Origin of the sequence: Paenibacillus caseinilyticus (assembly GCF_027533645.1) — a bacterium.
GTDB classification, from domain to species: Bacteria; Bacillota; Bacilli; order Paenibacillales; family NBRC-103111; genus Paenibacillus_G; species Paenibacillus_G caseinilyticus.
This window is the reverse complement of record NZ_JAQAGY010000005.1, coordinates 112,790-170,460: the sequence shown is the minus strand read 5'-3', so window position 1 is coordinate 170,460 and position 57,671 is coordinate 112,790. Positions and strand designations below refer to the sequence as shown.

Here is a 57,671-nt window from a genome sequence, read left to right as displayed (position 1 = left end):
ATCCGTTACCCGCCCCTCTCTCTAAGCCGCTTCCATATGCCATCGCACTGCTCCCGCCGCTGCAGCCAAAAACCCCCTCTTTCCTTTAGAAAAGAGGGGGCTCCCTATGCTTTTTTATCCCTGCGTCGAACCGAGCAGCTCCGCAATCTTGCTCTCGATCGACTCCGGCGTATCGCTCGGGGCAAACCGCTTCAGCACGCGGCCGCTGCGGTCGACAAGGAACTTCGTGAAGTTCCACTTGATCGCCTTGGAGCCGAGCAGGCCGCGGGCTTCGGTGCTCAGGTATTGGAACAACGGATGAGCGTTGCTGCCGTTGACGTCAATCTTCGCGAACAGCGGGAAAGACACGCCGTGATTGAGCTCGCAGGCCTGCGCGATGCCTGCGTTGTCGTGAAGCTCCTGATCCATGAACTGGCTGCTCGGGAAGCCCAGTACGGCAAACCCCTGCTCCCTGTATGTATCATGGAGCTTCTGCAGGCCCTTGAACTGCGGGGCGAAGCCGCATTTCGTTGCCGTATTCACGATAAGCAGCACCTGATTGCGGTAGGCAGCCAAGGTTTGCTGCTCTCCGCGGATCGTGGTCACTTCGATATCATAGATGGACATGGGGTGAACCTCCTAAGGGATGATTGAACCGGATAACGGCCTATTCCGTCTAATTTCATAGTTTAATTGTACACAATTTAATTGAGTTGTCCAATACCAGGAACGCCGTATGGAAACAAAATAGACAGCGGAACGCCCGCATAAGCACGCGCCCACCGCACCGCTGCTTCTATTTAACCTTCCCATCCGTCCCATGCACGCTTCATCTTCATTATAATGAAGCAAAAAGGAAGCAACCAAAAAACAGGCTCCCGGGATGGATGGCCTCACCTCCATGTCCCGGAAACCTGCTGACGATTATAGTCCTTGCAGCCTGCCTATGTTCGGTTTAGTACACCGACTTCCACTCGCCGATATTCTTGGCATCGAACTTGAACGGATCGCCGAGCATGATCTGCGTTCCCTTGTCGTCCGCGATCACTTCCTTGTCGCCGAGACGGCCGGCCTTGAATTTGTCGCCCGTCTTGCCGGTGATGGTGCCCTGCACCAGCGCGTCCGCCGCGAAGCCGGCCAGATAGCCTACGTCGACCGGATTCCACAGATACATCCACTGCGACACGCCGGATTCGATGTACTGCGCCATCTCGCTCGGCAGGCCGAGGCCGGTGAGCTGCACTTTGCCCTTCTGGCCTTTGTCCGTGAGCACCTTGCCTGCCGCGGCAATCCCTACGGTCGTCGGGGAGATGATGCCCTTCAGGTTCGGGTACGACTTCAGCAGCGCTTCCGTCTCGGACACGCTCTTGTCGCGGAGGTCGTCGCCGTAAGCCACTTTGACCAGCTTCATCTCCTTATACTTCGGATCTTCGAGCTCCTTCTTCATCCAGTCGATCCACAGGTTCTGGTTCGTCGCCTGGGAGGTGGCGCTCAGCACCGCAATCTCGCCCTTACCGCCGATCATCTCGGAGATCGCCTGCACCTGCACTCGGCCGATCCGCTCCGGATCCGCCTGGTTGATGTGCACCATGCGGCTCTGCGCATTGACCGCCGAGTCGAGGGAGAGCACCTTGATGCCGGCATTCATCGCCTTCTTCAGGGCGGGCTGCAGCGCATCCGGATCGTTGGCGGCAATCGCGATCGCGCTCACCTTCTGCGAGATGAGCTCCTCGATCATCTTAATCTGCGCCTCGGCCGTCGGCTGGTCCGGCGCCTTCAGGATCGCCTCGCCGCCGAGCTCCGTCACCGCGTTCTTGAAGCCTTCCATCTGCTTCTCGCCGTACGGGTTGCCCGTGTTCTTGAAGATGATGGCGTACTTCTTCTTGCCTCCCGCCCCGCTGTCCGCCGGCTTCGCCCCTTCGCTCTTCGCAGGCTCAGCGCTGCCTCCCGTACCCGAGGTATTCCCTCCGCCGCAAGCCGCCAGCATCGACAAACTCAGAACCGCCGCCAAACAGGTCATCACCATTTTTTTCATCGGACCGATCTCCCCTATCTACATCATATGGTCTAAAAAGTGTATACAAACAGCTTCCTTACGGAGGAAGTCTGCCGTATTCGCCATGGGTAGTTCCTGTGTGCTGATAATCTTATCCTGCCGGCGCCCCGCTCCACACAGTGCCCGAGGCGAGGACTGTCTCCCCCTACGTCCTGCGCAGCTTGCCGAGCTTCAGCTTCGGCACCATCACCGCGAAGATCAGCAGCAGCCCGATGATGACGAGCAGCATCTGCGCCGGAACGTTCACGAGCCCGAGCCCATAGCTCAGCAGCCCAATGAGGAATACAGCCAGAATCGCGCCGAGCATCCGTCCTTTGCCGCCCGCGGTACTGATTCCGCCGAGCACGACCATCGCAATGACGTCGAGCTCATACCCCGTAGCGACATTCGGCCGCGTGCTGCCCATCCGGGACATGAGGAAGACCGCTGTAACCGCTGCCATGAGTCCCGTAAGCGTGAAGACGATGACCTTGATCTTATCGACCTGCACGCCCGAATACCGGCTAGCCGTGCTGTTGTTGCCGATGGCATACACCCTCCGTCCGAAGGTCGTCTTATGCAGCAGCAGGCTGTACGCCGCCGCGAAGACCGCGAACACGACAAGGATGAACGGGATTCCGCCGACATACTCCCAGCCGAAGAAGCTGAACCACTCGGGGAAGTTCCCTTTGGCCTGGTCCTCCAGGATGATATAGGCGATGCCCCGGTAGATAATCATAGTCGACAGCGTGACGATAACAGCGGATAATTCCTTGAACTTGACGATGAGCAGCCCGTTGACCAGCCCGCACAGCGCCCCGACGGCCAGACCGATCAGGATGGACAGCTCCATCGGAAGACCGAGATGATACAGGTCCGCCATGACCACCGAGGTCAAGGCCACAGTGGAGGCCACCGAGATATCGATATCGCCGAGAATCATGACGAGCACCATCGGCAGAACGATGAACGCTTTGTCCAGGAAACTCATCGTCGCATCCCGCAGGCTCTCGTAATTCAGGTAGTACGGTGACAAATTCGCATTGATGATATTCACGGCAATGAGAATCACGACGAGCAGCCACTCCCACTGCAGAAAGAAGCTCTTCAGGCTGAATTCCCGTCTTCCCTGCAAACCTCTCGCTTGCGCTTCCATCGTTAGATTCTCCTCCTCAGCAGGTGGTTGCGGTCTACGCCCCGCTTCACGAGCGCATTGATGATCACGGCCACCAGGATAATCGAGCCCTGAATCGCCATCTGCCAGAACGGCGATACGTCGATCAGCGGCAGCGCATTGTTCAGGATGCCGAGCAGGATCGAACCGAGGATAATCCCGGAGATTTTGCCGGAACCGCCGGCGATCGACACCCCGCCCAGCACGCAGGCTGCGATCACGTTCAGTTCGTACCCCATCGCCGTATCCCCTTGGGCCGAAGCGAACTTCGAGACCCACAGCACCCCGGCAAGACCGGAGAGCGCGCCCATGATCGTATACACCAGCCACAAGATACGGTCGCCCCGGATCCCGCTGATCTTCGCCGACTCGGGATTGCTGCCGACCGCATAGATCTGCCTGCCGGTTCTCGTGTGGTTGATGAAGTAGTAGAATACGACATAGATTAGGACAGCGATAAAAATCAACGTATTCAGCCCCATAACGGAACCGGTTGCAATCGATTTGAAGCCCTCCGGCATCTGATGGGCGCTGACCCACTTGCCCCCGCTGACCGTGAAGGTCAGGCCGCGGAACACGTTCATCAGCCCCAGCGTCGCGATGATCGGCAGCACCCCCATCTTGGCGATCAGGAAGCCGATGATGAGGCCGCAGACGACGCCGACCATCGTACCGAGGAGCAGCGTCAGTGCCGGATGCAGATCCGGCACGGCCTTGACGGCCAGGGCTGAGATCATGCCCGAGAGGGCCAAGGTCGCCCCGATCGACAAGTCGATCCCCCGTGTAACAATGACGAGCATCATGCCTACGGCAAGAATACTGAGGATGGCGGTGTTGGTGACCAGATCGTTAATGTTCTCGAACGTCAGGAAGCTCGGATTGCGGAGCTGAACGGCCGCCGACAGCAGCACGATGAACAGCAGAAGCCCGAGCTCCCTGAATTTGGCCAGCTTGGCGCCGAGCGACGGTGCGTCGCCCATGCGGGAAGTGCCGCTATTGCCGCTGCTCCCGATGGGCTTCCCCAAGGCTTTCTCAGCCATGGAACTTCCCCCTTTCTATCTATCCTGCGTGAATAGGATGCTTCGCTTCCCCTCCGCCGCTCATCGCGGCTTCGAGTATGGCCTCCTGCGTGACCTGTCCGCGCTGGAGCTCGGCTGTGATGCGGCCCTCCTTCATGACGATGACCCGGTCGCTCATCCCGATGACCTCGGGCATCTCCGAGGACACCAGCAGAATGCCGTAGCCCTGGGAGGCCAGCTCGCTGATAATCTCGTAGATCGAGGACTTCGCCCCGACATCGACCCCCTTCGTCGGCTCATCGAGGATGATGACATCGAGATCCGCCGTCAGAAGCTTAGCGAAGACCACCTTCTGCTGGTTGCCGCCCGACAGCGAGGAGACGAGATCGTGAATGCTTCTCGCTTTCACACTGACCTTCTCCGCCAGCGTCTGGGAGACGGCGTCTTCCCTGACCTCGTCGAGCCACCCCTTCCGGGAGAGTCCGCCGAGCGAAGGCAGCGTAATGTTCCTGCCGATCTCCCAGTCCAGCACCAGCCCCTGCTTCTGCCGGTCCTCCGGCAGGCAGCCGATGCCAAGCCGCATAGCCTGGAGGGGATTGGTGATCGTAACCGGACTTCCGAGCACATAGATCCGGCCCGAGTCGCAGGGCTCGATACCGAACAGCGCCTGGCATACTTCCGTCCGGCCCGCGCCTACGAGACCGGTGAGTCCGAGAATCTCGCCCCGGTGCAGCGAGAAGGAAATATCCGCATAATACCCGGTCCTCCCGATCCCCTCGGTCCGCAGCAGCTCCTCGCCCCGCTCCACCGCCTTCTTCGGAAAGAGCTGGGTCACTTCCCGTCCGACCATCGCGACGATCAAGGCATCGTTCGTAATCTCGTCTACGCCCCAGGAACCGATATACTTCGCATCCCGAAACACCGTCACCCGGCTGGCCAGCCGGTACATATCCTCGAACCGGTGCGAAATGAAGATAATCGCCACCCCGCTGTCCCGCAGGCCCTCGGCAATGCCGTACAGCTGCTCGCTCTCCCGCTGGGTCAGCGCCGCGGTCGGTTCGTCCATGATGATCACCTTGGCATCGGTTGACAGCGCTTTCGCAATTTCTACGATCTGCTGCTGCGCTACACTCAGCGACCCCATTAACACCTTCGCATCCACATCGGCGCCCAGCCGCTCGAGCAGGACCTGCGCTTCATGGTGCATCTGCCGCCAGTTGATTCTTCTTGTTCGTTTATGTACTTTCTCATGACCCATAAAAATATTCTCGGTGACACTGAGGTCAGGATAGCACGTGACATGCTGGTAGATCGCGGCAATCCCGAACTTCTTGGCATCGTTCGGGTTCTTGAATTCGACCTTCTCGCCGTTGCACCATATCTCGCCTTCATCCGGACGGTGCACACCGGTGATCACCTTGATAAAGGTCGACTTCCCCGCCCCGTTCTCCCCCATGAGCGCATGGATCTCACCGGGCTTCAGCTGAAAGTTCACCCGGTCCAGCGCTTTCACGCCGGGAAAGGTTTTTGTAATCGCTCTCAATTCCAGAATGAATTCAGACATCTTACAGGCTCCTATCCAGTTCTTAGAATTCCCCTCGGGACTGAGCCCAGTATAGCACACGAATAACCGAAAATAAACAACAAAATTAATTATTACTTTCGGTCGTGTTTATTTGTGATCAGGTGAAAGAACATTAACCCATTCGCTCAGCGTGCTGACTCCTGCTCTGGATGTGTAGGAGGGATGGGTATGGGGTTCCAGCCGCTGTTTATCACATGACTTTAAAGGAGGACGCTCCGCGCTTCCACCCCACACCCATTCCCTCTGACCCGCTTTGGGCACGCCTGAATGGATGGCGCTGAGCCCCAGCCGCTGTTAAAGGCATGTGGTCAGCCCTCACGGCGGCACATCAAAAGACATGCTCCGCCTATCCGTCCCGGAGCATGCCTTCCGCTTCCTGCTTTTCTCCTATCCCGCCCCGCCGCCGGAAGCATAGTACAGGATCTTCTCCTTCGTCGCTTCGGCTCTCGGCAGCGTCCGGCGGAGCTCTCCGCCGCACATGACCAGAATGCGGTCCGCCATCCCGAGAATTTCCGAGAGATCCGATGAGATCATGATGACCGAAGCGCCGGAGAGCACCATCTCGTTCATGATGTTGTAGATATCGGACTTCGAGCTGACATCGATCCCCGCGGTCGGCTCGTCGAAGATCAGCACCTGCGCGTTCGCGAACAGCCACTTGGCGAGTACGACCTTCTTCTGCTTGCCTCCGCTGAGACTGCCGGCCAGCTCCTTCTCGCTGCATGTGATCTCGAGCCGATCGATCAGATCCCTGGCATAGCCCGACTCCCACCCCGTGCGCAGCAGCCCGCCGCTGGAGACCCGCTCCAAGTTGGAGAGCGTGATGTTCTCGGAGATCGTCGAAGTGGCGATCAGCCCCTCGTCGGAATACAGTCCGCTGGCATAGCAGAGCCCGCCCTGCTTCGCCAGATGCGGGTTCATCCGGGCATAGGGCCGGCCGTTCAAGCGGATCGTCCCTTCGTAAGGCCCCTCGATGCCGCACAGCACCTTGGCGAGCAGCCGGCGCCCCGAGCCGCTGAGACCGGTCAGTGCGAGGATCTCTCCCCGGCGGACCTCGAAGCCGATGTTCCGCAGCAGTCCCTGGTAGCTGAGATTCTCCACGCGCAGCAGCTCCCTGCCGCTCTTCACCTTGAGCTTCGGATAACGGTCCGCGAGCGGCTTGCCGATCATGAACCGGACGATGTCCTCCAGCTCCACGTCCGCCGCGGAGCAGGTCAGCGCCGTCTCCCCGTCCCGGAGGACGGTCACCCGGTCGGCGATCCGCTTGATCTCTTCGAGCCGGTGCGAGATGTACAGGACGCAGACGCCGAGCTCCTTCAAGCGGCCGATGACTCCGAAGAGCACCTCGCGCTCCCCCTCGGTCAGCGAAGCGGTCGGCTCATCCATGATGAGGATCCGGGCATTCTGCGACAGCGCCTTGATGATCTCCACGAACTTCTGCTGGCCCGGGCCCAGTGACTTCAGTACGGTCCGGGCGTCGAGATCCAGTCCCAGGGCCCGCAGGTATCGGCCTGTCTCGCCGTAGACGGCGTCCCAGTCGATGAGCCGGTTCCACCGTTTGAGCGGTTCCCTGCCCATGTAAACGTTCTCAGCAATGCTCAAATCCTGGAACAGCTTCATCTCCTGATAGATCATGGCGATGCCGTGCTCCTGTGCTTGCCGGGGACTGCCGATGGCCACGGGCTCCCCGCCGATGCGGATGGTTCCTTCATCGGCACCGAACCAGCCCGCAAGAATTTTCATGAGGGTCGATTTGCCCGCGCCGTTCTCCCCGAGCAGGGCATGCACCTCCCCGCGGTCCGCGCTGAAGTCTACGGAGCTCAGCACGGCGTCCTCGCCGAATCTCTTGGTGATTCCCGTCATTTGAAGCAGATGCTCCACGCCCATGGCCTCTTTTCCTCGGGATTACACTTCCCGCCGAACCCTCAGCCGGATTACTCCAGCTCAAAGGTCGTGAACAGCTTGACGCCCTGCTCGAAGAAGTGCTTTTTGTATTCGGAGGGAATTTGCTTGTTCGTAATGAGCGTCTTGGCCAGGGAGAGATCCCCCAGCTTCGCAAAGCCCCTCTGGTCAAACTTGCTGTAATCGGCCGCGATGATGACTTCGCTTGCGATCCGGCGCACCGCCTGGATGATCATCGCCTCGTCATAGCTGCCCGTCGTATAGCCTGCTTCGAAGTGCACGCCCTTCACCCCGAGGAAAGCCTTATTGACATAAATGCCCTGCAAAAGCTGCAGCGCGGCTCCCCCGACGAGAGCGGAGCTCGAGTGCGCCAGGTCCCCGCCGGTCACGATCGTCTTCACACCCGTGAAGTCCCTCAGCGCGAGGCCGATCTGCAGGTCGTTGGTCACTACGGTGACCCGCTTCTCCCGCAGATTGCGCGCGATCTCGAGGCAGGTGGTGCCGGGGCTGAGATAGACCGCTTCCCCGTCTTCGATCAGCTGGGCGCCGATCCGGCCGATCATGCGCTTCTCCTCGATGAATTCGTCCTCCGCCTCCGCCGCCTGCGCAGCCGGGATCAGCTCCTCGTTCAGCACCGCACCGCCGTAGGTCTTGACGAGCACGCCCAGCTGCTCGAGCTTGTCGAGGTCCCGCCGGATCGTCACTTCCGTGACGGAGAACAGCTCGCTGAGCTCCATGACATCGACGCGCTTCTTCGAGAAGAGCAGCTCTTTAATTTTATTCAATCGCTCAATGGCAAACATAACAATGCTCCCGTAATCTTAGTCCGTATGTGCGTTGTTGTATGTACGTTGTTGTATGTTCATGCGCCCATTATATCACAGTCCCGTTCCATTGTGATCGGATGTATCACAAGACGGTACCGTTATCGGAACGTCATGATCTATCAAATTCAGCTGCCGGCACAGGGAGTAGAGAAAATGCATGCCCTTCAGCTGCAACCGGTGGGTCGCGTTCAAGTGCTGCCATACATCCAGTGCCAGCCGGCGGGCCTCTCCCGCATCGCTCGCATCGAGCTCCCGGACCGCCTGCCTCAGCCGGACCGTCTCCTCCGAATATCCTACGGTGCGCAGTGTACGCATCAGCAGCACTTTGCGCAGGTCTGTACGGCTGTACTGCCTGTAGCGGCTGCCTTCCTCCCTGGAAGGCGAGAGCAGCCCCTCCTTCTCCCAGTAGCGGAGTGCGGAACGCGGCACCCCGGCTTCCGCGGACAGCTCGCCTATGGTCACCGGCCCACTGCCGGAGGCGGCCTCCGGCGCTTCTTCGGCAGCCAGCTGCTCCGCTGTGAACGAGGCCAGCCTCTGCTCACTATGCAGGGCGGCCTGTGCTTCACCCACCGTCCACAGCGCCGTATCCAGATCCCCGGCTTGAAGGGCGCCCAGCACTTCCCTCGTTACGTCCATCCCGAAGCCGGGCGCCATGGCGCGCAGGCAGTGGACATAAGCCCGGTGCTCCTCCGTATACATCCGGTAGCCTTTGGGCGAACGCGCTGCGGGAGGCACAAGCCCGCGGGCCTCGTAGCTTCGCAGCGTATTGGTGCTCACCATGAATTCACGGGCGAGATCGACCGGTCGCATCTGCATCCTTCTCCTCTCAGGCAGCCTTGCTTGATGCCAGTTTAGAGCCCACTTCAAAGTTATGCTCCTTCTCATCCCATTATATCAGCCTTGGGCTGCCCAGAACCTTACAATTGGCTTCACTGTTGTAAGATGAAGTTGTAAGGTGATCCTTCGGGGATCAACGATACCCAAGCCAAGGCGGGCATGCGGGGGAGTTCCCTCGGCCCGGACCTTCAGAGGAGGAAGAATCGATGACGGCAGCCGAATTATTCACACCGGGGATGACAGCTCAGGACATAGCGGTAATCATACAGCAAGAGTTTACGGCCAAGTGGAAACAGGTGCTGGAGGAGCACCGCGAGGAGCTCGAGAGGGTCTTTCCGGAGCTGGAGGATTCGACTTACGGATTATACATGGATTACCTGCTCCCTCCGGTCTTCGGGGCACTGGAGCGGGCAGGCTACCAGGTGCTCGGAGAGGTCAAGGAGACGGACTTCATTATCGCAGGCTGCCTGAACTTCAGGTGTTCCCTCGAGCAGTGGGGTCCTGAGCATCACCGCTCCCGAGTGTTCTGGATAACCATCCGGGAAGAAGCGCAGCAGGAGCCCGCGGGGACCCTGCTGCTGGACTTCTACCATTCCCATGCCGGGTTCGACGTTCCGGCGGCACCAGAGATTACGGCCATCCCGGCAGTGGACAGACGGGAGATCATCGCTGCCGTGCGCCGGATGAAGGAAGCCGGATAGTCCCAGGAAGACAGTGCGTAGAGAGCGCTGCTGAATAGAAACAGGCCTCCGGCAGGTGCTGCCGGAAGCCTGTTTTTGCTGCGGTATACAGAGCTGGTGCTGTATTTCTCAAAGAAAGCATGCCGTTCTACCTGCTGTCGAAGGGCTACCCGCTGCCCCTCGGATAACGGTACGCTTCGCGGATGACCCGCACCTTCTCCCCGTTCTCCCACGGGAGCAGCAGGTCTGCCATATAAGCCTGCCATCTCGCATTGGCAGGATGATCGGCGAGCTGCCCCATCGCCGCGTCCCAATCCTCGGCCATCATATAGGCGAACAGCGTGCCCTCATCATAATAAATATGATACTCCCGGATGCCCGCCTGTCCGAAGGCTTCCTCCAGCTCCGGGTACACATGGAGATGGCGCTCGAAGTATTCCTTCTCGTCAGCCGGATCGATTCGCAGAAGAAATGCGGTGTGTTCCATTCTCTGGCCTCCCTTCCTGGATCCCAAGTACAATTATAAAGTCACATGCCTCACCTGCAGCAGCTCGCCCACCTTCCGGAACAGGGACGCGTTGTGGCCTGTCGACATCGCGCAGTGATGGGTCGGCGCCTCCGCAAACCACTGGTCCATATAGCTGTCCGGATCCTGACGGAACCGTACCGGCGTCTGCGTATTGCCGATGCGCATGATCGGGCCGTCGGTGGATTCGCCTTCGCTGATGATCAGCTTCAGCTTCCCGTCCCCGGTCTGGGTCACGTTCAGCGTGGTGACAGGGCCGGACTTCGCCTTGGCCTCCACAGAGATGCCCGTCCCCTGCTTGCCATGGTAGAGGCCCATGCCCCGGAGCAGCGGCTTGCCCTCCGAGATCGCGATGTGGAACGGACCGTCGTGGCCGAGCAGAATCGTTCCATCCTCATAGTCCGCCACCACAATCTCGGAGTAGCTGCCTCCCCGGCCGAGGATATCGCAGATTTTCATCGCGACCGCAGTCTTCAGATCTCCTTCCCCCGCGCACGGGATGCCCCTGGCGGTCAGCAGCGAGTGACCGAGAATGAAGCCTCCCTGCAGCTTCTCGTACTCCCCTCCCGGCGCCCCGTGGTAATAGTAGGTCAGGGCATCGAGATCGTATTCCCGCACCAGCTTCTCCTGGGCGGCCGCTACCTTGCAGGACCACCGCAGTTGCTCGTCGGTCGGCCTGCGGGCGATCGGATCTGAAGGGGAATCCCCGCTGATCTCGAACATGCGCCGCGTCTCCTCCAGCTTCGCCTGCACCTCAGCCTCCGTTACGCTGCGCAGCATCCGGTCCAGGTCGCACATCTCCAGCACTTCCACATGCAGTCCGGTCTGCGACTGGATCATCGTGAAGTCGCTGTACATATCGAGCATGCCGCTGTACGTGTTGCCGAGGAACCCGAACCGGGCGTGGCGGAGGGTGCGCGCAACCGTGGCGGCGCCGATCCACTCCCCGATCTCGCGCAGGGCGCGGACCGCTTCCGGACGCCCGGCTGTCCGTTCGTCGGCGAGCGAGATCTCCGGGGTCTCCTCCAGGCCCAGCAGGCCGTTAATGACGCGGAATGGAACGCCTGCCCGGTTGAAGGCATTGGAGATCTCCGGCACGGGGCAGGCCCCGCAGTGCGCGAGCCATTCCCCGGTGTTCGTGCGGTCGTAATCGATGCGTGCCGCCGGCTGCAGGTTCAGGATGACGACAGGCTTGGAGCATATCTGGTGCACCGGAAGTACGGCCGAGCTCGTGGAGTAGGTGGCCGAGTGGCAGAACACGAGATCCACATTGCGGCTGTTGAACCATTCCCCGGCTTCCCGGCCCCTCCCCTCGTTATCCACGAGCCCGAAGTTGAACACTTCCGCATGCGGGGACATCTGTTTTTCCAGAAAAGCCCCATATTCTATAAGTCTCTCCCGGAGGCCCGGGAACTGGGACCAGTACGCCTCCAGTCCGATCGAATACAAGCCGATGCGTGCGCGTTTGACAGGTTTGAGCGGCTGTAATGACATTCGGCAAACTCTCCTTTCGCCTTATCCGTTTCTCATCCAACTTCAGGTTCCCAGCTCGATTGTACGCGTTTACAGAATGGAACACATCGGATAATATTGATGGAAAATACCACTATCTTGCGGTCCCTAAGGAGAGGTGAGCATCTTGCGCAAGTATCCGCTTCAGGTGGAATGGGACCTCGACCCCCGGTCCGAGAATATCGAAGTCACGCCGAGCACGCTCGCCCAGTCCATGTTCTTCTATATCCAGGCTGCCGGCCATTTTTATGCCAAGAAGGAATACTACACCCGCCGGGCACTCTATCACTCCTTCCTGCTCCTCTATACCGCGGGCGGCCAAGGCCGTCTGCGCCTGCAGGGACGGACTTATAAGCTCACCCCCGGCACCCTATGCTTCATCGACTGCAAGGAGCCCCACTACTACGAAACAGACGGGGGGCCGGGGGACTTGTGGGAAATGTACTGGGTGCATTTTGACGGGGGCAGCTCCCAGAGCTACTATGAGCAGATCCGGCGCTACGCCGGTCCGGTTCTGGATTTGCCCGCGGCCTCGCCTGTCCCGGCGCTGCTCGAGCAGATCCTTCAGGCCCACCGCCAGCGGAGCATGCACACGGACATCCTCAGCTCCAAGTGGGTGGTCGACATCCTGACCGAGCTGCTCCTGCACAGCATCCGGCGGCACCCGGACGATGAGCCCGCGCATCTGCCCCCGCATATCCTCGCGATGATGAACGAGATGGAGCGCAGCCGCAGCGGCCGGATCACGCTGGATGACCTGGCGAAGCACCACAACTTCAGCAAGTACCACCTCGCCAGGGAGTTCAAACGCTATACCGGCTATTCGCCGAACGAGTATTTGACCCATCTGCGGCTGTCCCATGCAAAGGACATGCTGAAGCACTCGGCCTTGAGCATCGGGGAGATCGCAGAGCAGGCGGGGTATAACCAGACGAGCTTCTTCATTAAGCGCTTCAAGGAGCGCGAAGGCCTGACCCCGCTGGAATACCGCAGACGATGGCGTCTGCCGCCGGAGGAATAGCGGGGCAGTCATGCGCCACCGTCAACAAAGAGCAGCAGCCGGGAGTCCCCAGCCGGGGGCCGTCCCGCTGGATAGCAGCTTCGCTCGGGCCGGGTACCCCCCTGTGCTGCTCCAGCCCATATTGAAGCCTTCCCCCGTTGTCTGAACCGTCTTCTCCTTAAGAAGACCGATTGGAGCGTGAAGCCATGAGCAGACGCGGGGCCGCGTCCCCCTCCTGCTTTTTGTCCTGCGGACCGCGACGGCTATGAGCCCATACCCATCTTCCCACGGGAGTGCCGCAAGTAAAATAACTTATTTTACTTTATATGGAATTCCAGGCGTGTTACTATGGAACTACGCAAGAAGAGCCCGGGAGAGCTTCGGTTCCCTCAGTCCTCTCTCTCCCCCCTATCGGTACTTACGGACCAGGAGGCATCGCATGACGCTGAATTTCCCTTTGACTCTCTTACTCTGTGCGCTGGCACTCAAGCTGGAGGAATGGTTTTTCGGGCAGTGACTGCCCGGTTCCCACTATCACTGGCTGATTTTCGGCCTGCTGCTATTCACGCTGAGCTACGCGCTGGAGCTTACGGGACTCCCCAAGAAGAAGGTTCCCGTCTATCTCGGAATCTCCCTCAGCATCGGAACCGTCGCCTTCATTTCCCTGGTCTTATCGAAAGTGTAATCCGTGTCCTCTCCGCCGTTTCCCCGCCATAGCCGCTCTCCTTTCCCTATCGCTCCAACATGGCAAAAAAGCCTGCCCCAAGTTATGGAGCAAGCCCACGCTGTTACACCTTTTGCGTTCTTTGCCTTTTACGTTCTTTGCCTTTTACGCCCTAAGCATTCACGCTCTTCACGCTCTTCACGCTCTTACGCCCTACCCCTACCGTGGAGTTATATCCTTTTTGGAAGTGACCTTTGTGCGAAGCACAACGGAACGCAAAAAGGATATAACGAAACCTTAGATCAGATCCCGCAGCTCCGACCAGCAGGCGATTCTCGGGAAAGGAAAGTCCCGGTTGTACGGCTGGTCCTTGGCATACGCCTTCACGCCGGATTCCGCCAAGGTCTCCAGCACGGCCGGCTTGTCGTCAAAATAATAATCCAGCTTGAGATCCCGGATGATATGCACCTTCTCCGTGTCATCCATGCCGTAGTAGAAGCGGCCGGGCTGCACGGGGAACCCATTCTCGATCATCCACGCGAGCGTCCGCTCCCCGAATTCTCTCGCCCGGGCGGTAATATAATAAATCTCGTGCCCCTGCCGGTCGAGCTCCTGCAGCACTTCCACCGCATGGGGGAACGGAGGGCAGGCCGAGAAGTAGATCTCTTCCCGCAGCTCTCCCCATAAGGTCCGGCCTTCCTCCCGGGTGAGACCGAAGGCCTGGTGGATGCCCATCGACTGGATCGCCTGGAACACCTCCAGCGGCACCTCCTGCCCCAGATGCCCTTGGTAGAGGTTGAACGCATGCTCTCTGAGATTGATGAGCGTATCATCGATATCAAAACCGATTTTGGTCATAAGGCCGTATCCTCCTTGAATTCCTTCCATACCTTAGGATACCCCGGGATGTACGTTCTGTACAGCCGGGGTCTTGGAACCCTCCGCCAGTACGACAGTACGAAAAACCCCGGCCAGGGGCCGGGGCTAGCGTATCTGCATCATGACATTCATTCCAGGATCCGCCGCATTACAAGATTACAAGAAAGCAACCTTAACTCGGCTTAGCCGATGTGGAACTTCCGAATCTCCGCGTCGACGCTCACGCTGAGCTGCTTGAGCTCCTGGGCTGCCTTGTGAAGCATCGAGAAGGCGGTGAGCTGCTCAGCCGAGGACGCGCTGATCTGCTCGGTAGCGGCCGCGGCATCGCTCGCCACATGCGACATCCCCTGAATATCCTCTACGACCTGCTCCTTCAGTGCGTGCATTTGGTCCATATCGCGGTTCATCGCTTGGATGGAGGCCACAATGCTGCGGAACGTAGCCGCCATCGTATCGAACGCACCGCCGGTGTCCTTCACAATCCGGCCTTGATCGCCGACGATCCGGGCGGTGTTATCCATCGCCTTCAGCGCAGCGGAGAAGCCGGTCTCGAGGCTCACGACGGTCTCTTTGATCTCTTGGGTTGCTTCGAAGGAATGCATCGCGAGCTTGTGAATCTCCGAAGCCACCACGCCGAAGCCCCGTCCGGATTCGCCGGCACGCGCCGCTTCGATGCTCGCATTGAGGGCGAGGAGCTTAGTCTGTTCCGAGATGTTGTTGATCGTCTGCAGGATCGAGGAGATCTCGTTCATCTTGGAGGCGAGCTCATGAATTTTGCCGGATACCACAGCGTTGGAATCGCCGGATTCCCGCGTGTGCTCCTGAAGCTGCTTGACCCGCTCCATACCGCCGCTGATCACATGATCGGCTTCAACCGACAATTCGTTCATCTTGTGATTCCCCTCGGTGACCTGTTCAATAATACCCGAGAGCTGCAGGGTCCGCTGGTTCGTCGACTCCGCCAGAGAGGCTTGCCGCGATGCGCCTGCGGCAATCTCTTGTATAGCCCTTCCGATCTCCTCGCTGGTCGCTGTTGTCGCCTGCGAGATCGTCGTCAGCTCTTCCGAGGAACCGCTGACGTTCTGTACGGAGTGCTGGACCGTGCCGATCAGGCTCCGGACCCGGTCCGTCATCGTGTTGAAGTCCGACGACAAGCCGCCGAGCTCATCGGCCGCATACACCCGCGCCGTCACGGTCAGATCACCTTCCGCCATTCTTCGCACGTTCTCCCGCAGCATAAGAATCGGGCGGTTGACCGAACGGATAATGAGATAGCCGAGCAGGCTGGTGACCCCGATGCACAGCAGCATGAGGATGCCCGTACGCAGCAGAAGCCTCGAATATTCGGACTTTACATTCTCTAGCATCTTCTCATTGTCGTCAAAGTAATAATCGCCGATGTCATCGAGGGCGCCTTCCATTTCGTCGAACACCTCGAACCCCTCCCCATACAAGGCACGAATCGAAGCGAGCCGCACCTGCGCATCGGAAGATGACAAATCCTTAATGAACCCTTCGGTGGACTTCCGGTAAGCCGCCGCGGCCTGTTCGTATACCCCGATCAGCTTCTCCTCATCGGGAAGCCCCAGCTTATTGCCCAAATATTCTTTGAACCGCCTCTCCTCGGAGGCCTGCTGCTTCTTAAATTCTTCGAGCTGTGCAGCGAACTCCTTCGTGCCCGGCTCAAATACGAACAGCGCCCGCTCGGCCGCCAGCATCTGGTGCAGATCCACAGCGGCCGAACGGATCACTTCAATATTCTCGGCACGTATGCTGAGACTCTCCTCCAGGGAGCGCTGTACTTTCTGCAGCCCCGCTACACCGACGAAACCCGTGACGACATTGGCTATAACCGCGGCAGCCACGGTGAGCACGACTTTGCTTTTGATCGATAACGTGAATTTTTTATTTGTCATAAGAACCCCTTCTTCATATTCAAGTGGACATCCGCGTATCCTATCTTCTATATCGGCATCCCGGCAGAGTTGTATAAAGGAATTCATATCCCTTGCCGGGTCAGCCTTGGCCGCCGCTGTACACAGTGGTCCGGTTCCGCCCTTCCTTCTTCGAGCGGTAGAGCGCCTCGTCAGCCATCCACACCATCTCCTCGGGTACGGCCGATGCGCCGGAGACCGCGACCCCGAGGGATACCGTGATTCCTTCCCCGCTGGGCAGCGGAAGAACCGCCGCCGTCACCCGCAGGCGCTCCGCAAGCTCAGCCGCCTCCTTCGCCCCGCCGTGCCGGACGAGAACACCGAACTCCTCCCCGCCGTACCGGAAGCATAGATCCCCCGGCCGGGTGGAGGCATCCATATGCGCCGCCAGACTTTTCAACACTTTGTCGCCTACGGGATGCCCATAGGTATCGTTGATCCTTTTGAAGTGGTCAATGTCCAGAAGAATCAGCGAGAAGGGAAGCTTGTCCTCCGTCCAGCTCCGAAGGGTCCGGTCGAATGATCTCCGGTTGAGCAGACCGGTCAATGCATCGGTTTCTATCTCGGTACTAAGATGAAGGAGATGATTCTGAATGCTGTGGTGCAGCTGCTTCACTTCATAGATGAACCGGCCGGTCTTCGGCATCCGGAGCGCCACAGGCTCTTGGGAGAGCATGGCATCCTCAGAGAATTTGGCAAGCGCATAGAGCGGGGCCGAGATGGTATAGGCCACACGCCAAGCCGCAGCCAGGATGACCAAGAACAGCGGGAGGGCTTGGAGCAGCAGGTTCTTCATCAATCCCTCGCGCGGCGCTTCGAGCACCGATGTGGGGGTCTGCGAGATAATCGCCCATCCCGCGCTCGGTTCGTAGGCATACCCGGCCAGAAAGGAACGTCCCCGCGTATTGATGATCTGTTCGGAACCGCTCCCTCCCGCTGCGGCTTTGCGGACCATCTCATTGGCCGATACCTCCTCCCCCAGACGCTTGGCGTCCGGATGGAAGATGAGATGCCCATGGTTGTCCGTCACATAGACATACGATCCGTTGCCATAGAAATGCTCGCTTAGAGACCGGCTCAGCGCGTTGTCCTCTTCCAGGTAAATGGTACCTCCGACGTATCCCTTGTAGACCCCCGCCCTATCGAAAATAGGAGCCGATACCAATAAAATCAGCCGGCCTGTAGCTCCGATGTAAGGCTCAGATATCATGGGTTTCCTCTTCTCTACGGCCTCCCGCGAAGCTTCGGAGGTGAGCCGGGTGCCGGGACCGACCCCTGGCTGCCCCGGTGTGACTGCGATAATGCGCCGGTCGGGATCGACCAAGAGAATGGAATTGAAATACTGTCGGTTGGCCTTGTACCAAATATCCAGTTCGCGGGCAGACAAAGGCTGCTCGCCCGCCTGTTCGGCCATCGACTTCAAATTGCTCTGCATCACTCCAAGCAGATTCGTCGTATTGGAAGAGAGCTTCTTCGCATACTGGCTGTTGTTCTCGAGATAACTTGCCGTCAGCGACGCCATGTTGGCCTGCACGGCGGCATGGCCGCCCACAAGCGCCGTTAAGAGAACCGAACCGATCACAAGGATTCCAAGCATGTCCCTAAGCTTCAGTCCTCTAGGTTGCTTCATCGCTGTACGCTCCCTGCTTATGTCAATAAGATAAATTGATCTCCGTGTTGGATCGGGCCAGGCCCCTAGGACCTCCCCTCCTTCTATTATCGGCTGCGCGCCCGGCAAAATTGACTGCCGGCCCACCGTCCTTCCCTACCCGCGGCCTTCCTTCAGCCCCTCACGATAATAGAGCTCATAAGAAAAACGCCTATCGGCGTCCTGTAAGATCTCCGCGTGCCAGTCCATACGTTGGTGCACGGTGAGGGAATGGGTATGGGGTTAAGGACACGACTTCAAAGGCAGCCCGTAAACGTTCCACCCCCATACCCATTCCCTCTCTAATCCCCTCTCTGCTTGGCTCCTACCTAAAAAAGCTGCCCCTTCTCGTCGTCTTACGGACGATCGCCAGGGACAGCTCTTTTAATTTATACAGAATTTATTCGTTCATAGCGTGGGAGAACGGGCGCTCCGTCAGATGCAGCTCGATCCCCGACGGATCCTGCGTAATCCACTCCCCGCCTTCCTGACGGACCGGGACGCCGGCTGCCTCCAACCGGCGAACGGCTTCCTCCAGCCCCCGGGGGATTACCAAGGTATAGAAAGCCAGGCCGACCGCGTTCGGATGCGGGGCCGGAGCTCCCTGGCCTGCCCACGTATTGAGCCCGATGTGGTGATGGTAGCCTCCCGCGGAGACGAACAAGACGCTCTGCGAGTCGCCAGCCGTCTTGTCGAAGCCGAGCAGTTCTGTATAGAACTTCTCCGCCCTTCCCAGGTCGCTGACATGTAGATGGATATGGCCGGTGACCGTTCCCGCCGGAAGCCCAGACCATGAATGGCCTGCCGCTTCCCGCAGCAGCCCTTCGGCATCGACCGGATCCGTCGACATGATATAGTGTCCTAGCGCATCCCGGCGCCAGCCCTCCCGGGGGCGGTCCGCATAGATCTCGATGCCGTTTAGGTCCGGGTCCGTGACGTACAGTGCTTCACTGACGAGATGGTCGCCTTGGCCGACGTGCAGTCCATGGTCCAGCAGCTTCTGCAGCACTAGTCCCAGCGACCGCCGGTCCGGCACAAGAATCGCAAAGTGATACAGCCCCGCAGCCGATCTGCGCGGGACAGGCAGGGCATTCGGCAGCTCTTCCAGGATCAGCGCAGGATGCACGCCATCCACCGTGAGTTCTGCCTTACGCCCCTTCTGCCCGAGCAGCCTGTAACCGATCACTTCAGTATAGAACCGGAGCGAGCGCTGAAGCTCGCTGACCTTCAACTGGATGAGTCCGATCGAGGTATCTTGATCTAACAAGGTACGCATCATAATCCACCTCCATTTATCGCTGCGCCGCAGCCGATTCCGAACGGCTCCACAGGCGGTCTACCGCATACAGAGAGCTGCCGCTGAGACCGAGGTAAGCCGCCATGGCCAGCAGAGCCAGATCAAGCTCGTATCCGGCGCCTTGGCCGTCCCCCATGAATCCGCCGGCCAGCTTTACCTTGAGAATCGCGCCCAGCATGACCAGCCCGAGCAGAATGGACACGACCCGTGTGCCGATGCCGAGTATGAGCGCCGCGCCTCCAGCCAGTTCAATCACAGCCACAAGGTATGCCATGAACCCCGGCAGCCCCATGCTATCGAAGAACGCCGATACGTTGCCAAGCCCCATCTGGAATTTCGACACTCCGTGAATAAGGAAGGTCAGGCCAAGCACCACCCTCAAAATCAATGCACCCACTTCATACCGCTTCATTACAATCTACCTCGCTTTCCGTATGGAACGAATTTTAGTTAATAGTTACTTTAAGTACGCAACTTATCTTCTGGAATGATCATAGCTTAGAAACCATGTCCGCGTCAATCAAAATATTTGTTATAACTATATTATTTTATTTAAATAAATATATGTTCCCACAGAAAAGCACAAAAAAAGCAGCTCCTTGGAGGAACTGCGCTCAACGCCGCACTATACTTCTTTATGACTGATAATGAGAATGACGGCCGTGTCTTCACCGATATTGTGTACCGAATGGGGCACGCTGGAATGCCAGGAGAATGTATCCCCCTCCTCCAGTACGTACTCATCCTCGCCTTGACACGCCTTGACGGTGCCCTTCATGACGTAGTGGGCTTCGATGCCTTCATGCTCGTTCATCGGCCCGTCGTCGGGCTGTCCCGGCGGGATCTCGCTCAAGAACAGGCGCATGCCGCCGATCTGTCCGAGATGCTCGATCTTGTGCTCGCCTTTGAACATACTCGTCGTGCGGTCCTGTTTGCGGACCACATTCATCCGCTCGTCCTGCTTGAGGAGCAGGTAAGAGATCGGCACGTTCAAGAACGTAGCGATGGTCTCGAGCGTAGCCAGGGACGGTGAAGTTTTGTTATTCTCGAGCTGACTCATAAAACCTTGGGACAAGCCCGTAGCCTCGCACAGCTGCCCCATCGTGATGCCGCGTTTTCTTCGTATGCTGCGAATGCTGCTCCCTATTTGCATATGTCCTGGTCTCCATGCTGCTTTTAGTCCTATTTTATCAAATAATAGAGGATTCTAAAAGAAGGAGTTCCCAAAAAACAGGTCTATCGCATCAAAAACGCACCATCGCGCCTATCCAGGTTCTTCTCCTTGTTCTATAAAGCCCCATTCGTTAGTGAACAAACCATACGGGCATCCTCTGGCGGCTGACCGTACGCAGGATAACGCAACTGAGGGGAAGTACCCGGCCGCGCCGTACACTCCCCCCCTCTTCTTACCTCAATCTACGAAACGGCTTCACCCTCCCCACAGCAAGCAGGTATAGGCTCTGGCTTCTTGCCTCGGCGGCGCCCCACTCACGGCATAGCCGCTCCGCGGCAGCAAGGCCTTCCTCCGTGAGGAAGCCGTCGCTTCCCCTCTGCAGGCCCCGGCTGGCGGCTGCGTAAGCCCACAGGGCATCCCGCGCGTTCGATTACTGCTCCAACGCATCGGTAATGAGAATCTCGCCGTTGTCGAAGAAGACCTTCATCTTCATGCTCTCGCTGACAAAACGCACGGGTACGAGCGTAATCCCGTCCCGGATGACCGCCGGCGCATCGAGCAGGACTTCCTCCCCGTTCACCTTGGCATTCTTCCCGTCAATCACGAGTTCGACCAGCACCCCCTCCTTCGCCAGCGTCACACGGCGGTCCGACGCATTCCAGTCCACCTTGGCGCCCAAAGCCTCGCCGATGAAGCGGATAGGCACCATCGTGCGCCCTTCGAGCGTGAACGGCGCCACTTCCAGCGTCTGCTCCACTTCGTCGACCGCCGCCAGCCGCGAGTCCAGCGTCAGGGCAATCGTGCGGAAGTCCAGCGCCGTATCGTCCTTATAGTTGGACGCTGCATTGCCGAACTGGATCGGCTTCGAGATCACCGTCCCGTAAGTCGTTTCGATCTCTACGGTATAATACTGCCCGTTCTTGATCGAACCGTTGTTGTTCGCATACAGATCGAAGGCCACAGGGCCGCTGAAGGTGCCAAGAGGTTCTTTCACATCCTTCTTGAACTCCGGGGTGACGACCGTATCGCCCTTCGCGATGCCGAGCAGCCAGCCTACGCCCGCCCGGTTCGTGCGCCAGATGCCCTGGTAAGCTTCCTTGCCTTCCTTGTCCGTCGGACGCAGAATCATGGCGAGCACCTCCGTCTTCGGCGCGAGGTGCAGCTTCAGCTTGAAGTGCCCGTCCGTGCCGCCGTCCGCTTCGAACACGGCGCTGCCGGTCTTGTCCTGATTGAGATCCACCGAGGCGAATTCCCGGATGACCACAGGGGCATAGGATGTCTCGCTGTCGGCAAAAGGCGTAACCTCCGATTTCACGGTCCCCTTGCTCGTCTCGAGCTCCACATAGTAATACTCGCCCGGCTTCATGCTGTTGTTGTCCGAGGCGTACAGTTCGAACTCGGCGATGCCCTTGAACGTGCCGAGCGTCGGCTGGAAGGTCGTATTGAGGATCTTCCCATCCCGCACCACAGCTAGCAGATGGCCGATCTCTCCTGCCTGGGCTTTCCAGCTTTTCCACTGTCCGTGATTGATGTCGCGGCCCGCGCTGTCCGCCGTCTTCAGGGTGATGGACTTGATCTCCGTCCCTTCTCCCGCGTCGATTCGCAAGGAGAGATGGCCGTCGCGCGTGCCGTCCGGCTCCGATGTCTTATCCAGCGAGATCCGGTCGGATTCTTTATCGAGATAGCGGAATGCTTGCACTTGGAGCGGTGATGCTGCGCTCTCCGCCGCCCATACCGGACGGTCCCATGCCGGGCCTCCGGCCAATACGCCGCCTACTACGGCTGCCATTACGCTGCCGCGCAGCAGCTTCATAGTTCTGGTTGTTACCGATGGGGTTGTTACCGATGTCGTCTTGATCGATGGGGTCTTCATGAATGGTTGGCCTCCTTGGGCTTGCAAGCTCTTGTCTTGTCTTCCCTCATCTTAAGAAATTCCCCCGTCATATGACCAGTGACCGGCATCATGTTCTTCGTCACGAAATCGGAGTCTCTTCCCCCATGGCTCCAAAGTGTGATAAATTTCACAGTTTTTTATAAAGTAATCTTAAGCTGTTTCGACAAACATTTCGGAATGCATCTGTTATAGTAATTTTCATCATGCAATCTATACTGACTTAACGGAGGAATCTCATGACAATCACCCTGCAAGTTGAAGAAGTGATCCGCCAGTTGGGCTTAAGCCAGGAAGCGTGGACCTCTTATACCGAATCTGCCCTCGAGTATGCCGGCGAACGGACAGTACACGTCGGGGAATCCGCATCCGAATAGCCTTCCGCTCCGCTCCTATCCTTCGACTCGACCAAGCCCCGGCCTAAGCAGCCAGCCTACCGCCTGCCTCGGATTCGTAACACCTGTTCGATGTAGTGTCCCCTTACCTTCTGAGCGCATAGCCACCCTAGCCCAAGAACCAGACTTCACTTCCCCACATGATCCTTTCTTCCCGTACGTTCACTTGAATGGCGCACGTGTCTCCTCCTGTTCGTTATCCCGCACTGTAACCCCCGCCTCCCTCTGTAACTCCTTGTCCTTATGTCTCGCCTAACCGGGAGTAATACACCCGTCTGCTGGCCAGAGAATACCCCGTCAGGAGACCAGCCGTCGCAGATGGGGAAGATGACGGGCAGGCGTGGAGATAACAAAAAGACCCAGCCCCCCCTTACTGGGAGCTGAGCCGCGGTACAGTTAAGAAGTAAAGCACGTCCTACTCCACAACCGGAGCAGCCGGAGCGGCCGATGCTGGCGGTGCCTCTGGGGCCGTACCCGCTGCTGGAGCCGCATCCTTCGGCTGCCCGGCGGAGAAATAAGCTTTGAACGAGACGTTGACCGTGATTTCCTTGCTGTTATCCACTGGAGTGACCGAATTCCGGTTGATCGGTATCGTACCGAAATCGACCGAATCGATGTGGGTCAGCCGGGGCAGCTGCTGGAGCCGCTCGATCACTTCCGACACCTGTACATAAGTGCCGGCCACCTCCATCTTCGTCTCCACCATATGCACGTTCGGATAGAGAGTGTCTTTGCTGTTCAGCAGGATCTGCAGATCGTTCTTGGCTGTCTTGTTGTAAGTGACCGAGTTGATCTTCGCTTGGGACGCCTTCTCGATCTCGCGCAGATCCACGGTCAGCTTCTCCAGGTTATCCCCGGAAGGCAGGGCCGCTTGGATGGCTTCATCGGAGAGCGTAGACTTCGCCAGCTCTTTCTCCTGCACCTTCTTCTCGAGAATGCGCAGCCCGTTCCGGAGGGTGTCGATCTCGGCCTTGCCCGCCTCCAGCGTATCGTTCGTCGGCTTCAGACCGAAGGAATAAGAAGCGAACAGGATCAGGAAGAGTGCGGCAAAGCCAAGCAGGAGCAGCGAATTGTTATTTGTTTTGTTTGGCACTTGCGCCCTCTCCTTTCTGGCCCTGGCTCTCTTCGGCTTCCTGGGCGATAGTATAGATCGCGCGGTAAGTCACGTTCACGATCTTCTTCTGCGGAGGGGCTGCCGGCATCTGCACGCCTGTCTGCCCCTCGGCAGCTGCTGTCGGATCAGCCGGCGGCGCGGTAACAGGGCGCGGCGGCACAGGGAGCTCCTCGCTGTACGATACCGCCGTGATCGACTGCATGAAGGAAGCCGCACCGAACGGCAGCTCGCGGAGCTTGCCGAGATACACGGAGGCATCGTCCATCGACTTGAAGTCGACCGTAATGTTGAGCTTCTGCTCTCCCTTGTAAGCCAGGGAGTAGATGAGCCCCCCGGGCGGGATGGCCCCGTTCACCAGAGAAATCGTCTTCGCTACGTCGATCTTCGCCGCCCCGATCGCCTCCACGGCCACAGCAGGGTTCGAACCGGTATCCGCCAGCTTCTTGAGCTGGAGCTGCACCGCCGCCTGCTTCGCATTGAGCTCGTGGATCGTATCGAGATCCGCGGCGATCTGCTTCTGGTTGTCGAGATAGAAGTAAGTCACTCCGCCCGCTCCGGCGGCCCATACCAGAAGCAGAGCTCCGGTCAGGGCGATCCGCATCGCCTTGCGGGAGTCCTTCTTGCTGCCCGGCAGCAAGTTGATGCGCTTGGTGGATTTCTCCTGCAGCGACAGGCCGATGCCGATCCGGTAAGGGTTCAGCCCTTCCACGGTCACCTCGTCCGGCTTGTCCGCGAACACCTTGAAGTCGAAGGTACGGACCGAGATCTCGGTCAGCGCCATCTTCAACCCTTCGAAAAGCTGTACCCGGCCTTCGCCGGAACCCGTCACGATGATGTCGACAATCCGGCTCGCGCCCTCCCGGATGCTGTATTGATAGAAGCTCAAGATCCGGGACAGCTCAGCCGTGATTTCGACGATCTGGTCCTGCGAGAGGCCTGCGTGGCCCTCCGTCCCACTCGCGGCGAACGGATCGGCCACCGCATACGGATCCTGCAGGGAGATCGTCCTCATGAATACCGGATTGCCGTTATGGAACAGGTAGATCTCCAGCTGGCCCTCGTCCAGCGAGATCAGCATCGTTTCTTCCAGCTTCTCGAACTGGTGGGCCTGAATGCCTCGCGCCAAGGCGAACGCCGAGATCTCGGCATCCTTCACCTTCACGCCCGCTTCCTCGAGCATCGTCACATAGCTGTCGATAAGCTTGCGGGAAGCCGCGTACACGAGCACCGTCGTGCTCTCCTCGTCAGATTCGACGGGGATATAGTCGTATACCGGATCCTCGAACGGCAGCCGGAGCGCCGTCTCGACTTCGAGCTCGACGAGTCCGCGCAGCTCTGCGGCCTTCGTACTCTCGATCCGCATCTTGCGGATGATGATCTGCGAAGTAGGGACGGACAGGATCGCCGAAGCGCCTTTCAGCCCCTCCCGTTCTACCCATGCTTTTACTTCCCGTCCGAGCAGCACGTCGTCGACAATTTGGTCCTCCACGATCGTCCCCGGCGGCAGCGTCAGCATCCCTTTGCTCCCGGCCGCATCCGCGACTTTATTCTTCTTGACCTGGATATACCGCAGACCGCTGGTATCCACCGAAATCCCGACTTGTTTGTTCCCGAATCGTAACATTATTTCACCCCCCTGTTATCCAATTAATGTGATCCAATTAGTGTGAGATAGCCATGAATCAAGCTTGTCCCGTAAGCGTAAGCGATCAGCGTGCCCGCGGCCAGGTAAGGTCCGAAGGGAATATGCTGCTTCGGCTTCACGAGCTTCAAGAGCAGAAGCGCACCGCCTACCACCGTCCCGAGCATACAAGCAATGATAAATGCGAGCAGAATCTTCGGCAGGCCGAGCACGAAGCCGCAGACGAGCATCAGCTTCGCGTCTCCCATGCCCATGCCGCCGCGCGACAGCAGCGCCACCAGGATGATGATGCCCCCGCCGGCCGCAGCACCGAGCAGTGCGCTCCCCGCTCCGCCCCATCCCTCGTCGAGGGAGGAGAAGAGACTTGCCCCCGCCAGCAGCGGGAAGAAGAACAGGAGCACCTTGTTCGGGATGAGCATGTATTTCAGATCCGATACGGTGATGATCACACAGAGGCTGACCAGCAGCGCGCCGGTCAAGGTCTCCCAGCTCCACCCATGCAGCATATACACCCATACGAACAGCGCTCCCGTCGCCAGCTCCCCGAGCGGGTAGAGCGCGGATACCGGGGTCGCGCAGTAGCGGCAGCGGCCCCTCGAGAGCAGCCAGCTAAGCACTGGCATCAGGTCGCGCGGGCGCAGCTTCGCGCTGCACTTCGGGCAGGCCGACGGCGGATGTACGATGGATTCCTTCGCCGGTACGCGCAGCGCGACGACGTTATAGAACGAGCCGAGCACGATCCCGACCACGAAGATGTAGGCAATGATGAGCAGTGTCATGGGAACCTCCGTTTCTGTATGTCATGAAAGAGGAACCGGGAGACCCGATTCCTTGGTTGGGTGGATTATGGTGTAGTAGTTTTTACTTGACTGATTTTAGCCGCGGTAATGTTCTTATCTGTTACAGTTGTCGTTCTCAATTGCACACTGTCAAAGCCAGCACTCGTGAATACTGCTGCTGTTGTAGTTGGAATGAGTGGTTCTTTAGTGCTAGGAAGTATAAGTCCGCTATCCAAATAATGTGCATTTACCAATGTTTGCAATGTAACATTCGTTATTGGAGTCACACCATTCAATTCACTCGTAATGTACATTCTAGTGGCATCATAAATCTGACGAGCAGTTGCTTCATCGGAGTCTGCTCTCGACTTTGAAAGAATCCCACTAATCATAGGAATCGCAATCGCCGCAATAATCCCCAGAATAACAATGACCGCCAAGAGCTCGATCAGCGTAAAGCCCTTTTCTTCCTTCTTGAATCTCTTCAATACCGCTGTAGCCATGTAAAATTCCTCCTGAAATGAATTGTAAGATGTATGATAACAATTGCGGTTATCCAATATTGGAATACATACTGAACATCGGCAGCATGATCGCTGCGACGATCGTTCCTACCACGCCTGCCAGGAACACCAGCAGGAGCGGCTCAATCAGCGACTTCAACCGGTCGACGGTGTTCTCGACTTCCATCTCGTAGAAGTCAGCGACCTTCTCGAGCATCTGGTCCAGCGCCCCGGTCTCTTCCCCGATCGCGATCATCTGCGTGACCATCGGCGGGAACACCCACGCCCGCTTCAGCGGTTCGGACAATGGTTTGCCCTGACGCAGTGAATCCGCCGAACCCCGTACGAATCCGCCGATGACCCGGTTCCCTACCACCGACTCCACAATGCTCAGCGACTGCAGAATCGGCACGGAGCTGGAATACAGCGACGACAGCGTCCGGGTCATAAGCGCGATCGAGCCCTTCTGCTTCAGCTTGCCGAATACGGGGATCTTCAGCTGGAGATAATCCAGAACATAGGCCCCCTGCTCGGTGCGTCTTGCAATGACGTAAGCGACGATCAGGGCCAGCACACCGAGCACCCAATACCACCATTGGTCCTCAATGCTGCTGCTGACGGCCAGCACCATTCTCGTCACGAGCGGCAGCTGGGCGTTCATCGATTCGAACATGGAGACGAACTGCGGCACGACCGCTTTGAGCAGGTAGACCACCGCCGCGATAGCGATGAAGCCTACCACCAGCGGATACGTCATCGCTGACTTGATCTTCTCGCGGGTGACGTGCTCCTTCTCGAAGAACTTGGCCAGCCGCTCCAGCGTCCCTTCCAGATCCCCGGTCTCTTCCCCGGCGCGGATCATGTTCACGAACATCGGCGGGAAGATCCGCTTATGCTCCTGCACCGATTGCGAGAAGGTCAGGCCCCGTACAAGGGAGCCGCTCACGTCGTGCAGCGACTTGCGGAGCGGCTTGCTCTCCGTCTGGTCGGCGAGGATGTTCGTCGCCTCGACGATCGAGATACCGGCCCGGATCAAGGTAGCCAGCTGCCGGATGTAGATAATGAAGTGAACCGTCTTCACCGGGTTCCCGATATAGATTTCGGCTGAGAGCAGCTGGGTCTGATGCGCCTTGACGGAGAGAACCATGAGGCCCTGCTTGCGGAGCTCCTCGACCGCCGAGGACTTGTCCATCGCGGTCAGCGTTCCCTTCAGACTCTTGCCGCCCCGCCGGGCTTGGTACACGAACTGTGGCATCAGACACCGCCTTCCTGCAGGTATGCTTTGGCGGCCAGCGGATCGATCTGCCCCTGCTGGAGGAGCTCCTTGATCGCCATGTCCATCGTATGCATGCCCTGCAAGCGTCCGGTCTGCATGACGCTCTTGATCTGGTTCGCCTTCTCCGTGCGGATCAGGTTCGCCACGGCCGGCGTGTTCATCATGATCTCCGTGACGCATGTCCGGCCTTCGCCGCGCGGCTTAGGAAGCAGCCGCTGCGAGACGACGCCGACCAGCACGGCAGCCAGCTGGATGCGGATCTGCCCCTGCTGGTGGGCCGGGAACGCGTCGATGATCCGGTCGATCGTCTGCGGCGCATCCGTCGTATGCAGCGTGGCGAATACGAGATGGCCGGTTTCGGCTGCGGTCATCGCGGCCTTAATCGTCTCGAGGTCGCGCATCTCGCCGACCAGAATTACGTCCGGATCCTGCCGGAGCACCGCCCTCAGCCCGTCCCCGAAGCTGCGGGTATCGCTGCCGACTTCCCGCTGGTTGATCACCGACGAACCGTGCCCATGCAGGAATTCGATCGGATCTTCGAGCGTGACGATATGCTTGTTCTGCGTCCGGTTGATGTGGTTGATGAGCGCGGCCAAGGTAGACGACTTGCCGCTGCCGGTAGGGCCTGTCACCAGCACCAGCCCGTGGGGCTTCTGGGCCAGCGACTGCACCGCGGACGGCAGCCGCAGCTCCTCCAGCGTCGGAATCTTCGCCGGGATCGTCCGCGCGGCCAAGGACACCTTACCCCGCTGCTTGTAGGCATTGACCCGGTAGCGGGACAATCCTTCCACCTCGCAGGAGAAGTCTACCTCTCCAGCGAGACGGAAGCGGTCCGCCTGCTCCGGCGTCAGTACGGCTGCCACCATGCTGGACGTCTCCTCTGCTGTGAACGGGGCGCCTTCCAGCGGCTGCAGACTCCCATGAATCCGGAGCACCGGGGCGGAACCGGCGGTGATATGCAAGTCGGACGCTTGACGTTCGTGAGCCATGCGCAGCAGTTCTTTGAATAGTTGCAAGTTAGACATCGTCTGGCTCCCTCCCGTTAGTGCGCTACCGTCTCGCGAATCACCTCCTGCAAGGTGGTCGTGCCGTTCAGCACTTTGGCTATGCCGTCATCCATCAGCTGGATGAGGCCCTGCTCCAAGGCTGCCGCACGCATCTCCTGCACAGTGGCATTCTCGCTGATCAGCTGGCGCATATCGTCATTGACCACCAGCACCTCGTGGATCGCGGCCCGGCCTTGATATCCCGTCTGGTTGCAGGCGCCGCAGCCGGCTCCCTTGTAGAGCTTCTCGGGCGCCTGCATCCCGCGGCTCTTCAGGAAGAACACTTCCTGCTCCGTCGGCGTATGCGCCCTCTTGCATTCCGGACAGATCCGGCGCACCAGGCGCTGGGCCACGACGCCGACCAGCGACGAGGCGATGAGGTAAGGCTCTACCCCCATATCCCGGAACCGGGTAACGGTACTGATCGAATCGTTGGTATGCAGCGTCGACAGGACCAAGTGACCCGTCAGCGAAGCGCGGATGGCGATCTCCGCCGTCTCGGCGTCCCGGATCTCCCCCACCATCACGATGTTCGGATCCTGCCGGAGGATCGAGCGGAGGCCTGCCGCGAACGTAAGGCCGATCTGCGAATTCACATGCACCTGATTGATTCCTTCGAGCTGATACTCCACCGGATCTTCGACGGTGATGATATTCGTATCTTCCTTATTCAGATGACTCAGTGCGGAGTACAGGGTCGTCGTTTTGCCGCTCCCTGTCGGGCCCGTAATAAGCAGGATACCGTAAGGCTGAGCGATCATCTCTTTGAACGCGCTGATGTTACGCGGGCCGAAGCCCAGGTTGTCGATCGGCTTCACGCCTGTCGTGAGATCAAGCAGACGCAGTACGATCTTCTCTCCGTGAATCGTGGGCAGCGTAGATACCCGGATATCGACCGTCTTGAAGTCGACGTTCACCTTGATGCGTCCGTCCTGCGGCAGGCGCCGTTCGGCGATGTTCAGCTTCGCCATAATCTTGAGCCGCGCGGTCAGGAAGCCCTGCATCTGCTTCGGGATGACACGCTCCGTCCGGAGGAATCCGTCGACCCGGTACCGGATGACTACGTTGCTCTCGCCCGGATCCACGTGAATATCGGATACCCTGAGCTGTACGGCCTGCTGAATCATCTTGTTCACCAGCCGGACGATCGGCGAATCCTCGCTCGTGATCTCCGTCTCTTTGATCTCATCGTTCGTGGTGATCTCGCCCATCATCTGGCTCATCGAGTCTTGGAGGCCGTAATGCCGCGCAATCGCGCGCTGCAGCTCGTCCTTGCTGGAGATCGCCGGCTCGATCCGGAACCCCGTCGTCATCCGCATCTCTTCGATGGCGAAGTAATCCAGCGGATCGGCCATGGCCACCATCAGCTTGCTTCCGTCCTTCTGGAGCGGGATCGCCTGGTATCTTCTCGCCATGCTCTCCGGAATGATCTGCGCAATCGACGGATCGATCTGGAATTTATGCAATGAAACGTGCGGAATCCCCAGCTGGAATTCCAGCACTTCGATTAACTGCTGCTCCGTAATATAGCCCTGCGTAATGAGCAGGTCGCCGAGCTTCTGCTTCGTATTGCGCTGCTCGACCAGCGCCTCCTTCAACTGATCCTCCGAGATAATGCCGCTCTCGACCAGCAAATCCCCGAGCCTCTTCTTGAGAAGAGCCATTGTGGCATCACTCCATATCGGTTACTTACTTTTTATATCGGACACAGAGCTCGGGAGATGAACCCGTATATATGGAATCGACATCATATTCGTTATATCGAACTATTTGTCGAATTGTGACGAATGATTAGATAACTACAATATAGTACATTATACCCCCAGTGTCTCTGCTAAAATATTAACACCCAAGAGAGGCAATCCGAAATACCTTGCCAATGCCCTGCCCAAGTTATAGCAATAAAACAGGGATATCTTACACTTCCCAGAAGTAGTACAATGGAACTATTCAATGTGCCTATCTATTTGACGTTATTTAGGTAGGACTATCATCATTATGGGAGGGACATCATGCGGATATCAGGGCACATATGGCATAGGTTCATATGCCGCCTGCTCGTAGTTACACTTCTGCTCACATCACTATCGGCAGTGGGACTTCGGCCGACTGCAACTTATGCGGCGGATGAAGTAGTGAAAACCAGAATTCTGGAGATTACGGACAGCGGCACATCGGATCTCAGCGGCATCTTGGCGGGGAATACATCCCAGGTTGAGCTGACTACGCTGCGGATGAAAAAATTCGTGGCGCTACGCGAGGATCTCGATGGGCGTTACGATGCCATCTATATCGGTAAGGGGACTTATAATCCTACAGGTTTACCGGCATACAACAATACGACACAGAAGCATGACACAACCAACCTGCAGAACGACATTACGAAGCTGAAGGCCAAAGAAATCATAGACAACTTCGTGAACAAAGGACTTCCGGTGATCCTGCATACGGATGTTCTTAATCAAGTACAAACCGGCAAGCTGTATACGGCCTTCAGCCCCTACAGCCAATCAGCCACAGCCAGAGACAACGTCATCTTCGTCAATAACACGGACATTGCGAGTTATACCGCTTTTAACACGAAAACGAAATTCGTCGAGCGCGCTGCTATTCGGCCGCGCTTTACCCTTACCGCACAACCGACCGATTACACAACGAACAACGGCTTTTTGTATCAGGACGGGGATTCGCTTACGTTCCAGTTCGATATTAATAACGTCGCGGACGCGGCCAAGCGGGGACTGATCGCCAACCTGTATATCAGTGCGGATCAGGTCCTTGCCACCGGAGCCGAACAGCTGGTAGCATGGACTCCCGTAACGAAGCAAACCGGGAATGTACTGAGCTTTCAGCTGCCCAAGGGCTTCTCCGGACTGCAATACTGGAAGCTGGAGATTGTGGAGGGCTCGACGCTGACGAAGCTGAAGGACGTCCAATCCGGCGTCTTCCGGTTCCGCGATGAATTGACGCGTATCAGTGTTCTGCAGATCCTCCCGTCCAGCACGGACGGCGCCTCCTCAGGTACCAGTTCATTGAACAAGGATACGAATATCAAACAAGATTATTTGACCAGCTCCGATTATGCCATCTCGATCCAAACCATGGAGATCGCCGCATTCAACGACATGCTGGCGAATTATAACGGCGTCGATAACAGCAAGCTCAACGGCGTCTACGACATGCTGATCTTCGGTTTCCGCGATGAATACAATGCCTATGCACCGATCAGCGAGAAGGCATCCCAAGCCGTACAAGCCTTCATCAAGACAGGTCAGGCCGTTATGTTCACGCACGATACGATCTATACGAACGACAAATCGGCGAACTGGATGAAATATTTTCAGGACGCCACCGGGCAGATTGATCCGCAGACCAACATGGGCCTTCGTGCACCGAATAAGTCCACAACCGCCTTGAAGGTGAATGACGGACTCTTGACCCAGTTTCCTTACGTATTGACAACCACCACCCCGACCATTAATACAACGCATAACCAGTACTTCACCTTGAACCTGGAGGACCGCAGCGTCATTCCGTGGTATAACATCACAGGAAGCAGCCGGGACGTAAGCGACAGCTGGAACCATTACTACACGTATTCCAAAGGGAACGTGACGTATTCGGGAACAGGCCATGCCAACAACAAATTCCCTGATTGGGAGCAGAAGCTGTTCGTTAACACGATGTTTCGTGCTTTCATCGGGTCTAACCATGCTCCCGTGATTACGGCTTATGCACCGACCGACTATTCCGCGGAGCTAGATAATTTCATTCCGGCAGGCAATGATATCTATGTAAGCTTCAAGGCCGAGGATTACGACCTCAGCGACTGGAAGATCAAAACCTCCGTAAGCTTCACCTATGGCAGAGACAATAAGACGGTAGTCGTCCTTCCCGAGGTACAGAAGAATTCGGGGGAGCTCGTCTCGCAAGGCTTCGCGAATCCGTTGACGGAGGACGGGGATCTCCTCATCACGATCAAAGCCACCGATTCCAAGGGAGCCGTGGCTGCCCAGACGATCAAAACGAAAGTGAAAAAAGTGTCAGCGAACCTTCAGGCCACTCGTACCCTTTCGTCAACCAAGGTCGAAAAGAACACGCCGGCCGTACTGACCTACACGATCACGCCGAGTCCGATTGCGTACAGCCGAAGCATTGACACCGATGACTTGGTGATCAAGAACATGACCGTAACCGAAGCCTTCCCGCCGAACTTGGCGGTAAGCCAAATTCCGGACACCAACTTCAAGAAGGAAGGCACACTCGCTGCCGGGTATACGGTGACCGGAACGCTTCCCGATATCACCTACCGCCGCGACGGCAGCCAATTTGTCGCGGATCCGGTGACGTTCACGATCAGTGTAACTCCTCAGCAGAATGGGTCATACCTGCTCAATCGTTCGAATCTTACTTTTAAAGATTTTACACTTGGTTTTTTTAATCATAGTGTTACGCGCACCGTGTCGTTCAATACATTCAATCTCGATGCGGTCACGACGATGACCTCCCTCGGGTTGGTGGGTAAAGATCTTCGGTTGGATGACGAAGATAAGCTGATTCCAACGATTGGGCCGCAGGATACCAGCAATCAGAACCTGACTTGGACTTCCCTGCAGCCGGAGATTGTCAGCGTCAGCCAGACCGGCGTGATCCGGGGGGTGAAGCCCGGTCAAGCGACGATCCATGTCGCCTCGCAGGATGGCTCCAATCTCACGGCAACGGCCGTAGTCAATGTTATTACGCCAGGCCTGAACATTGTCGGCCCCGCCACCATGTATGTGGGCGAATCCGTTCCATTGAAGTCGAATCTCTTCACCGCCAATGAGTCCGCGACCTCCTACGTATGGACGGTTAGTGAGGGCGGCGTACTCAGCCCTACGGATCAACCCGACACCATACTAGAAGCCACCAAGACGGGTGTGGTCAAAGTGGGATTGACTGTGCAAACCGACAAAGGCAGGTCGTATAACCAAGAGGTAGACATCACCATCCTGGAACCAACGGTTCAGATCGGGGAAGGCCCACGGGTGGTGGACAAGAATGGCACGCTGTCCTTCCAAGCGGTGGTTACGCCATCCACACTCCCGGTCGCACAGGTGCAGTGGTCGGTGAAGACCGACCAAGACCGGTCGGCTGCCGACTTCACTTCAGCATCCAATTCGCTCACAGGAGCCGTATTGAGAGGAATCGCCGGAGGCAAAGCCACGGTCGTCGTCACAGTCACAACCGATAAGGGGCGGACTTACGCTGCCGAAACGGATGTCGCCGTTCGCGACGCTCAGATTACCGGCGGCGATGTGCTTACCGAATTCACCAGCCTTACGATCAGCGGAGGCGTCATGCAGCCTTCAACGATAACTGGCAGCCTGCTGTCGGAGCTAACGGGGGGTCCATTGAGCTACCTGTGGAGCGTGCCCGGCGGAAGTGTAGTCGATCTGACGAATGCCGGCTCGCCAGAGGTCACTCTATACGGCAAGCGGCCCGGAACGGCTGCCTTAAGCTTCGCCGTCAATGGTATACCAGCCCAGCGCACCATCACGGTAGTTCCGGCTATCGACAAGCTCGGGCTGCCTAAGAAAATCACCGTGGTCCGCGGGAAGCAAACCAACCTTTGGTCCCAGTTGACCATAGGCTTCAAATCAGGGGTTCAGGTGCCGATCACCATGGAGGAATACAAAACCACACGCTTACTGGGCAATCTGGGGTTCCATAATAGCGATGCAAGCAAAGTGGCGATAACCGGTAATGAGGGCACGATTACGGGCATCCGGCTTGGCCGTTCCACCATTACCGTCACCTATAATGGGCTGGAAGCCAAAGTGCTTGTCGAAGTGATTCCTCCCGGCGACTTGTATTAAATCAATAAAGGAGTAATTCTTGCGGATCCCGCAGAGTTACTCCTTTTTATTGTGCTGACCCTTTATCATGCTAACCATATGGCACAGCAAATAGCCCCCGAACCACTCAAGGCACGGGGGCTGCTATCCTTGCTATCCTGTTTCACCGAACTTGTGACTCTATTCCAGTCTGCGATTGCCGACCTTCAGTTCGAACCGCTCTACCCGCGGCAGGCCTACTTCCTGATTGCTGATGAGGTTCTGCTTGTAATCGAGAATAAGTCGGGACTGCTGCAAGGGCAGACCCGGCTGCGCCTCTACATTGAGTTTGCTCTCCGCGGCATTCTCGCTGGTATTCCCGCGTACGGCATTCAAGGTCAGGTCCCCTTTCGCAAAGAACCCTCCGTGAATCCAAAAAATCGATCCCACGCCATACAACGTAGCATTCTGTTCCGTATAGAAGAAAGCATCCAATTGATACACATTACTCCCCTCGACCTTCACCGGATTCGGTTCATAGTCCCGGGTGATCGGTTCGAACGAATTGACACGCGTAATGAGAATCGGCCCCTTGGAGAATAACAGCAGCTCCTTGCGGCTGATCCCATCCGCTCCTTCCATCCCCTTGATGGAAGCGTCGGAGATCTCTGTCCCGCCGTCGCCCAGCGTGAAGATCGTGGAATCCACTTTCACTTTCCCTCTGATCGTGATATTGCCGGTCACCAATATGTTGGCCTTGATCGGCAGCTCATAGTTGATGTCGGAACTTTCGTTTTGTATCGTCAGATCGCCATGCACAACAAACCACTTGCTGCCCTTCTTGCCCGGTAGAGTGGGATCCTCTTTCTTGATGTAGTTCAGGCGCTTAATCTCATTGCCGTCCAGGAACAAATCACCGTCATGCACCACGGATTCGGTGAAGTCGCCATTCATCTTCGCCAGATAAGCGTCGTACTCCTCTTTCTTTTCTTTTGTAGGTTCCTCCGAAAGCACGGGAGGCACGATGATTTGATCTGCGGTCATATAGGGTTTCATCACCTGGACTAAGGCTGTTCCTTCGCTGTCATCCCCCGGCTTCGCATAGGCATCCGCCAGCTTTTTACGTACTTCTTTATCCCCCCGCACAGCCTCCGCCGCTTTATCGATGAATGAATTATCGAAGTTGATGGAGACAAACTGATTATTGTTCCGGGCCTCCAGTTTATCGGTTCCCAGCACTTCGGATAAAGATTTGTTATCCCCGCCGATTGGCTTATAGTTGGTACCGGTACAAGTCTCGCTGTCGCAGTAAGAGATCCGCTCTTCCCCGGGAATGTATACCTTCTGGGTCACTTTAGGAAACGCAAAGGTTTTCTCCGTATGGTTCACTTCTTCATACTTGTACTCGGCTTGGTCCTTGGCCTTCAGTTCTCCGCCCACATAGATATTGCCGAGCATATAGGGCGTGCCGTTCAGCGTCACATTCCCTTGGGAGCCCATCACGTAATTGAGCGCTTCCGGATAGTCTGTGAGCATAACCTCCTGGACCAGCGTGCGTTCCACCCCATTCACATTGGCCTTGGCCTTAATCTCGATACACTTGCTGTCTTCCGTGCAGGTGAGAAGCCGGATCGACTCGATCACCTGGTGGTCTCCCTCCGCTTCGTCCGCTTCCTCCCCTTCCTCCGAAGACAGCGCCTGCAGATCCTTCAAGTCTTTCTCGAGCTGTTCGAGCGTCACTTCAGAGCCTGATCTAGTGTCATACTTGCTGCCGATGTGCGCCACGGCCACGTTCAAGGCCTTCTCTGCGCGGTGGAGGCTCTGCACGTCATTCTCGCGCTTCTGCGTCAGCTTAGCCCCGCCTACGGCCGCACCCGTCACGGCGATGCCCAGCAGTACGAATACCACGATCATGAACAAAACCAGCAGCAGGGCCGAGCCCCGTTCTTCCCGTACCATGCCTTTTCTCTCCTAGAACCCAAATTTGCTTTGCAGAGCGAGGGTTTGTTCCCCGCCATTGTATGTTTGGCTGAGTACCGCTCTCACGCTGACGAGTCCGCTTTCGCAAGCCTCCGTAGAGCATTCCAGCACAATAGAAGAATCCTGATTCGAATCCTTGGGTCCCTGGACAACCTTGGAACGAAGAGGAACTTGTCCTGGGCCCGTACCGCCCGCCTGATCGCCGATATAGAGGGAATAGCCGGCCCCCCCGCTCTCAGGGCGCAGAAGAATATATCTGCGGTCGTTCTTCTTGACTAATGCCAGTCCCTTGATCCCGTCACTGCCTTGGACCGGTGCCATGGAATCCGGCCCAAACGCATACATCTCGGTCATGATGGAGGACATCAGGATATCCCCTTCGTTGCGTAATTCATTCTCAATGGTTACCCGGTGATACGCATTGAATCCAAAGGTGATCACTCCATAAATCGTCCCCATCACCATAGACATAATGGAGAGCATGGCGATCAACTCGATGAGCGTCAGCCCGCGTTCATCCCGCAGGCGTTTAACGAATATATTCATTGGCAATATACCCCTCCACCATTACCGACTCTCTCTTACTGAGCGTCGCGTTGGATTCCGTCCCGTCACTATGCACCTTTACGGAAACCGTTACGGGCAGCAGATACTCGGCAATTTTCGGATTGTTCTTGAAGATATCCTCATATTTCCCTTTCACATCCATGACCCCATTGGCTTGATAGGCCACACGGGTCACCGTAACCGAATAGTCCACATTATTAATACGGGGGCGGAGTATATCCCAGGCCCCCACCTTGGTCTTCAACAAGGTTTGCAGCTCACCCGATTTGGTACAATCTACAATTCCATTGGCTCCGGCTCCTCTGTTGCAGCTGGAATTGGCAATGTTGATCTCGGCCCCTTCTTGGTCGAACATATTCTTCATCTGTTCGAATCCCTGCTTCTCCATATAAAATAACGCGTTGCGCGCCAAATTCACCATCACGGTCTTATTCTGATTCGCCTTGTTGTAGGTCATCGCATTGATGAAGAACGCGGTCATCGTCAGCCCCGCGATCGCAAGGATCACCGTCGCCGCGAGCACCTCGATCAGCGTGAATCCTTCTTCTCTGCTCTTGCTGTGGTTCGACACGAGACACCCTCCAAACGTCGCATTACTGAAGTCTTTAGTCTCACTCTTCATTGTATCATGGGCCCCGGAAGAGCAAGGGAGTTACATTTTACCGGGGCTGGATTTCCTTACAAGGCACTCCTTGCAGGCGCGGACCCCTACTCAATAAATCGACATTTGGCGGTCCGTGAATTAGCTTTGCGCAAAATAAAAAAAGCCCGGCGCGTCCATCTCATGGACCTGCCGGGCAAAGGAGTGAGCTGCGGGAACCCCTAGGGGAAGGCGGGGTCCCTCACATGAGAATACCGTAATGCAGCGGCGGGGCCGTCCTGTCAGCGTTACCCCCAGCTATCGTACCGAATAAACGACCTGCCGATTGCGGCCCGAGGAGCGGGCCTGCCGTACCTTGAATTCCGATCCGGGAAGCCATCTCTCCGCCTGAAGGAACTCTCTGCCCCGTACCTTCAGCTTCTTGCCAAAATACTGTCCGAAGCGACGGGCGATCTCGGATTCCACCGCTTTCAGCTTGCGGGCGGCAGCACCCGGCACTCCGCCTTCTCTCCGCGATTCTTGTAACAGTTGCCGGCGCTGCTCCAATAAGGTGACGAACAAATGCAGGATCATAAGCCATGCTCCCTTCGTGGTATGGTACGGCAGACCTCGGCGTGCGAACGTAAAAGCAGCCTTCACCGGTTGGCCGGCAAAGGCTGCTGCAGGAATCTATATCAACCTTTGCCGGACGGGCAAAGGTCTCGCTAACAACGTGGATACGTCGCATACAAAGCCGGAGGCGGTGAAGCCACGGAATGACGACTTTGCGTGTACTAGCTACTCCCCTTTGAGAGTATTCAATTGGTGTTACCAGCAATATAACAGACCCGCCGGGCTGGTGTCAAATCGTCATGGAGCGATCTATGAAGCTCAGGAGGCTCTGCGTTGCAGTACCGGCCGCCCCGCACGCTGCAGCGGCTGCAGACACACGGAAGCCCCGAGTCTCAACGCGAGACCCGGGGCTTCCCACTACCTCACACAGCACGCTGCGCAGCCTTAAGGCCGCCCTGCCACCTGAAGCACCACCATACCGATCCCCTCGGCCTGCAGCCGGCTGTCATCAAGACGGCGCACATGCTCGCTCCCGAACCGGATCTCCCACTTGCCCAGCGGCGGCAAGGGCAGCTCATCCGTGCCGCGGTTCGCATGATAGAGCACGTAGAGGTGCTCGGCGGCATCACCGCCTGCATGGCCGCGGAGCGTATAAGCGACACAGCCGCCCGGCGCATCCTCGAAGCAGAGATGGCTGCGGATCTCCTCCGCCGTCGTCAGGCGGAAGGCCGGATGCTCCTTGCGCAGCGCGATGAGCTCCTTCATGAACCAGACGTCGTGCTTGCGCTCCGCACAGCGCCGCCAGTCGAGGCGGTTGATCTCGTCGGGGGACTTGTAGCTGTTCTCCACCCCTTGCTTCGTGCGCATGAATTCCTGGCCCGCATGAAGCAGCGGAATGCCTTGGCTCGTCAGGACCACGGCGGAAGCGAGCCGGTGCATCGCGCGGAGCACATTCTCCTCCTCCCCTCCGCTGACGCCCGAGAGCTTATCCCATAAGGTGAAGTTGTCGTGGCATTCCGCGTAATTCACGGTCTGCTCCGGTTCCAGCGCGAAGCCTCGGGTATACTCATTATAAGGAATCGAGCCGCAGACGCCGGTCTTGATCTCGTGCTCGAGGTACCCGCCGCCGTTCACGAAGCCGCGCGACGTCTTGTTGAAGGTATCGCCCTTGATTGCGTTGCGCAGCCGGTCGTTGAACTGGCCGATCCGCGGCATCCGGCCGGCATGCTCCTGGTTCGCCCGCTCTTCGGGAGCGAGGGCGGAGTCCATGTTCCACCCCTCGCCGATGACCAGGATCGAGGGGTCGATCTCATCGAGCCGGCGGCGGATCTCCTGCATCAGGCCCACGTCATGCAGGCCCATGAGGTCGAAGCGGAAACCGTCCATATGGAACTCCCGCGCCCAGTACACGACGGAGTCGACGATGAACTTGCGCATCATGGGGCGCTCCGATGCTGTCTCATTGCCGCAGTGCGAGCCGTTGGAGAGCGTCCCGTCCTCCCGGTAGCGGAAGTAATACCCTGGCACCAGCTGCGCGAGATTCGCCCGGTAGCCGTCATACAAGTGATTGTATACCACATCCTGGATTACGCGGATGCCGCGGTCGTGCAGCGCCTGCACGAGCTGCTTCAGCTCCCGGATCCGGGAGGCGGGCCGGTACGGATCCCCCGCGTACGAGCCCTCCGGCACGTTGTAGTTCTGGGGGTCGTAGCCCCAGTTGTACTGCTCGCCGGGCCTCGTCTCATCCACGCTGCCGTAGAAGTAGTCGTTGACCGGCAGCAGCTGAACATGCGTCACGCCCAGATCGGCCAGATGGTCGATACCGGTCACGATCCCGTCCGGCCCCTGGCTGCCGGGCTCGCAGAAGGCCAGGAACTTCCCCTTGTGCTCCATGCCGGACTCCGGGTGAATGCTGAAGTCGCGCACATGCACCTCGTAGATGACAGCGTCCACCGCAGCCCGCAGGGGCGGCTTTGCCTCGGTCCACACGTGGGGGTCCGTCTTGCGCAGATCCAGGATGGCTCCCCGCTTTCCGTTCACGCCCACCGCCTTGGCGTAAGGATCGGCGGCTTCGTTCCATCCGTCCCCGATCTTCACCCGGTACGTATAGAACCAGCTGTCGAAATCGCCTTCGAGCTCCAGCGTCCACGTTCCCCGCTCCGCCCGGGTCATCGGCAGCTCGAGATCCGCCGCCTCCTCGTCCCAGGTCCGGTACAGCGCCACGACAGCTTCTCCTGCCGTCGGCGCCCAGAGCCGGAAGAACGACCTTCCAGGCGTATAAGTCAAACCAAGGTCGTCCCCGTCATAGAAGAACGCCTCGTCGAATGCCTTCGTTCCCACCACAAGTCTCCCCGTGACCTCGGGATCCCCGTAGTGAATCGTAAAATCAAGCTCATGCTGTATCGACATATTCGTCCCTCCCGGCTTGGATTCGCTTCTGCTGCTTCGTAATTAGCAAGTACTCTATTTGTCGTCACATTGGAGGAATATGTTAAGAGGCATAATATCAAAAGGATAAGAATAACGTGTAAGCGTTAGCAGCAATAGGGTGCGGACAGGATGGTTTCTGTAGGATCAGGATGCCCCAAAACATACCAAACCATAACTCCTCCAGCCTTGCTAGGAAACGCGGTTCTCCTACGCTTCATATGCGTACGGAATACTACAGTATATGAGATTATGAGCATTTCGGAGCTCGTCCAAGACATATTGGGCCGGTTAAGGGGCCAAATGAAGCCGCCCGCCTATTTACGCGGGGCCGCGGGATCACGAAGGGAAGGCCCGCGCGGGGATGACATCTGGATACGAATCCAGCAGCCCCGCCCCCCCCGGGCCCCGGAATAGAGCGGCCCCCGCTATTCCTGCGGGTAATAGTCAGCCCACTCTTCAGGAGGAACAAAGTAGCGACGGTATTCGAGCTCTGCCTCCGGGTTCAGCGTGTCATGCCACTTCCCCAGCTCCATGAGATAGCCCTCTCCGTCTCCCATGCGCCAGAAGATACTGAAGGGATGCTGGCCCGGGAACACGATCCAGGGCGGCAAAAAGAACTCCGCCCGGTACCCCGCCTGCTCCCCGCGGACCTGCATGAGCAGGCGGCCCAGCATGTTCTGCCCGGTACCGTCGCCGTTGTCCCCCCAGAAGGCATCGTTGCCGGTATGCTCTACAAGCAGGCAGTCCCCAGTCGACAGCAGGAGCTCCCGTACAGCCGGATGCTGTTCCACCTTCGCGAGCAGGGCCTCCAGCATGACACCGACCTTGCTCTCCTCCCAGTCGGACCGAAGCGGCCTGCTCCGCTCCCGGCCCCGCTTCGCGGCTTGCATAGCCGTGGGAGTAAGACGGAGCTCCTCCTCGTGCGGCGTCCCGTAGAACTTCATGGCCTGGAAGTAATGCTCCGACGTAGGCCAGATCTTCCCCCCGAGCTCGAATGGCAGCTTGGCAAAATTAGAGAAGGCACCATAGGGCCGGTCGGTGGCATAGAACCGGATTACCTTCTCTTCTCTCTTCAGCCCAAGATAACGGGCCCTGGACTCTTTCCTCTGAGGATCAAGCGCCTCTTCCTGAATATCCATGTGCTCTCACCTCATCTTCCGGAATACCATGCCTTATTCTACCATCCTTTTCCTGCCCGCGGGAGATACAATCTCAGCAAGCTGTGACGGAAATGATAGACGGCTCCGCGGTTTTTAGATATCCTATATTTAACTAAAGAGTTAGATAGAACCAGAGTATGAAGATGGATGAACTATTCTTAATATCAATATTTAATACATACAAATATCTTCATGGGACTTGTAAATCCCAAATTTGTCAAATATACGGCCGGTTTTATGCCATTCTCAGTTATACTCATTACTAAATTAGAATTATTATAAAAAAGTATTGATTTTTATTTGAGAATGGTTATCATATAGTTATAGGCAATACCGACCAACCACATTAACTTTACGAGGTGAACGAATTGAGTACGAATGACAAAAAACTCACTACCTCCTGGGGTGCCCCAGTAGGAGACAACCAGAATTCAATGACCGCCGGATACCGCGGCCCTACCTTGATCCAAGATGCGCACCTGATCGAGAAGCTCGCCCACTTCAACCGGGAGCGCGTGCCTGAGCGCGTCGTTCATGCCAAGGGCGCCGGCGCCCACGGCCACTTCGAAGTAACGAACGATGTGAGCCAGTACACGAAGGCTGCCTTCCTCTCCGAAGTAGGCAAGCGCACGCCGATGTTCATCCGCTTCTCCACCGTTGCCGGCGAGCTCGGCTCAGCCGATACGGTTCGTGACCCGCGCGGTTTCTCCGTGAAGTTCTACACCGAAGAAGGCAACTATGACCTCGTCGGCAATAACACGCCTGTGTTCTTCATCCGCGATGCCATCAAGTTCCCGGACTTCATCCATACCCAGAAGCGCCACCCGCAGACGCACCTGAAGAACCCGAATGCGGTTTGGGATTTCTGGTCCCTGTCCCCGGAGTCTCTACACCAGATAACGATCTTGATGTCCGACCGCGGTATTCCGGCGACACTGAGACATATGCACGGCTTCGGCTCCCACACCTTCAAGTGGGTTAATGCAGAAGGCCAAGCCGTATGGGTGAAGTACCACTTCAAGACAGAGCAAGGCGTGAAGAACATGGATGTGAACGTAGCTGCGAAGCTCGCAGGCGAGCATCCGGACTACCATACCGAAGACCTGTTCAACGCTATCGAGAACGGCGACTTCCCGGCTTGGAGACTGTACGTACAGATCATGCCGCTCGAAGATGCCAACACGTACCGTTTTGATCCGTTCGATGTCACGAAGGTATGGTCCCAGAAGGACTATCCGCTGATCGAGGTAGGCCGCATGGTGCTGGACCGCAACCCGGAGAACTACTTCGCAGAGGTAGAGCAGTCGACATTCACTCCTGGCGCATTCGTTCCCGGTATCGAGGCATCCCCGGACAAAATGCTGCAGGGCCGTATCTTCGCCTACGCTGATGCTCACCGTTACCGTGTGGGTGCGAACCACAACCAGCTGCCGATCAACCGTCCGGTAGCCGAGGTGAACAACCACCAGCGTGACGGTCAGATGCGTGCCGATGGCAACGGCGGAGCTTCCATGTACTACGAGCCGAACAGCTACGGCGGACCCAAAGAATCGCCGCAGCACCGCACGACGCCATTCGAAGTATCGGGCCTTGCCGACAGCGTGGCTTACGATCACGACGACCACTACACCCAAGCAGGCGATCTATACCGCCTGCTGAGCGAAGATGAGCGTACGCGTCTGGTCGAGAACATCGTAGGCGCGATGAAACCGGTAGAACGCGATGACATCAAGCTCCGCCAGATCGGCCACTTCTTCAAGGCCGATCCGGAATACGGCACACGTATTGCCGAGGGCCTTGGTCTCCCGGCTCCGACGTTAATCTAATCTTTCACCGGGTTACCGGAATTGCCCCATTCCCACACGAATTCACACACTTTTCCGAATGAGCCTTGGACCTCCAGTGTCCAAGGCTTTCTTTTGGTGTGTGCCCCGTCTTCAGCCTGCGGGCTGCCGTCTGTCCGTCCCTTCCGAGGCATCCACACCCCCTCCGCAAGTTCCGTATGGCCCTCTTCCCCTTCTCCTGCATCGCAATCAGAAAAAGCCCAAGCTTCCCGCTTGGGCTTGATGCTTGGACTTGTGACTCGCACGGCTGCTTAACCGGCGCTATTTGAACCAGCCGTTCTCCTTGAACCGCGTGATCGCCTCGATCCGGTTGCTGACACCGAGCTTATCGAGGATCACCGAAATATAATTGCGTACCGTTCCGGTCGTCAGGTACAGCTCGGAGGCGATCTCTTTGGTATTCTTGCCGTCGGCGACCAGCGCCAGCACTTCCTTCTCCCGGTCGGTCAAAGGGTTCTCCTGGCTGTAGTCCCCGTCTACCAGCTCGGCCGCGTAGATGCGGCGTCCGGCCATGATGCTGCGGATCGACTCCGCGAGTTCCTCACTCGGACTGTCCTTCAGCAGGTACCCGTGGGCCCCAGCCTTCAGCGCGCGCTCGAAGTAACCGGAGCGGGCGAACGTGGTCAAGATGAGCACCTTGCAGCCGCTTCCCTTCAGTTCTTCGGCGGCATCCAGTCCGCTCTTCAGCGGCATCTCGATATCCATAACGCAGATATCGGGCTTCTGCTCTTGAACGAGCTTCACGGCATCCGCGCCATTGCCCGCCCGCCCGACCACCTCCATATCCTCTTCTAGATCGAGGAGCGAAGAGAGGGCACCCAGCAGCATCCGCTGATCCTCCGCAATGACGATACGTATCATATCCCCGCCTCCGGTTCCGGTGGTTTGAGAATATTCGGTACTCGGATGACCACCAAGGTTCCTCCGTCGGTACGAATATCCAGGCTTCCGTTCACGAACTCCAGCCGCTCCTTCATGCCCCGCAGCCCGTTGCCACGGAAGCATACCGCATCCCCCGGCATACCAATCCCGTTGTCCTTGACCAGGATCGTCAGTCCGCCCGGGGAAGGCTCGACAGCCAGCGTGCAGGCGGTGGCCCGGCTGTGCTTGACGATGTTCGTGACCGCTTCCTTCACGCACATGCTGATCACATTCTCGGTGAGCAGCGGCGTATCAGGCAGCTTCGGATCGCCCTCCAGCGTGAACTCGATCTCCGCCGCCTTCAAGATCTGCTTCACCCGGAAGAGCTCTTCCTCGAGCGAGGTGCCGCGCATCTGGGTGACCATCTCTCTCACTTCCTTCAGCGCGCCCCGGGCGGTCTGCCGCACGTCGTTGATTTCGTTCAATGCGCGGCTCGGGTCCTTACGCACCAGCTTGCCCGCAAGATCGCTCTTCAGGCCGATCAGGGAGAGCTTCTGCCCGAGGGTATCATGCAGGTCCCGTGCGATCCGCTGGCGCTCCTCCAGCTTCACGAGCTCGGAGATCCGCTTGTTCGCGTCCTCGAGCTGGCCCTGCAGCTTGTCGCTTCTGTTCCTATTGTATGTCGTCACGGGAAGAAGAATCACCGCGAGCAGCGTGATGAGAACGAAGGGAAGCTGCGAGATGAACACCGGGTTGCGCGAGACGAACTCGATATTCACCGTTACGATCGTGCTCAGCAGATGCACCGTATAAAGAACAATGAAGCCTGCACGGTGCTGCAGATTTCCGATGAAGAAGGCGATGAAGAGCGAAAAATAAACATAGCCGAACAGCAGGGTCATGGCGATGGAGATCACAATCTGTACGCTGGTCCAAAAGTAAATGAGCCACCCTCTCGAAACGAACGAGAGGACGTAACAGACGAAGAACACCAAGATCATGACAATCCCGCTGACGACTTCATAGGTGGAAGAAGATCTGAAGATGAAGTAAAAAGGAAGGATGTAAAAGACGACCCATACATAAGGGCTGAGACCCGTATTCCGTTGAAAAATCTGATACCACTTCTGCATGGCCGCCCACCCTTTTGGATTCACTGCTGTCCCTTCCATTGTAGGCTAGGCTTACTCCCCTTGCAAGCCCGGACGCTGACCCTTGAGACGGTCCGCAACCGATTCGGACGCACGGCGGGAGAGCTTCAATTCTTTGAATGAAATGAAATTCTTAGCCTGCTCATCCCAGAGCTTGAACCGCAGGGATGTCAGCGAAGTGCGCAGCGTAATCGTCGTGGCCTTCTGCAGCGGAGGCGTGGCGTTGTGCGCCTTCTCCAGGTTGTAGTTCGGCACTTTGGGGCTCAGGTGATGCACGTGATGGAAGCCGATGTTCCCTGTGATCCACTGGAGCACCTTCGGCAGCTTGTAATACGAGCTTCCCTCTACCGCGGCTTTGACATAGCTCCACTCTTCTTCATGCTCGAAGTAAGAGTCTTCGAACTGGTGCTGGACATAGAACAGCCAGATGCCGAGCAGACCGGAGACGAACATAACCGGCAGTTGGACCATGACGAACGCCTGCCAGCCAATCAGCCAGATCAGCAGCGCATAGACACTGACCAGCGCCAGGTTCGTCATGTAGGTGTCGATGCGCTCTTTGCGCTTCGCGCCCTTACGGTTGAAGCGGTATTGGAACAAGAACACGAAGACCGGCCCGAGACCGAACATGACGAGCGGATGGCGGTAGAAGCGGTAAGCGAGCCGGAGCCACAGCGACGAAGCCGCGTACTCTTCCACGGTCATGATCCAGATATCGCCGACGCCCCGCTTGTCGAGGTTACTGCTCGTGGCATGGTGGATCGAGTGGCTGTTCTTCCACTGCTGGTAAGGACACAGCGTAATGACGCCGAGAATGAAGCCGAACGTGTCGTTAGCCAGCCGGCTCTTGAAGAACGACTGATGGCAGCAGTCGTGGAAGATAATGAACGTGCGCACGACGAATCCGGCCGTAACGACCGCGATCGGCAGGGTCAGCCAGTACGATACGGACAAGCTCAGGTAAGCGCCGTACCACAGCAGCAGCATGGGGACTACCGTGTTCAACAGCTGTCTTATACTTGCTTTCGTATCGGTTTGCTCATAAGGAGCGACGTTTTTTTTCAGTTGGGCAATATGGTTCTGATGCTGCATCGCAAGCTTTCCTCCTCGTGTAGGTCGCATGAGGCACGTGATCACGTCAGACGCCTTGTATTCTATTTTAATTATAGAAGGCGCCCGTCATTCGTTATAGTCATACACGTCATCTGGAGGACATGACACTTGTCATATAGGCTTGTTTGTGCTGCATAATATGGGACAAGTTGGGATAATCCATGGGAGACTTTGCGACAATCCGGGTGTCTTCCTATCTGCCGCAGCACTTCTTGTACTTGGCGCCGCTGCCGCATGGGCACGGATCGTTGCGTCCCGCTTTCTGGCCCGTGGCGAAATCTATGACATCCCCGCCTGTGGCCGGGCCCGGGTCCGCTCCGTGTTCCCGGTCTCCAAGCCGTCTCAGTTCGTTGGGGGTGTGCCCCTTCAGCACCCACTGCCTGGTGTTGTTATGAAGCAGGGCAATGTGCCTGACGAAAGCTTGGACGAGATCCATCGTATCGATCTCAAGTCCGGTCTGCAGCATCTCGAGGACTTCACCCGGCGACTCGCCGAGTTGAATCCATAAGACGGAATCCTCCACGAACGGATCCGCCTCCTCCTTGGATATCCCGTAGGTGTATCGGATAAAACTAACAAAGGAACGGTATACCGCATGCCGGTCAACATAGTCCTGACCGCTTGCCAGCAGCAGCTGCTCCTTCGTGAATGGGTAGAACGGCACGTCCGCCCGCAGCTTATGTTCCTGCCGAATCTGCTCCGCATCATCCACATCAATATGCATGTATCCCTTAGTAACGCTGCGGAATTCTCTGTGAAACTGCTGCGCATCGGACAGCAGACCTAAGAACCCGCCGAGCTGAACCGGGGCCTTCGTATAGGTCTCCATTAGGGTGCACAGCTCACTTGACTCCAAGCTGCCGTAGTAGAAGAGCATTCCTTGGGTGAGCTGAATCCACTCGGTATTCCTGCGCACGGTCTCCCGGAGCTCCGCCGTATCCGAAGCCCGGAACGCTTCGACGATCTCCCGCGGCACAGCCAGGACCCGCTTGCCCCGGTGCGTCCCGGTGAAGACGATCCCCCGCTCTCTGAAGTAGGCCAGCTGGTACGGCTCCAGCTCGGCATAGCCCTGGCCTCCGCGTTCCGCCAACTTCTTCAGCAGCCCGTAGCGGGCCTCGTCCCATTGATGCAGCAGCCACGGGAGTCTCTCCGGCACACGTTCCTCCAGAACGGCAGCGAGCTCCTGCTTCTTCAGGGTGGACAAGCCTCCGATCTGCAGATGCGAACGGATCGAGGTGAGCTCGTCTTTGGTCATCTTGGATAGGCAGCCCACAAGCGTCACAGGGAGCTCGATCTCACCCCACCGTTTCTGCTCCTCTTTCTCCCACCATGTCCTGCCCGCTTCCTGTGCCCGCTGCAGGCCATTCGGCAGCAATTTTTGATCTCTGGAACTCAGAGATGAGGTCATGAATCTCATCCTTTCCGTAATGGTTGATACAGCTTCCTATTGGGCGTTTATCCTAAAGGCAAGCCAAAAAAGTCCCTGCTTCGCAGCAGAGACCGGGTATCCTATCCTTGCTTAGCCCGCATGCGGTTGTTCCTCGGGTTGTGCTCTACCTCTGCCAGCCCCAGCTCTTCCAGCAGGGGAGGGATGTACATGCCGAAGCGGCCGCGGAATCCCTTCTTCAACCCGTACCAGCCTCCGATAGGGTTCTCCGGTGAACGGCCCCAGGCTTCCACCGTGCCTTCCTTGGCCGGTTTCTGCTCATCTGCGCTGCCGAGCTCCATCCAATCCCCATGTTCCTGGAGCATGGCATGCAGGTCGGCGATACAGCGGTATTCGTAATGCAGTACGGTTTTGCCTACCGTACAGACGAGAATCTCCAGGCCATCCTTCTCCCCCTTGTACATTTCGTACTCCGAGGTTTGGGGCGGCGTCTTCAACTGCCAAGGATTCTCCTTGGTACCTTGTTCTGCAGACATGAGACTGGCTCCTTTCTACATCCGGGCTTTCGGTACTCGAGCTTCTATACTCCAGCTTCTATACACCAGCTTCTATGCAGCCCGCTCCCGTTAGCTTCCCCAGCCGCGCGCCGCCGCTCTCACTCCACCAGTGCTGCTCCTTCGAAGCCGCGGATGATGCTGCGGGCATGCTCCGAGATCTGCGTGCTCTTGCCGGCCGTCTTGTCCACCAGCACGATCGCGCCCCGTCCGGCGGCCTTGAGCTGTTCGCCCACGACGAGCGCGTACTCTATATCCATCGAAGAGCGGCCCAGCTTGGCCACGCGGACATGAAGCTTCAAGGCGTCCTTCAAGAACACTTCTGCGAGGTATTGGCATTCAAGATCGGCCACCACGGATACCCGTTCCTGGGTGAACAGCTCTCCGGTCAACCCGAGGTTCTCGAAGTATTCGATGCGGCCCTGCTCAAAATACATAAAATAGCTCACATTATTGACATGGCCCAAGAGATCCGTCTCGCAGTACCGGACCTTAATGTTCGTATGAAAATGAAATTTCTCCAGCCACTGCTGCGGGTCCGGCTGGATAAAGGATGCTTTGCTCATCCGGGACTCTCCTCTCCTGCTCATCTTCCCCATTATACCCGGTTTGTCCCTGGAAGATAAACCGCTTCGCATATGACACCGGTAAGTACACGGGCTGCCCACTCCTATGGTCAGAAAAAATAACCGGGCCCTGCCCTACGGCAGAATCCGGTTATCCTTGGCATTCATTCGTTCGTCTTAGTTCACACGTTCAAAAATCCACTGCTGCACCGTATTGTTCAGATCGGACCACTGCCCAATGTCGCCGCCGTCACTCGTGCTGCCGTTCGTCACATCGAGCAGCTTGCCGCTGTTGCGGTTCTTGATCTCGAAGTACCGATTGTTCGTCGGGACGAAGCTCCACTGCTGGTTCGTGGCGCCGGTATTCGGCCACTGGATGACATCCGCGCCGTCGGCTGTCGAGAGATTCAGCACATCCGCCACCTTGCCGCTGTGGCTGGCGCGGAGGCGGAAGAATCCGCCCGATACCGGATCGAGAGCCCATCGCTGGTCGCCGGTGCCGTTGTAGGTCCACTGCAGAATGTTGGCGCCGTCCGCGGCGGACGCGGCATCGACAGCCATTACTTTGCCGCTGTTGCGGTTCTTGATGCGGTAATAGATATCGCCGGTGCCTTCACCGGAGGGTCTGTTCACAGCAGCTGCCGGATTCACCGGGGTACCGAACACCGGCGTATCGCCGCTCCACGTGATCTTCTGGATCCGCGTGGTGCGCTGGTCCGCGCAGCCTTGGCCCGTGCCGTCATTGGCATGGTAGACCAGCCAGTCTTCCGTGCCGTCCGGCGACTTCACGAAGCTGTTATGACCCGGGCCGAAGACGGAGCTCGTCTTCTGGAACACAGGGCTGGCGCTCTTCGTCCAGCTGCCCGCTGCGGTCAGGTCAGCCGTCAGGTTCGCGCTGAGCAGCCCCAGCTTGTAATCGTCGGTCCAGCACCCGCTGGCGGAGAAGGACAAGTGCACCTTGGAGCCGTGCGTGATGAAGGCCGGGCCTTCATTGACCGGCGACCCCGAGGTCTCCCAGGCGTTCGTCGGCGTAGAGATGACGGTGCCGCGGCCAGAGATCGCCGTCGGGGAACTCATCTTCGCGATCATGATGCGCTGCGGCTGGTTCGGCGCAATCTCCGACCAGGCGATATAGAGCTGCCCGTTGATATTCGCTACCGTATGGTCGATGGACCAGTAGTCGGCCGTATCCTTCAGCTTGATCGGAGCGGACCATGTACCCTCAAGCGGATTCGCGCTCGTGTTCTTGATGACCCACATCCGCTGGTTAGGCGTGTTCGCCTCGCTGCTGCCTGCGCTGAAGTACAGGTACCAAGCGCCGTTGATATAATTCAGCTCCGGTGCCCAGATGTTGCCGGAGTAGCAATTCGCACCTGCGCAATAAGCGGAAGACTTCGTGAACACCGTCTTCCGCGTCCCATTGCCGATGCCTGTCAGCGAGGAGGAACGCGAGATATCGATTTTGTCCCAGGCCTGCGAGGTGTGGACGAAGTAATAGTACCCATCCGTGTGCTTCATCACGTGTGGATCGGCCGACGAGTAAGGCGCCACCGGATTGATGAACGTCGTCGAGGCTGCACTGGCTTGAAGCGGGAATGCGGCGATCATCAGGATGAGAGCGATTGCAAGTATAAACAGGCGGTTGTTTCTTCTCTTCATTAGTTCTTTCCTCCATTTCATTCTTGGTTTTGCACATGCGGTCTTCATCACGCTGGCCCTTCTGTTCTGCTCGGTAGGGCACCTCCATTCCACCCGTTATTTTAAGCGCTTTCATTAGGACGGTAAGACCATCATATACACTCCGCACCCAAAACAAAATATAATCCCTTTTTATTTTTGTTTAATTTTTTACGAAAATAAAAAGTAAATAGAAGGATGTCCTATAGATGGAGGGTGCCAGGTTCCCAAACCAAAAAAACGGACCCCCGCCGCGGCCAGGGTCCAGTAAGAAATGCGCATGAACTATGCTTCATGCACCGATTCCGTGTGTCTGCAGCGGGGAAAGGTGGAACACCCCAGAAAGCTCTTACCATCCCTGCTCTTGCGAGGCACCATATCCGCTCCACACCTGCAGGTTACCGTGGTACGGTGCTCTTGACCACTCTCTTCCGCTCCGGATTCGGGTTGCTGCCGCACCTCCGTCACCTTAAGTGTTGGAATACTCGGAGATGTTACGCGCGGCTTGTCCTTGGTTATTGCCTGCTTTTGGAATATCATCCCTAACAAACTGATCAGCACAGCGAACGCTACCGCCCCCAGAATCCAGTTCACTTCGCTCTTGCGAGCAACCAGATCCGTAATGTCCTGATATCGTTCCATACAACCCGTGAACACAAAATAAGCACCGATTAACCCTATAACCGTAACTATTTTCTCAGGAATGCGACGCAGCAGTTTATATTGTATCCCTATCCCTATGAGAAAATATAAAACCATAATCAGACCAACAAACAACATGGGCTGAAAAACCATGTAATTCATTATTCCGCTAAGCTCATTGCTCATGATTGTCTCTCCCTCTCTATGCCTTGCCTAATAGGCTTGAATACCGAACTTCAACAGCTTCTTGGGCAGGATATCATCCAGATTCTGAATATCCGCATCTTCCAGCTCGATCAGCTTGAATCCGTATTTTTCATAGATATCGAGCTTAACCTTCTTGCGCTCTCTATATCTTTCGTCATTCTCCAAGCCCCAATATTCGATATAGACTTTGCCGACAGGCAGGTAAAAATCGCAGTATACCTCTTCCTCGATAGGTAGCTTCCTCTCATAAGCGTGGACGATCTCAGACATGTAGAGCCAGTTATCGATGAGCATTTCTGCTCTAGAGCGTACATAATGACCATCTGCCGTCCGGTGCTTGGCTTCGAACTTCTCGCGGAACCCGATGGGAGAAGCAACAGTCTTCGCTTCCTCTTTCTGTTCGGCAGGCGTCTCTGCCTGAACTTCAACAACGCTATTCCCTTGTACGGATTGAATAGTTTCAAGCAGACGCTTATTCGTTAGTATACTGACGTTCCATGAAACCGATGGAATCCCCGTCTGCGCGTGCTCAAACTGCCTCCCGCCAAGACTCTCGCCAAGTTTCGTAACCGTCCATCCTTTCACCGACTTCTGGATCATCCCAAGCTCGGACAAGATGGGGTTCATACGGAACTTGGAGATCTGAAAATGTTTGCTGAGTGCTGTGGCATTGATCAGTTTATCCTCTTCCGCAGCTGCAGTACTTAACCTGCTGAGAATACTCTCGTCCCATGCTATGTATGTCCCGTATTGAGGATGCGTCTTCACCATCCCCCCAGCCTCTTTCCCATGGTCAGTGAGTACCCAATTCTCATTCTCCCGCTGAATCAAACCTTGAGACATCATCGTCTGAAACAATTCTTTCGCCTGCATGTTCAGTTCTTTGGCCAACGCCGAGGTGGATTTCTGTGACATGTCGGTAAACAGCCCCGCTTTCAACTATTGTAAGCTATGCATTACACATTAGCCTTTATATCGACAATAGCCTGGTTGTTTTACAGTTTATGAGAAGAAAGGCGCCCCCCGCCTCAGTGCATCGGCAAGCATGGAATAAAGCCGGGGATACTGATTTCCGTTCTTCATTTTTATTTTATAATAAGAACATTTGTTCCCATTTTAGTTGTATAATCTATAGGGTGGCTCACTGTATACAGTATCGAACCCACCATGAAGAGGAGGCAGCGCACATATGACCAACACACAGCAGTATGACCAGAACACCCGCATACGGAACGGTGTACGGGAAGCGGCTCTGCACCATCCGGTGATTCGGGAGTTTGCTTCCAAGCTAGAGCATGCCCAATTGATCGAGACCTTTCTTATTCATCCGTCGCCCGATTCGGAACGCCAACTGAATGATACCTTCCGCCGGTTCTTCTTCCGTCTCCGGTTCACCAAATATCTCGCATCCCTGATCCGGTTCAGCCATGTGGAATTCATGAGAAGCCACTTGAAGCATACGGAGCGACAGCCGCTGGTACTGGACCAACCGACCGGCGGCCGGGAGGAGGGGACGCTCGCCGATCTCCTGCTGACCACAGACATGGAGCTGGACGGAGATGTCGCCACACGCCATCCGCAGCGCTTCCAGATGTCGCTCAAGGACGAACGGCTGTACGAGGCGTTCAGCCGGCTGACGCCGAAGCAGCAGCTGGTCATTACGCTGGCTTACTCCTGGTCCGCAGGGGACCGTGAGATCGCCAATGGACTGCGGGTCTCCCAGCAGGCCGTGTCCAAAGCACGGAACACCGCGCTGAAGCACATGCGCCGCTTCATGACCGCTTCCGGCGGCGGCCCGGCAGGCACTGGGGACAAGGATCGCGGCGGGGGCACATGCCGATAAGGAAGGGAAGAAGGCCCACGCTTACCGCTGGAAGGAGGCCTGACCTATGAACAGCGAAACGCTATACGAACGGGTCAAGCGGGCGCAGCTCGGCGATCAGGAAGCCATGAACGAGATCATCACCGCCTTCCTGCCGCTCATCCGGAGGACATGCCGCAGTGTCCCGCCCCAGGAGCGGGAGGACTGGGAACAAGGATTGATCCTGCGCCTCATGAAGGCCGTGCGCACCTATGATCTTTCGACGGTGCCCGATTTTAGGGACTTCTGCCAAGAGATCGAGTGAGACTTGGGTCTGCCGCGGGTGAGAGGGCAGCAGGACAAGCCGGGAGATTCCGGTGCACCGATATTAACTTGAAAGAAAAGGCAAGCCGTCCAGCGAGCAAACCGCTCTGTCACCACAAACACAACGAAGAGGAGATGCCCCGCGCATCTCCTCTTCGCATTGCCCTCCTCGCGCTCCTCTTCGTATCGCCCAGGCGCCTGCTAATCCTTCAGCGGGATATCGTACAGCCGGATCGCTGTTTGCAACGATTGATGAAGCTGTCGAACTGCTTCCAGAGCCGGCTCCAGGCTCTCCTCGATGCCATCCACGAACAGGTCTACATGCCACTTCAGCGTCGTCCCCAGTTGCCTCCCATTAGGAGTTTCCGGTGGAAGAGCGAAGGGCCTGAGCTGGACTTTCGTCCCGCTCCGCGCGCAGTCCCTGACCCACCAGGCCAAGAACTCGACGGATTGCAGGCCTTCCGGCGAATAATCGAAGCTCATCTCAAACTGGAGCAGTACTTCCTGCTCCAGCCCGCCTCCGGTGCGTAGCAGAGCAGCATGGGGAAGATGTGCGCATGCACTGTACCCCAACATCTCCGTATCGATCGGCTCGAGATTCTCGACTCCGCTTTCAATCCCGGTAATCCCTCTCAACCCGAGAAGTGTATTCTGAAATTGTTCAATGTCGATGGGATAACTACTCATGTTCTGCTCCTCCTTGTGATGCGGCACATCCTCGGCTAACCGATCGTCGATACGACATGGCCGTCCTGGTCTTTAATATGGGTGGGGACGATGTGAACGGTCATCCCCTTGAAAGTGGACAGCGCAATCACGCCTTCCTTCGGCTGCAGCTTCCGGGATAGCTCGGCAGCACTCGCCTCGTCGAGCTTGATCCGAACTTCGTCCTCTCCCTCCTCGAAACCTGGTTGATCCCCCGGCTCCAAGACAACCTGAATATCCGGACCGGACATATACAGCGATTTCCCTTTCCCAATGCGCCCTGCGAGCAGCTTGCCGACGACCCCCGCCTGCTTGGCCCCCAGCCTGAGCGCAGCCGGAGTCCTGCCGAGTAGACGCTTCTTCGCCGCCTCCCAGCCCAATTGGTCCACGTATAAGAACCCGGTGTTGGACCCGTCACATTCCAGCCCTCTCTGCACCGCTTCGGCAATCGCAGGTGTCTGCATGAAGGAATCTCGCGCCAGATCCGTGATGTAAAGCGGCATGTGCTCCTCGCAAGCCTTCAGCACGCCGAGCGTATTCCAGATCTGCATCGCTTCCAGTTCGTCGCCCGTGATACCGACCATCTGCAGGAACTGCACCTGTCCGTTCGGCGTGTCCATGGCCGGAAGCTCGGGGTCTTCGATGAAGGCCAGTGCCGTCAGCTTCGTATCGGCCCCCAGGCAGATCGGACCGTTAGCATCCAGGTAATCGCCCGACCGGAAGACGTTCCCGCTCCGGAACACATATCTGCCCATATTCTGCAGCAAGTTCAGCGCCCAGCCCGGAGGCTCCTCTTCCGTCTCCTCGCGCTTAAGCCGCATGGTCAGTTCAAATCCGTAGCCGCTGTGCTCGGCATCGTCTGATTCTTTATCGTAGAGCTCCGTGAATCCGTATGTAACAAAATGCCAATGAGGCAGAGGCTGCTCCGCCTTGTATGCGCTGATGCCGTCGAGCGGATCAGGGCCTCCCAGGCTGTATCGAATAAGCGTACCGTAATGCTTCGGTTCCTGATCTCCGTAGAGCTTGGACATCGCCTGATCAATAGCATCCCATCCGTGAGACGCTGCTTCTTCGTTCATCGTTGTTCCTCCTCATAGATGCTATATGCCTATTATAGCAAAAGCGAATCTACTCTTCCTTTTTTGGTCTTTCGTTCCATAAGGAAAGAGCCAACACCCGAAGTGGATGACGGCTCCTTATCTCCAACGAAGCATCTTGCGCAGATTTCAAAGCGGATAACAACAGTTCATGGAAAGAGCCGACCCGAAGATCGACCCCCATTCTACGTTTCTGTTTCAAATATGGGCTGATTCAAGCTCGCCACTGATGTTCCCAGTCACACAAATCGAATGCCCCCCGAACAAGTCTCCGTCTGAATAATAAACAGTGAAATTGCCTTCCGGATAGACAGAGATTGTCCAGATTTTAATCGAGTTGATGAATATCTCTTGGGTTATTTCTTCGTACTGAGGCTCATCATCTTGCTCTAACCAATCATTTGCCAAATCGAGCAATTCATCTGCCGCATACGCTTTTAGTCTCTTGTTCCACCCTTCCTGATCACCAAACAACGAATAGGCTGTTTGAAGTGCCAACTTCATTTGGTTCTCATCCGATTGCCACTCAAAGTAGAGTTCTACTCTTCCCCCGTCGAATTGAACTTCTTTTTCAAATAAATCAATCGACTTATCCAATTCAAATGGACCTAATATCTCATCATGATAGAAAACGGGTTTGAAGGATTCCTCTAATACCACATTCAATTCATTATCTTGGTAGGACGGATCAAGAACTTCGATAAACATAAGAGATTTTTCTCCAATTCGGACTCTCAACCTTACCAGACTGTTTGCTTGAAGGACCTCTTTTGCTTTTGATAGTTCACTATTGCTTACAAGCCATTCCAAGCGTGTTCTATCACGTATTAAGGGTTCATCTTCCCCGATCCGTTTCCACGCAATCAAATTAATGGAAGGGTTCCACATGACTTGACCCATTCCTTTACCAGCTCCGACACCGCAAGCTTCTGTAACGCCCGCAATCTCAACAATCTCTTCATCAAAACGTGCATTGAATTCCTGTATTTCTTTTTCTTTCCCTTTTCCCATTTCGTTCCTCCGTTCTTTTTATCTTAATATATCTTATTCGCTTACCTATATGAAGACAGACGTGAGGAAGAGACTGAAGCGATGGCTTGGGGAGAAAGGGGGAAAAAGCCGAGTAAAAATCAGGGTAATTCCTGAAATCCGGTCGGCTCAGTGACAAACTTATTGCGATGAGAATCCCACAGTAACTTCTCATTCGGTGTGTCGAGTGTTCAGCGAGATATATTTATTTTCACAACGTACTACGCCGCAGTTCATAAAAATACTGCACAATGGGATGCTTTAACTTCATCTTCTCGGTCATGTTTAC

Annotated in this window: 50 protein-coding genes (1 of these 50 cut by a window edge); 7 read left to right on the top strand and 43 right to left on the bottom strand. The window is 56.9% G+C overall.

The window, feature by feature from the left end:
• Positions 1 to 114: 114 nt before the first annotated feature.
• The 8 genes from O9H32_RS09950 to O9H32_RS09915 form a co-directional block, all read right to left on the bottom strand.
• Positions 115 to 606, bottom strand: a complete 492-nt coding sequence (locus O9H32_RS09950) for a glutathione peroxidase (RefSeq protein WP_269865880.1) — start codon at positions 604 to 606, stop codon at positions 115 to 117.
• Between the two features lie 328 nt (positions 607 to 934).
• On the bottom strand, positions 935 to 2,014 hold the full coding sequence (rhaS, locus tag O9H32_RS09945; protein ID WP_269865879.1) for a rhamnose ABC transporter substrate-binding protein: 1,080 nt from the start codon (positions 2,012 to 2,014) through the stop codon (positions 935 to 937).
• A gap of 166 nt (positions 2,015 to 2,180) precedes the next feature.
• Positions 2,181 to 3,170: an ABC transporter permease gene (locus O9H32_RS09940; protein ID WP_269865878.1), complete on the bottom strand. Its 990-nt coding sequence runs from the start codon at positions 3,168 to 3,170 to the stop codon at positions 2,181 to 2,183.
• Positions 3,171 to 3,172: 2 nt separating this feature from the next.
• Complete coding sequence (locus O9H32_RS09935; protein WP_269865877.1) at positions 3,173 to 4,228, bottom strand: ABC transporter permease; 1,056 nt, start codon at positions 4,226 to 4,228, stop codon at positions 3,173 to 3,175.
• A 19-nt stretch (positions 4,229 to 4,247) separates the two neighbouring features.
• Positions 4,248 to 5,771 (bottom strand): sugar ABC transporter ATP-binding protein, encoded by a 1,524-nt coding sequence (locus O9H32_RS09930; RefSeq protein ID WP_269865876.1) that lies wholly within the window; start codon positions 5,769 to 5,771, stop codon positions 4,248 to 4,250.
• A gap of 408 nt (positions 5,772 to 6,179) precedes the next feature.
• Positions 6,180 to 7,679: a sugar ABC transporter ATP-binding protein gene (locus tag O9H32_RS09925; RefSeq protein WP_269865875.1), complete on the bottom strand. Its 1,500-nt coding sequence runs from the start codon at positions 7,677 to 7,679 to the stop codon at positions 6,180 to 6,182.
• A gap of 47 nt (positions 7,680 to 7,726) precedes the next feature.
• The gene (locus tag O9H32_RS09920) at positions 7,727 to 8,479 is read right to left on the bottom strand and encodes a DeoR/GlpR family DNA-binding transcription regulator (protein ID WP_269865874.1); all 753 of its coding nucleotides are present in this window, start codon (positions 8,477 to 8,479) and stop codon (positions 7,727 to 7,729) included.
• Positions 8,480 to 8,572: 93 nt separating this feature from the next.
• A complete protein-coding gene (locus O9H32_RS09915) occupies positions 8,573 to 9,331 on the bottom strand; it encodes a MerR family transcriptional regulator (protein WP_269865873.1) in 759 nt (252 codons plus the stop codon).
• Positions 9,332 to 9,564: 233 nt separating this feature from the next.
• Here O9H32_RS09915 and O9H32_RS09910 point away from each other — a divergent pair, with 233 nt between their 5' ends.
• Positions 9,565 to 10,059, top strand: a complete 495-nt coding sequence (locus O9H32_RS09910; RefSeq protein ID WP_269865872.1) for a DUF6022 family protein — start codon at positions 9,565 to 9,567, stop codon at positions 10,057 to 10,059.
• Positions 10,060 to 10,204: 145 nt separating this feature from the next.
• On the opposite strand, the gene O9H32_RS09905 is transcribed toward O9H32_RS09910, so the two are convergent.
• Together O9H32_RS09905 and O9H32_RS09900 are read right to left on the bottom strand one after the other, a co-directional pair.
• The gene (locus O9H32_RS09905) at positions 10,205 to 10,525 is read right to left on the bottom strand and encodes an L-rhamnose mutarotase (protein WP_269865871.1); all 321 of its coding nucleotides are present in this window, start codon (positions 10,523 to 10,525) and stop codon (positions 10,205 to 10,207) included.
• A 33-nt stretch (positions 10,526 to 10,558) separates the two neighbouring features.
• Positions 10,559 to 12,058 (bottom strand): L-fucose/L-arabinose isomerase family protein, encoded by a 1,500-nt coding sequence (locus tag O9H32_RS09900; protein WP_269865870.1) that lies wholly within the window; start codon positions 12,056 to 12,058, stop codon positions 10,559 to 10,561.
• Positions 12,059 to 12,203: 145 nt separating this feature from the next.
• Here O9H32_RS09900 and O9H32_RS09895 point away from each other — a divergent pair, with 145 nt between their 5' ends.
• A complete protein-coding gene (locus O9H32_RS09895) occupies positions 12,204 to 13,097 on the top strand; it encodes a helix-turn-helix transcriptional regulator (protein ID WP_269865869.1) in 894 nt (297 codons plus the stop codon).
• Positions 13,098 to 14,037: 940 nt separating this feature from the next.
• On the opposite strand, the gene O9H32_RS09890 is transcribed toward O9H32_RS09895, so the two are convergent.
• The 7 genes from O9H32_RS09890 to O9H32_RS09860 all read right to left on the bottom strand — a co-directional run bounded on the left by O9H32_RS09890 (position 14,038) and on the right by O9H32_RS09860 (position 22,545).
• Positions 14,038 to 14,598, bottom strand: coding sequence for a 5' nucleotidase, NT5C type (locus tag O9H32_RS09890; RefSeq protein ID WP_269865868.1), 561 nt, complete (start codon positions 14,596 to 14,598; stop codon positions 14,038 to 14,040).
• A gap of 203 nt (positions 14,599 to 14,801) precedes the next feature.
• Entirely contained in the window at positions 14,802 to 16,535 is a 1,734-nt protein-coding gene (locus O9H32_RS09885) for a methyl-accepting chemotaxis protein (RefSeq protein WP_269865867.1), read from the bottom strand.
• A gap of 100 nt (positions 16,536 to 16,635) precedes the next feature.
• Positions 16,636 to 18,183 (bottom strand): sensor domain-containing diguanylate cyclase, encoded by a 1,548-nt coding sequence (locus O9H32_RS09880; RefSeq protein ID WP_269865865.1) that lies wholly within the window; start codon positions 18,181 to 18,183, stop codon positions 16,636 to 16,638.
• A 418-nt stretch (positions 18,184 to 18,601) separates the two neighbouring features.
• Entirely contained in the window at positions 18,602 to 19,477 is an 876-nt protein-coding gene (locus O9H32_RS09875) for a VOC family protein (RefSeq protein ID WP_269865864.1), read from the bottom strand.
• A 16-nt stretch (positions 19,478 to 19,493) separates the two neighbouring features.
• Positions 19,494 to 19,910, bottom strand: a complete 417-nt coding sequence (locus O9H32_RS09870) for a DoxX family protein (RefSeq protein WP_269865863.1) — start codon at positions 19,908 to 19,910, stop codon at positions 19,494 to 19,496.
• A gap of 213 nt (positions 19,911 to 20,123) precedes the next feature.
• Positions 20,124 to 20,651, bottom strand: a complete 528-nt coding sequence (locus O9H32_RS09865) for a helix-turn-helix domain-containing protein (protein WP_269865862.1) — start codon at positions 20,649 to 20,651, stop codon at positions 20,124 to 20,126.
• A gap of 451 nt (positions 20,652 to 21,102) precedes the next feature.
• Positions 21,103 to 22,545: a copper amine oxidase N-terminal domain-containing protein gene (locus tag O9H32_RS09860; RefSeq protein WP_269865861.1), complete on the bottom strand. Its 1,443-nt coding sequence runs from the start codon at positions 22,543 to 22,545 to the stop codon at positions 21,103 to 21,105.
• Positions 22,546 to 22,802: 257 nt separating this feature from the next.
• Between O9H32_RS09860 and O9H32_RS09855 the strand changes: the two genes are divergently transcribed.
• Positions 22,803 to 22,940 carry a hypothetical protein gene (locus tag O9H32_RS09855; protein WP_269865860.1) on the top strand — a complete coding sequence of 46 codons (138 nt, stop codon included), beginning with the start codon at positions 22,803 to 22,805 and terminating at the stop codon, positions 22,938 to 22,940.
• Between the two features lie 433 nt (positions 22,941 to 23,373).
• Here O9H32_RS09855 and O9H32_RS09850 read toward each other — a convergent pair whose 3' ends face one another.
• The 7 genes from O9H32_RS09850 to O9H32_RS09820 all read right to left on the bottom strand — a co-directional run bounded on the left by O9H32_RS09850 (position 23,374) and on the right by O9H32_RS09820 (position 30,982).
• Positions 23,374 to 24,051: a hypothetical protein gene (locus O9H32_RS09850; RefSeq protein WP_269865859.1), complete on the bottom strand. Its 678-nt coding sequence runs from the start codon at positions 24,049 to 24,051 to the stop codon at positions 23,374 to 23,376.
• Positions 24,032 to 25,696, bottom strand: coding sequence for a pilus assembly protein PilM (pilM, locus tag O9H32_RS09845; RefSeq protein WP_269865858.1), 1,665 nt, complete (start codon positions 25,694 to 25,696; stop codon positions 24,032 to 24,034). Before pilM ends, O9H32_RS09850 begins: the two co-directional genes overlap by 20 nt.
• Positions 25,697 to 25,719: 23 nt before the next feature.
• Entirely contained in the window at positions 25,720 to 26,493 is a 774-nt protein-coding gene (locus tag O9H32_RS09840; protein WP_269865857.1) for a prepilin peptidase, read from the bottom strand.
• 65 nt (positions 26,494 to 26,558) lie between these two features.
• Positions 26,559 to 26,996: a prepilin-type N-terminal cleavage/methylation domain-containing protein gene (locus O9H32_RS09835; protein ID WP_269865856.1), complete on the bottom strand. Its 438-nt coding sequence runs from the start codon at positions 26,994 to 26,996 to the stop codon at positions 26,559 to 26,561.
• Positions 26,997 to 27,045: 49 nt separating this feature from the next.
• Entirely contained in the window at positions 27,046 to 28,251 is a 1,206-nt protein-coding gene (locus tag O9H32_RS09830; protein ID WP_269865855.1) for a type II secretion system F family protein, read from the bottom strand.
• On the bottom strand, positions 28,251 to 29,297 hold the full coding sequence (locus tag O9H32_RS09825) for a type IV pilus twitching motility protein PilT (protein ID WP_269865854.1): 1,047 nt from the start codon (positions 29,295 to 29,297) through the stop codon (positions 28,251 to 28,253). The genes O9H32_RS09830 and O9H32_RS09825 overlap by 1 nt, the downstream gene beginning before the upstream one ends.
• A gap of 17 nt (positions 29,298 to 29,314) precedes the next feature.
• Complete coding sequence (locus O9H32_RS09820; RefSeq protein ID WP_269865853.1) at positions 29,315 to 30,982, bottom strand: GspE/PulE family protein; 1,668 nt, start codon at positions 30,980 to 30,982, stop codon at positions 29,315 to 29,317.
• A 471-nt stretch (positions 30,983 to 31,453) separates the two neighbouring features.
• Here O9H32_RS09820 and O9H32_RS09815 point away from each other — a divergent pair, with 471 nt between their 5' ends.
• Positions 31,454 to 35,176, top strand: coding sequence for a DUF5057 domain-containing protein (locus tag O9H32_RS09815; RefSeq protein WP_269865852.1), 3,723 nt, complete (start codon positions 31,454 to 31,456; stop codon positions 35,174 to 35,176).
• A 159-nt stretch (positions 35,177 to 35,335) separates the two neighbouring features.
• Here the strand turns inward: O9H32_RS09815 and O9H32_RS09810 are convergent, their stop codons facing one another.
• The 6 genes from O9H32_RS09810 to O9H32_RS09785 all read right to left on the bottom strand — a co-directional run bounded on the left by O9H32_RS09810 (position 35,336) and on the right by O9H32_RS09785 (position 42,403).
• Positions 35,336 to 37,093, bottom strand: a complete 1,758-nt coding sequence (locus O9H32_RS09810; protein ID WP_269865851.1) for a hypothetical protein — start codon at positions 37,091 to 37,093, stop codon at positions 35,336 to 35,338.
• A 12-nt stretch (positions 37,094 to 37,105) separates the two neighbouring features.
• Entirely contained in the window at positions 37,106 to 37,660 is a 555-nt protein-coding gene (locus O9H32_RS09805) for a PulJ/GspJ family protein (protein WP_269865850.1), read from the bottom strand.
• A complete protein-coding gene (locus O9H32_RS09800) occupies positions 37,644 to 38,252 on the bottom strand; it encodes a type IV pilus modification PilV family protein (protein WP_269865849.1) in 609 nt (202 codons plus the stop codon). The genes O9H32_RS09805 and O9H32_RS09800 overlap by 17 nt, the downstream gene beginning before the upstream one ends.
• 327 nt (positions 38,253 to 38,579) lie before the next feature.
• Entirely contained in the window at positions 38,580 to 38,855 is a 276-nt protein-coding gene (locus tag O9H32_RS09795; protein ID WP_269865848.1) for a hypothetical protein, read from the bottom strand.
• A gap of 423 nt (positions 38,856 to 39,278) precedes the next feature.
• Complete coding sequence (pulA, locus tag O9H32_RS09790; protein ID WP_269865847.1) at positions 39,279 to 41,243, bottom strand: type I pullulanase; 1,965 nt, start codon at positions 41,241 to 41,243, stop codon at positions 39,279 to 39,281.
• Between the two features lie 446 nt (positions 41,244 to 41,689).
• Complete coding sequence (locus O9H32_RS09785) at positions 41,690 to 42,403, bottom strand: NADAR family protein (protein WP_269865846.1); 714 nt, start codon at positions 42,401 to 42,403, stop codon at positions 41,690 to 41,692.
• 389 nt (positions 42,404 to 42,792) lie between these two features.
• Between O9H32_RS09785 and katA the strand changes: the two genes are divergently transcribed.
• Complete coding sequence (gene katA, locus O9H32_RS09780; RefSeq protein ID WP_269865845.1) at positions 42,793 to 44,250, top strand: catalase KatA; 1,458 nt, start codon at positions 42,793 to 42,795, stop codon at positions 44,248 to 44,250.
• Positions 44,251 to 44,529: 279 nt separating this feature from the next.
• Here the strand turns inward: katA and O9H32_RS09775 are convergent, their stop codons facing one another.
• From O9H32_RS09775 to O9H32_RS09735, 9 genes are all read right to left on the bottom strand, one after another.
• Positions 44,530 to 45,129, bottom strand: a complete 600-nt coding sequence (locus O9H32_RS09775) for a response regulator transcription factor (protein WP_269865844.1) — start codon at positions 45,127 to 45,129, stop codon at positions 44,530 to 44,532.
• Positions 45,126 to 46,262: a sensor histidine kinase gene (locus O9H32_RS09770; protein ID WP_269865843.1), complete on the bottom strand. Its 1,137-nt coding sequence runs from the start codon at positions 46,260 to 46,262 to the stop codon at positions 45,126 to 45,128. The genes O9H32_RS09775 and O9H32_RS09770 overlap by 4 nt, the downstream gene beginning before the upstream one ends.
• Before the next feature lie 51 nt (positions 46,263 to 46,313).
• Complete coding sequence (locus tag O9H32_RS09765) at positions 46,314 to 47,372, bottom strand: fatty acid desaturase (protein ID WP_269865842.1); 1,059 nt, start codon at positions 47,370 to 47,372, stop codon at positions 46,314 to 46,316.
• A 214-nt stretch (positions 47,373 to 47,586) separates the two neighbouring features.
• A complete protein-coding gene (locus O9H32_RS09760; protein ID WP_269865841.1) occupies positions 47,587 to 48,801 on the bottom strand; it encodes a YecA family protein in 1,215 nt (404 codons plus the stop codon).
• Between the two features lie 101 nt (positions 48,802 to 48,902).
• Entirely contained in the window at positions 48,903 to 49,316 is a 414-nt protein-coding gene (locus O9H32_RS09755; protein ID WP_269865840.1) for a DUF6855 family protein, read from the bottom strand.
• Between the two features lie 119 nt (positions 49,317 to 49,435).
• Entirely contained in the window at positions 49,436 to 49,900 is a 465-nt protein-coding gene (locus O9H32_RS09750) for an acyl-CoA thioesterase (RefSeq protein WP_269865839.1), read from the bottom strand.
• Positions 49,901 to 50,077: 177 nt separating this feature from the next.
• Positions 50,078 to 51,559 carry a family 43 glycosylhydrolase gene (locus tag O9H32_RS09745; protein ID WP_269865838.1) on the bottom strand — a complete coding sequence of 494 codons (1,482 nt, stop codon included), beginning with the start codon at positions 51,557 to 51,559 and terminating at the stop codon, positions 50,078 to 50,080.
• A 303-nt stretch (positions 51,560 to 51,862) separates the two neighbouring features.
• Positions 51,863 to 52,405, bottom strand: a complete 543-nt coding sequence (locus tag O9H32_RS09740; protein WP_269865837.1) for a topoisomerase DNA-binding C4 zinc finger domain-containing protein — start codon at positions 52,403 to 52,405, stop codon at positions 51,863 to 51,865.
• 27 nt (positions 52,406 to 52,432) lie between these two features.
• Entirely contained in the window at positions 52,433 to 53,365 is a 933-nt protein-coding gene (locus tag O9H32_RS09735) for a glycerol kinase (RefSeq protein ID WP_269865836.1), read from the bottom strand.
• 250 nt (positions 53,366 to 53,615) lie between these two features.
• On the opposite strand from O9H32_RS09735, the gene O9H32_RS09730 reads away from it, so the two are divergent.
• Together O9H32_RS09730 and O9H32_RS09725 are read left to right on the top strand one after the other, a co-directional pair.
• On the top strand, positions 53,616 to 54,269 hold the full coding sequence (locus tag O9H32_RS09730; protein WP_269865835.1) for a hypothetical protein: 654 nt from the start codon (positions 53,616 to 53,618) through the stop codon (positions 54,267 to 54,269).
• A 46-nt stretch (positions 54,270 to 54,315) separates the two neighbouring features.
• Positions 54,316 to 54,552: a helix-turn-helix domain-containing protein gene (locus O9H32_RS09725; protein ID WP_269865834.1), complete on the top strand. Its 237-nt coding sequence runs from the start codon at positions 54,316 to 54,318 to the stop codon at positions 54,550 to 54,552.
• Between the two features lie 200 nt (positions 54,553 to 54,752).
• On the opposite strand, the gene O9H32_RS09720 is transcribed toward O9H32_RS09725, so the two are convergent.
• From O9H32_RS09720 to O9H32_RS09705, 4 genes are all read right to left on the bottom strand, one after another.
• Positions 54,753 to 55,238, bottom strand: coding sequence for a hypothetical protein (locus O9H32_RS09720; RefSeq protein WP_269865832.1), 486 nt, complete (start codon positions 55,236 to 55,238; stop codon positions 54,753 to 54,755).
• Positions 55,239 to 55,273: 35 nt separating this feature from the next.
• Entirely contained in the window at positions 55,274 to 56,335 is a 1,062-nt protein-coding gene (locus tag O9H32_RS09715; protein WP_269865831.1) for a suppressor of fused domain protein, read from the bottom strand.
• A gap of 216 nt (positions 56,336 to 56,551) precedes the next feature.
• Positions 56,552 to 57,364: a DUF2262 domain-containing protein gene (locus O9H32_RS09710; protein ID WP_269865830.1), complete on the bottom strand. Its 813-nt coding sequence runs from the start codon at positions 57,362 to 57,364 to the stop codon at positions 56,552 to 56,554.
• 229 nt (positions 57,365 to 57,593) lie between these two features.
• On the bottom strand, positions 57,594 to 57,671 hold the final stretch of the coding sequence (locus O9H32_RS09705; RefSeq protein ID WP_269865829.1) for an SF0329 family protein. The gene runs 492 nt beyond the window's last position; only the last 78 of its 570 coding nucleotides appear in the window; its start codon lies off the right edge, out of view; it ends in the stop codon at positions 57,594 to 57,596.

Excerpts from the sequence above, each read along its gene's own strand:
- O9H32_RS09860 (WP_269865861.1), bottom strand. The coding sequence starts at position 22,545 with ATGAAGACCCCATCGATCAAGACGACATCGGTAACAACCCCATCGGTA.
- O9H32_RS09890 (WP_269865868.1), bottom strand. The coding sequence starts at position 14,598 with ATGACCAAAATCGGTTTTGATATCGATGATACGCTCATCAATCTCAGA.
- O9H32_RS09830 (WP_269865855.1), bottom strand. The coding sequence starts at position 28,251 with ATGCCACAGTTCGTGTACCAAGCCCGGCGGGGCGGCAAGAGTCTGAAG.
- O9H32_RS09775 (WP_269865844.1), bottom strand. The coding sequence starts at position 45,129 with ATGATACGTATCGTCATTGCGGAGGATCAGCGGATGCTGCTGGGTGCC.
- O9H32_RS09785 (WP_269865846.1), bottom strand. The coding sequence starts at position 42,403 with ATGGATATTCAGGAAGAGGCGCTTGATCCTCAGAGGAAAGAGTCCAGG.
- O9H32_RS09870 (WP_269865863.1), bottom strand. The coding sequence starts at position 19,910 with ATGAAGCGGTATGAAGTGGGTGCATTGATTTTGAGGGTGGTGCTTGGC.
- pilM (WP_269865858.1), bottom strand. The coding sequence starts at position 25,696 with ATGTTACGATTCGGGAACAAACAAGTCGGGATTTCGGTGGATACCAGC.
- rhaS (WP_269865879.1), bottom strand. The coding sequence starts at position 2,014 with ATGAAAAAAATGGTGATGACCTGTTTGGCGGCGGTTCTGAGTTTGTCG.
- O9H32_RS09930 (WP_269865876.1), bottom strand. The coding sequence starts at position 5,771 with ATGTCTGAATTCATTCTGGAATTGAGAGCGATTACAAAAACCTTTCCC.
- O9H32_RS09750 (WP_269865839.1), bottom strand. The coding sequence starts at position 49,900 with ATGAGCAAAGCATCCTTTATCCAGCCGGACCCGCAGCAGTGGCTGGAG.
- O9H32_RS09810 (WP_269865851.1), bottom strand. The coding sequence starts at position 37,093 with ATGGTACGGGAAGAACGGGGCTCGGCCCTGCTGCTGGTTTTGTTCATG.
- O9H32_RS09795 (WP_269865848.1), bottom strand. The coding sequence starts at position 38,855 with ATGATCCTGCATTTGTTCGTCACCTTATTGGAGCAGCGCCGGCAACTG.
- O9H32_RS09825 (WP_269865854.1), bottom strand. The coding sequence starts at position 29,297 with ATGTCTAACTTGCAACTATTCAAAGAACTGCTGCGCATGGCTCACGAA.
- O9H32_RS09855 (WP_269865860.1), top strand. The coding sequence starts at position 22,803 with ATGACAATCACCCTGCAAGTTGAAGAAGTGATCCGCCAGTTGGGCTTA.
- O9H32_RS09885 (WP_269865867.1), bottom strand. The coding sequence starts at position 16,535 with ATGACAAATAAAAAATTCACGTTATCGATCAAAAGCAAAGTCGTGCTC.
- O9H32_RS09760 (WP_269865841.1), bottom strand. The coding sequence starts at position 48,801 with ATGACCTCATCTCTGAGTTCCAGAGATCAAAAATTGCTGCCGAATGGC.
- O9H32_RS09805 (WP_269865850.1), bottom strand. The coding sequence starts at position 37,660 with ATGAATATATTCGTTAAACGCCTGCGGGATGAACGCGGGCTGACGCTC.
- O9H32_RS09765 (WP_269865842.1), bottom strand. The coding sequence starts at position 47,372 with ATGCAGCATCAGAACCATATTGCCCAACTGAAAAAAAACGTCGCTCCT.
- pulA (WP_269865847.1), bottom strand. The coding sequence starts at position 41,243 with ATGTCGATACAGCATGAGCTTGATTTTACGATTCACTACGGGGATCCC.
- O9H32_RS09745 (WP_269865838.1), bottom strand. The coding sequence starts at position 51,559 with ATGAAGAGAAGAAACAACCGCCTGTTTATACTTGCAATCGCTCTCATC.
- O9H32_RS09840 (WP_269865857.1), bottom strand. The coding sequence starts at position 26,493 with ATGACACTGCTCATCATTGCCTACATCTTCGTGGTCGGGATCGTGCTC.
- O9H32_RS09880 (WP_269865865.1), bottom strand. The coding sequence starts at position 18,183 with ATGAAGCAACCTAGAGGACTGAAGCTTAGGGACATGCTTGGAATCCTT.
- O9H32_RS09835 (WP_269865856.1), bottom strand. The coding sequence starts at position 26,996 with ATGGCTACAGCGGTATTGAAGAGATTCAAGAAGGAAGAAAAGGGCTTT.
- O9H32_RS09910 (WP_269865872.1), top strand. The coding sequence starts at position 9,565 with ATGACGGCAGCCGAATTATTCACACCGGGGATGACAGCTCAGGACATA.
- O9H32_RS09900 (WP_269865870.1), bottom strand. The coding sequence starts at position 12,058 with ATGTCATTACAGCCGCTCAAACCTGTCAAACGCGCACGCATCGGCTTG.
- O9H32_RS09730 (WP_269865835.1), top strand. The coding sequence starts at position 53,616 with ATGACCAACACACAGCAGTATGACCAGAACACCCGCATACGGAACGGT.
- O9H32_RS09720 (WP_269865832.1), bottom strand. The coding sequence starts at position 55,238 with ATGAGTAGTTATCCCATCGACATTGAACAATTTCAGAATACACTTCTC.
- O9H32_RS09710 (WP_269865830.1), bottom strand. The coding sequence starts at position 57,364 with ATGGGAAAAGGGAAAGAAAAAGAAATACAGGAATTCAATGCACGTTTT.
- O9H32_RS09950 (WP_269865880.1), bottom strand. The coding sequence starts at position 606 with ATGTCCATCTATGATATCGAAGTGACCACGATCCGCGGAGAGCAGCAA.
- O9H32_RS09940 (WP_269865878.1), bottom strand. The coding sequence starts at position 3,170 with ATGGAAGCGCAAGCGAGAGGTTTGCAGGGAAGACGGGAATTCAGCCTG.
- O9H32_RS09875 (WP_269865864.1), bottom strand. The coding sequence starts at position 19,477 with ATGCGTACCTTGTTAGATCAAGATACCTCGATCGGACTCATCCAGTTG.
- O9H32_RS09925 (WP_269865875.1), bottom strand. The coding sequence starts at position 7,679 with ATGGGCGTGGAGCATCTGCTTCAAATGACGGGAATCACCAAGAGATTC.
- O9H32_RS09715 (WP_269865831.1), bottom strand. The coding sequence starts at position 56,335 with ATGAACGAAGAAGCAGCGTCTCACGGATGGGATGCTATTGATCAGGCG.
- O9H32_RS09755 (WP_269865840.1), bottom strand. The coding sequence starts at position 49,316 with ATGTCTGCAGAACAAGGTACCAAGGAGAATCCTTGGCAGTTGAAGACG.
- O9H32_RS09905 (WP_269865871.1), bottom strand. The coding sequence starts at position 10,525 with ATGGAACACACCGCATTTCTTCTGCGAATCGATCCGGCTGACGAGAAG.
- O9H32_RS09820 (WP_269865853.1), bottom strand. The coding sequence starts at position 30,982 with ATGGCTCTTCTCAAGAAGAGGCTCGGGGATTTGCTGGTCGAGAGCGGC.
- O9H32_RS09865 (WP_269865862.1), bottom strand. The coding sequence starts at position 20,651 with ATGCAAATAGGGAGCAGCATTCGCAGCATACGAAGAAAACGCGGCATC.
- O9H32_RS09740 (WP_269865837.1), bottom strand. The coding sequence starts at position 52,405 with ATGAGCAATGAGCTTAGCGGAATAATGAATTACATGGTTTTTCAGCCC.
- O9H32_RS09935 (WP_269865877.1), bottom strand. The coding sequence starts at position 4,228 with ATGGCTGAGAAAGCCTTGGGGAAGCCCATCGGGAGCAGCGGCAATAGC.
- O9H32_RS09725 (WP_269865834.1), top strand. The coding sequence starts at position 54,316 with ATGAACAGCGAAACGCTATACGAACGGGTCAAGCGGGCGCAGCTCGGC.
- O9H32_RS09770 (WP_269865843.1), bottom strand. The coding sequence starts at position 46,262 with ATGCAGAAGTGGTATCAGATTTTTCAACGGAATACGGGTCTCAGCCCT.
- O9H32_RS09915 (WP_269865873.1), bottom strand. The coding sequence starts at position 9,331 with ATGCGACCGGTCGATCTCGCCCGTGAATTCATGGTGAGCACCAATACG.